Origin of the sequence: Streptomyces sp. DSM 40868 (genome assembly GCF_011820545.1) — a bacterium.
Lineage (GTDB): Bacteria > Actinomycetota > Actinomycetes > Streptomycetales > Streptomycetaceae > Streptomyces > Streptomyces eurythermus.
Genome location: NZ_CP050504.1, coordinates 3,637,216 through 3,694,886 on the forward strand (window position 1 = coordinate 3,637,216; position 57,671 = coordinate 3,694,886).

At 72.9% G+C, this 57,671-nt stretch carries 43 protein-coding genes and 1 other RNA gene (2 of these 44 only partly in view); 21 read left to right on the forward strand and 23 right to left on the reverse strand.

The features are described from left to right. Nucleotides 1–104 carry the end of a hypothetical protein gene (locus HB370_RS16410; protein WP_037701659.1) on the forward strand. The gene continues 232 nt to the left of window position 1, outside the view, so 104 of the gene's 336 nt are visible here — the last part of the coding sequence; its start codon lies beyond the left edge, outside the window; its stop codon occupies nucleotides 102–104. Here HB370_RS16410 and HB370_RS16415 read toward each other — a convergent pair. Beyond that, nucleotides 19–1,074, reverse strand: a complete 1,056-nt coding sequence (locus tag HB370_RS16415; protein ID WP_167345735.1) for a LysR family transcriptional regulator — start codon at nucleotides 1,072–1,074, stop codon at nucleotides 19–21. The two genes, HB370_RS16410 and HB370_RS16415, sit on opposite strands and share 86 nt — an antisense overlap. A gap of 83 nt (nucleotides 1,075–1,157) precedes the next feature. Between HB370_RS16415 and HB370_RS16420 the strand changes: the two genes are divergently transcribed. Then, complete coding sequence (locus HB370_RS16420; protein WP_208974404.1) at nucleotides 1,158–2,408, forward strand: MFS transporter; 1,251 nt, start codon at nucleotides 1,158–1,160, stop codon at nucleotides 2,406–2,408. Nucleotides 2,409–2,448: 40 nt separating this feature from the next. Here the strand turns inward: HB370_RS16420 and ssrA are convergent. The 5 genes from ssrA to ftsE form a co-directional block, all read right to left on the reverse strand. Next, nucleotides 2,449–2,818, reverse strand: a transfer-messenger RNA (tmRNA) gene (ssrA, locus tag HB370_RS16425). Nucleotides 2,819–2,934: 116 nt separating this feature from the next. Next, nucleotides 2,935–3,477 carry an SsrA-binding protein SmpB gene (gene smpB / locus HB370_RS16430; RefSeq protein WP_030782854.1) on the reverse strand — a complete coding sequence of 181 codons (543 nt, stop codon included), beginning with the start codon at nucleotides 3,475–3,477 and terminating at the stop codon, nucleotides 2,935–2,937. Between the two features lie 81 nt (nucleotides 3,478–3,558). Beyond that, on the reverse strand, nucleotides 3,559–4,746 hold the full coding sequence (locus tag HB370_RS16435; protein WP_208974405.1) for a S41 family peptidase: 1,188 nt from the start codon (nucleotides 4,744–4,746) through the stop codon (nucleotides 3,559–3,561). A gap of 68 nt (nucleotides 4,747–4,814) precedes the next feature. After that, complete coding sequence (gene ftsX, locus HB370_RS16440) at nucleotides 4,815–5,732, reverse strand: permease-like cell division protein FtsX (protein WP_030782857.1); 918 nt, start codon at nucleotides 5,730–5,732, stop codon at nucleotides 4,815–4,817. 36 nt (nucleotides 5,733–5,768) lie between these two features. Continuing rightward, on the reverse strand, nucleotides 5,769–6,458 hold the full coding sequence (gene ftsE / locus HB370_RS16445) for a cell division ATP-binding protein FtsE (protein ID WP_030610589.1): 690 nt from the start codon (nucleotides 6,456–6,458) through the stop codon (nucleotides 5,769–5,771). Between the two features lie 275 nt (nucleotides 6,459–6,733). Here ftsE and HB370_RS16450 point away from each other — a divergent pair, with 275 nt between their 5' ends. Further along, nucleotides 6,734–6,934, forward strand: a complete 201-nt coding sequence (locus HB370_RS16450) for a hypothetical protein (protein WP_030782860.1) — start codon at nucleotides 6,734–6,736, stop codon at nucleotides 6,932–6,934. 82 nt (nucleotides 6,935–7,016) lie between these two features. Here the strand turns inward: HB370_RS16450 and HB370_RS16455 are convergent, their stop codons facing one another. The 4 genes from HB370_RS16455 to HB370_RS16470 form a co-directional block, all read right to left on the reverse strand. Continuing rightward, on the reverse strand, nucleotides 7,017–8,021 hold the full coding sequence (locus HB370_RS16455) for a hypothetical protein (protein ID WP_030782862.1): 1,005 nt from the start codon (nucleotides 8,019–8,021) through the stop codon (nucleotides 7,017–7,019). Between the two features lie 301 nt (nucleotides 8,022–8,322). Beyond that, entirely contained in the window at nucleotides 8,323–9,429 is a 1,107-nt protein-coding gene (gene prfB / locus HB370_RS16460) for a peptide chain release factor 2 (RefSeq protein WP_030782864.1), read from the reverse strand. A 108-nt stretch (nucleotides 9,430–9,537) separates the two neighbouring features. Beyond that, complete coding sequence (locus tag HB370_RS16465) at nucleotides 9,538–10,764, reverse strand: serine/threonine-protein kinase (RefSeq protein WP_030782867.1); 1,227 nt, start codon at nucleotides 10,762–10,764, stop codon at nucleotides 9,538–9,540. A gap of 136 nt (nucleotides 10,765–10,900) precedes the next feature. Further along, on the reverse strand, nucleotides 10,901–12,631 hold the full coding sequence (locus HB370_RS16470) for a serine/threonine-protein kinase (protein WP_030782870.1): 1,731 nt from the start codon (nucleotides 12,629–12,631) through the stop codon (nucleotides 10,901–10,903). A 438-nt stretch (nucleotides 12,632–13,069) separates the two neighbouring features. On the opposite strand from HB370_RS16470, the gene HB370_RS16475 reads away from it, so the two are divergent. The 6 genes from HB370_RS16475 (at nucleotide 13,070) to HB370_RS16500 (ending at nucleotide 25,325) form a co-directional block, all read left to right on the forward strand. Beyond that, nucleotides 13,070–16,756 (forward strand): FtsK/SpoIIIE domain-containing protein, encoded by a 3,687-nt coding sequence (locus tag HB370_RS16475; RefSeq protein WP_030782873.1) that lies wholly within the window; start codon nucleotides 13,070–13,072, stop codon nucleotides 16,754–16,756. A gap of 179 nt (nucleotides 16,757–16,935) precedes the next feature. Beyond that, nucleotides 16,936–18,315: an ABC transporter substrate-binding protein gene (locus HB370_RS16480; protein WP_030782876.1), complete on the forward strand. Its 1,380-nt coding sequence runs from the start codon at nucleotides 16,936–16,938 to the stop codon at nucleotides 18,313–18,315. 70 nt (nucleotides 18,316–18,385) lie between these two features. Further along, nucleotides 18,386–19,666, forward strand: a complete 1,281-nt coding sequence (locus HB370_RS16485) for a sugar ABC transporter permease (protein WP_037701664.1) — start codon at nucleotides 18,386–18,388, stop codon at nucleotides 19,664–19,666. Continuing rightward, nucleotides 19,663–20,571: a carbohydrate ABC transporter permease gene (locus tag HB370_RS16490; RefSeq protein ID WP_030782882.1), complete on the forward strand. Its 909-nt coding sequence runs from the start codon at nucleotides 19,663–19,665 to the stop codon at nucleotides 20,569–20,571. The genes HB370_RS16485 and HB370_RS16490 overlap by 4 nt, the downstream gene beginning before the upstream one ends. 347 nt (nucleotides 20,572–20,918) lie before the next feature. Beyond that, nucleotides 20,919–23,120: a bifunctional glycosyltransferase/CDP-glycerol:glycerophosphate glycerophosphotransferase gene (locus HB370_RS16495; RefSeq protein WP_030782885.1), complete on the forward strand. Its 2,202-nt coding sequence runs from the start codon at nucleotides 20,919–20,921 to the stop codon at nucleotides 23,118–23,120. 6 nt (nucleotides 23,121–23,126) lie between these two features. Then, complete coding sequence (locus HB370_RS16500) at nucleotides 23,127–25,325, forward strand: bifunctional glycosyltransferase/CDP-glycerol:glycerophosphate glycerophosphotransferase (protein ID WP_167512988.1); 2,199 nt, start codon at nucleotides 23,127–23,129, stop codon at nucleotides 25,323–25,325. A 22-nt stretch (nucleotides 25,326–25,347) separates the two neighbouring features. On the opposite strand, the gene HB370_RS16505 is transcribed toward HB370_RS16500, so the two are convergent. Continuing rightward, nucleotides 25,348–25,761: an organic hydroperoxide resistance protein gene (locus tag HB370_RS16505; RefSeq protein WP_030782888.1), complete on the reverse strand. Its 414-nt coding sequence runs from the start codon at nucleotides 25,759–25,761 to the stop codon at nucleotides 25,348–25,350. Nucleotides 25,762–25,836: 75 nt separating this feature from the next. Between HB370_RS16505 and HB370_RS16510 the strand changes: the two genes are divergently transcribed. Further along, nucleotides 25,837–26,322, forward strand: a complete 486-nt coding sequence (locus HB370_RS16510) for a MarR family transcriptional regulator (RefSeq protein ID WP_030782891.1) — start codon at nucleotides 25,837–25,839, stop codon at nucleotides 26,320–26,322. On the opposite strand, the gene HB370_RS16515 is transcribed toward HB370_RS16510, so the two are convergent. Further along, nucleotides 26,276–27,775: a glycosyltransferase family 39 protein gene (locus HB370_RS16515; RefSeq protein ID WP_244405539.1), complete on the reverse strand. Its 1,500-nt coding sequence runs from the start codon at nucleotides 27,773–27,775 to the stop codon at nucleotides 26,276–26,278. The genes HB370_RS16510 and HB370_RS16515 overlap by 47 nt on opposite strands. Nucleotides 27,776–27,994: 219 nt before the next feature. Between HB370_RS16515 and HB370_RS16520 the strand changes: the two genes are divergently transcribed. The 3 genes from HB370_RS16520 to HB370_RS16530 all read left to right on the forward strand — a co-directional run bounded on the left by HB370_RS16520 (nucleotide 27,995) and on the right by HB370_RS16530 (nucleotide 30,925). Continuing rightward, entirely contained in the window at nucleotides 27,995–29,266 is a 1,272-nt protein-coding gene (locus HB370_RS16520) for a glycosyltransferase 87 family protein (protein ID WP_030782896.1), read from the forward strand. 183 nt (nucleotides 29,267–29,449) lie between these two features. Continuing rightward, nucleotides 29,450–30,460 carry an aldo/keto reductase gene (locus HB370_RS16525; RefSeq protein WP_030782899.1) on the forward strand — a complete coding sequence of 337 codons (1,011 nt, stop codon included), beginning with the start codon at nucleotides 29,450–29,452 and terminating at the stop codon, nucleotides 30,458–30,460. A 45-nt stretch (nucleotides 30,461–30,505) separates the two neighbouring features. Continuing rightward, complete coding sequence (locus tag HB370_RS16530; RefSeq protein WP_030782900.1) at nucleotides 30,506–30,925, forward strand: SRPBCC family protein; 420 nt, start codon at nucleotides 30,506–30,508, stop codon at nucleotides 30,923–30,925. A gap of 102 nt (nucleotides 30,926–31,027) precedes the next feature. On the opposite strand, the gene HB370_RS16535 is transcribed toward HB370_RS16530, so the two are convergent. Beyond that, nucleotides 31,028–31,663, reverse strand: coding sequence for a TetR/AcrR family transcriptional regulator (locus HB370_RS16535; protein ID WP_030782903.1), 636 nt, complete (start codon nucleotides 31,661–31,663; stop codon nucleotides 31,028–31,030). A 199-nt stretch (nucleotides 31,664–31,862) separates the two neighbouring features. On the opposite strand from HB370_RS16535, the gene HB370_RS16540 reads away from it, so the two are divergent. The 4 genes from HB370_RS16540 (at nucleotide 31,863) to HB370_RS16555 (ending at nucleotide 37,556) form a co-directional block, all read left to right on the forward strand. Next, a complete protein-coding gene (locus HB370_RS16540) occupies nucleotides 31,863–32,777 on the forward strand; it encodes an ABC transporter permease (protein WP_030782906.1) in 915 nt (304 codons plus the stop codon). Then, complete coding sequence (locus HB370_RS16545) at nucleotides 32,770–33,576, forward strand: ABC transporter ATP-binding protein (RefSeq protein WP_037701604.1); 807 nt, start codon at nucleotides 32,770–32,772, stop codon at nucleotides 33,574–33,576. Before HB370_RS16540 ends, HB370_RS16545 begins: the two co-directional genes overlap by 8 nt. Before the next feature lie 129 nt (nucleotides 33,577–33,705). Then, entirely contained in the window at nucleotides 33,706–35,913 is a 2,208-nt protein-coding gene (locus HB370_RS16550) for a CDP-glycerol:glycerophosphate glycerophosphotransferase (protein WP_030782912.1), read from the forward strand. Continuing rightward, a complete protein-coding gene (locus HB370_RS16555; protein WP_030782915.1) occupies nucleotides 35,910–37,556 on the forward strand; it encodes a glycosyltransferase family 2 protein in 1,647 nt (548 codons plus the stop codon). Before HB370_RS16550 ends, HB370_RS16555 begins: the two co-directional genes overlap by 4 nt. 146 nt (nucleotides 37,557–37,702) lie before the next feature. Here HB370_RS16555 and HB370_RS16560 read toward each other — a convergent pair whose 3' ends face one another. Both HB370_RS16560 and HB370_RS16565 read right to left on the reverse strand, forming a co-directional pair. Next, entirely contained in the window at nucleotides 37,703–39,214 is a 1,512-nt protein-coding gene (locus HB370_RS16560; RefSeq protein WP_244405540.1) for a hypothetical protein, read from the reverse strand. Nucleotides 39,215–39,313: 99 nt separating this feature from the next. After that, entirely contained in the window at nucleotides 39,314–44,260 is a 4,947-nt protein-coding gene (locus tag HB370_RS16565) for an NAD-glutamate dehydrogenase (protein ID WP_030782922.1), read from the reverse strand. A gap of 651 nt (nucleotides 44,261–44,911) precedes the next feature. Between HB370_RS16565 and HB370_RS16570 the strand changes: the two genes are divergently transcribed. Continuing rightward, nucleotides 44,912–45,478, forward strand: a complete 567-nt coding sequence (locus HB370_RS16570) for a DJ-1/PfpI family protein (RefSeq protein ID WP_030782925.1) — start codon at nucleotides 44,912–44,914, stop codon at nucleotides 45,476–45,478. 89 nt (nucleotides 45,479–45,567) lie between these two features. Here the strand turns inward: HB370_RS16570 and HB370_RS16575 are convergent, their stop codons facing one another. Together HB370_RS16575 and HB370_RS16580 are read right to left on the reverse strand one after the other, a co-directional pair. Then, nucleotides 45,568–46,236, reverse strand: a complete 669-nt coding sequence (locus tag HB370_RS16575; protein WP_030782928.1) for an HAD family hydrolase — start codon at nucleotides 46,234–46,236, stop codon at nucleotides 45,568–45,570. Between the two features lie 48 nt (nucleotides 46,237–46,284). Further along, nucleotides 46,285–46,797 (reverse strand): hypothetical protein, encoded by a 513-nt coding sequence (locus tag HB370_RS16580; protein ID WP_030782933.1) that lies wholly within the window; start codon nucleotides 46,795–46,797, stop codon nucleotides 46,285–46,287. Nucleotides 46,798–47,125: 328 nt separating this feature from the next. Here HB370_RS16580 and HB370_RS16585 point away from each other — a divergent pair, with 328 nt between their 5' ends. After that, nucleotides 47,126–47,614 carry an Rv3235 family protein gene (locus HB370_RS16585; RefSeq protein WP_030782936.1) on the forward strand — a complete coding sequence of 163 codons (489 nt, stop codon included), beginning with the start codon at nucleotides 47,126–47,128 and terminating at the stop codon, nucleotides 47,612–47,614. 93 nt (nucleotides 47,615–47,707) lie between these two features. Here the strand turns inward: HB370_RS16585 and secA are convergent, their stop codons facing one another. Then, nucleotides 47,708–50,521, reverse strand: coding sequence for a preprotein translocase subunit SecA (gene secA, locus HB370_RS16590; protein WP_030782938.1), 2,814 nt, complete (start codon nucleotides 50,519–50,521; stop codon nucleotides 47,708–47,710). A 252-nt stretch (nucleotides 50,522–50,773) separates the two neighbouring features. Between secA and HB370_RS16595 the strand changes: the two genes are divergently transcribed. Continuing rightward, complete coding sequence (locus tag HB370_RS16595; protein WP_030782941.1) at nucleotides 50,774–51,343, forward strand: GNAT family N-acetyltransferase; 570 nt, start codon at nucleotides 50,774–50,776, stop codon at nucleotides 51,341–51,343. Between the two features lie 78 nt (nucleotides 51,344–51,421). Then, nucleotides 51,422–52,597 carry a crosslink repair DNA glycosylase YcaQ family protein gene (locus tag HB370_RS16600; RefSeq protein WP_030782944.1) on the forward strand — a complete coding sequence of 392 codons (1,176 nt, stop codon included), beginning with the start codon at nucleotides 51,422–51,424 and terminating at the stop codon, nucleotides 52,595–52,597. A 3-nt stretch (nucleotides 52,598–52,600) separates the two neighbouring features. Here the strand turns inward: HB370_RS16600 and HB370_RS16605 are convergent, their stop codons facing one another. The 5 genes from HB370_RS16605 to mtrB form a co-directional block, all read right to left on the reverse strand. Then, nucleotides 52,601–53,347, reverse strand: a complete 747-nt coding sequence (locus HB370_RS16605; protein WP_030782947.1) for a response regulator transcription factor — start codon at nucleotides 53,345–53,347, stop codon at nucleotides 52,601–52,603. 203 nt (nucleotides 53,348–53,550) lie between these two features. Next, nucleotides 53,551–54,276 (reverse strand): ribosome-associated translation inhibitor RaiA, encoded by a 726-nt coding sequence (raiA, locus tag HB370_RS16610; RefSeq protein WP_030782950.1) that lies wholly within the window; start codon nucleotides 54,274–54,276, stop codon nucleotides 53,551–53,553. Between the two features lie 279 nt (nucleotides 54,277–54,555). Then, nucleotides 54,556–55,497: a ComF family protein gene (locus HB370_RS16615; protein ID WP_030782954.1), complete on the reverse strand. Its 942-nt coding sequence runs from the start codon at nucleotides 55,495–55,497 to the stop codon at nucleotides 54,556–54,558. Between the two features lie 110 nt (nucleotides 55,498–55,607). Next, a complete protein-coding gene (locus HB370_RS16620) occupies nucleotides 55,608–57,440 on the reverse strand; it encodes an LpqB family beta-propeller domain-containing protein (protein WP_030782957.1) in 1,833 nt (610 codons plus the stop codon). Continuing rightward, nucleotides 57,430–57,671: the 3' end of an MtrAB system histidine kinase MtrB gene (gene mtrB / locus HB370_RS16625; RefSeq protein WP_030782959.1), read on the reverse strand. The gene runs 1,879 nt beyond the window's last position; the window shows 242 of its 2,121 coding nt (coding positions 1,880–2,121); its start codon lies beyond the right edge, outside the window — the gene reads right to left on this strand; it ends in the stop codon at nucleotides 57,430–57,432. Before mtrB ends, HB370_RS16620 begins: the two co-directional genes overlap by 11 nt.

Here is a 57,671-nt window from a genome sequence, read left to right on the forward strand (position 1 = left end):
TCGGCTCGGTCGCCGCGATCAAGGCGCTGCGCCAGGCCGAGCCGGACCTGAGCCTGCTCGCGGCCGTCCAGTTGCAGCGGGACGCGGTCGCCCATCCGGCGTGATGCCGGCCGCCTCCATGGTCTCCTCGTCCTCCGCCGGGAGCCACGCGTCGGCCGGGCGGCGCAGCCAGCCCTCCGACCGGGCGGTCCGCCGCGCCGCGTGTCTCAGGGCCGTCAGGCCGGGGTGGACCAGGCCCTTGCGCCAGACCAGGGAGACGGGGGACAGCGGGACGGGGGCCACGAGGGGCCGGCGGACCGCGCCGGGCATGGGCGGGAAGTCCACCACCGCCAGGACCGGGTTCCCGGTCTTCGCCATGACGCGGGCGAACTCCTCGTCGCCGACGGCCATCGGCAGCGGCGGCGCGAGCCGGATGCCCCGGCCCTCGAACAGGCGCAGGGCCAGGTCGGTCCACTCCCGGGTGCGCGGGTTGCCCGCGCCGGCGTACACCGTCTCCCCGGCGAGCGCGGACACCGGGACCTCGGGCAGGGATGCCAGCGGATGGTCCTCGGGCAGGACGACGGCCATCGGCTCGTACCGCACCGGCTGCTGCGCGAGGCCGGAGCGGAGCGCCGGGTCGAGTCCGGCGAAGCGGCCGAAGGAGACGTCCAGGCGGCCGGCCAGCAGATCGGCGGCGGCTCCGGTGAGCCCGCTCTCGTAGCGGGCCATCAGCTCGCAGTCGGGGGCGAGTTCGCGGGCCCGATACAGCACCCGGCGGCCGGTGGCCAGGCCCGGCGAGTTCAGGTCGACCAGCAGGGGGCGGGCCTGCCCGGCCGCGAACGCGGCGAGCAGGTCGTCCTGGGCGGCGAGCACCCGGCGCGCGTGCGGCAGCAGGCGCTCGCCGTCGGGGGTGAGGGTGACCTGCCGGGTGGTGCGGACGAACAGCTCCGCGCCCAACTCCCGCTCCAGGCGCCGTACATCGCGGCTGAGCGCCTGCTGGGCGACGTAGAGGCGGGCCGCGGCCCGGGTGAAGTGCAGGTCCTCCGCCACGGCGACGAAGGCGCGCAGCAGGCGCGGGTCCAGGGATGCGGGCACGGAGCGAATCTACAACGCGGGTGCGTCAATCGGCGTCGTACAGGTGTTGGACCCGGTGATCCGCCCCGGGCGACCGTGGGGGCATGCCTCAACCGACCTCCCGGGACCGCCCGGTACGGAAGAGAACGACCCGACTCTCCGCCTACCGGCGGCTGTTCGCGCTCCCCGGCGCCCGTGCCTTCACCGCCGGCAATCTCCTCGCCCGCCTTCCCATGGGCATGTTCAGCGTGAGCGCGGTCGTGATGATCGCCGGTTCCCGGGGCTCGTACGCCCTCGCCGGTGCGGTCACCGCGACCGGGCTCGCGGCGACCGCGGTGGCCGGGCCCTTCGTCGCCCGGCTGGTGGACCGGCACGGGCAGGCCCGGATCGCGCTGCCGGCCACGGTCGTCTCCGTGCTCGGCAGCCTCGCGCTGCTGCTGTGCGTCCACCACGACGCCCCCGACTGGACCCTCTTCGCCGCCTACGCCGCCACCGCGACCACCCCGAACACCGGCGGTCTCTCCCGCGCCCGCTGGGCCCATCTGCTGCGGGACGATCCCGGCGCGCTGCACACGGCGAACGCGTTCGAGCAGGCCGCGGACGAGCTGTGCTTCATGCTCGGGCCGGTCCTCGCCTCCTTCCTGACCGGGACGTTCTTCCCGGAGGCGGGCACGCTCACGGGGGCGGTGCTGCTGCTCGCCGGGATGCTGCTGTTCACCGCCCAGCGGGCGACCGAGCCGCCGCCGACGGCCCGGTCCCAGGCGCCGTCACCGCTGCGCAGTCCTGGCATCCCGGCACTGCTGGTCTGTTTCACCGCGACCGGAGCCGTGTTCGGTTCCATGGAGGTCGTCACGATCGCCTACGCCGACGCGCAGGGACATCGCGCGGCGGCGGGGGCGGTGCTCGCGCTCCAGGCGGCGGGCTCGTGCGCGGCCGGGCTGGCCTACGGGGCGTACGGGACGTCCGGTCCGGCCGGGCCCCGGCTCGTGCGGTGCCTGGCGGCGATGGCCGCCTTGATGACGCTGCCCTGGGCGGCGGCCGGCACCGGGTCGCTCGTGGTGCTCGCCGGCGCGCTGCTGGTCGCGGGCATGGCGACCGCGCCGACCATGGTCACGGCGATGGCGCTGGTGCAGCGGCGCACCCCGGCCGACCGGCTGAACGAGGGCATGAGCCTGATGGTGACCGGACTGCTCGCCGGGATCGCCTGCGGCTCGGCGACGGGCGGCTGGGCGGCCGAGCGCCTCTCCCCCGTCACCGCGTTCGCCGTACCGGCCGCGGCGGCCGTCCTGGCCCTGCTCGTCGGCGGGGCGGGCGGACGGGAGGGGGCATGGCGAAGGCCCCGCCACCAGGGGTGACGGGGCCTTGGCCCACATGGGGTCGGCCCCCTGAGGGGCCTCGTGGAGATGGCGGGAATCGAACCCGCGTCCAACGGTGCGGAATCAGGGCTTCTCCGTGTGCAGTCCGCTGCGATTTTCTCGGCCCCGGAGATCACGCGGACAAGTCTCCGACGGGCTCAGTCACTGTTTGATTTCCCTCTACACCCCGTGACCGGGTCTAGAGGTTTAGTTCCCTAGCTGATGCCAGGATCCGGGTCGGGAACAGCCCCGGGCTGACACTTCGCAAGTCGCTACTTAGGCAGCGAGGGCGAAGGAATCGCGCTTGGTGTTGGCGATTATTTTTTGCGACATATGGTTTACGAGATCATTGCCGCTTCCTCGACACGCTTCCCCTGCTTCGACAGCCGCTGTCGAAACCGATCATCCCCATGTTGATTTCTCAAGGTGCGCACCCACTGTGAGGTGCAGGTGCCATCGTACGGGAACAACGCGGGCCGATGCCAGCCTATTCCCGTCGGAGGGCCGGTCCCCGTGGGCCGGCCGGCTAGGCGCCGCGCTGCCGGCGCTTCGCCGCCGCGATCGCCCGGGCCGCCTCGCGCCGGTCCTGCTGCTCGCGCAGCGTCTGCCGCTTGTCGTACTCCTTCTTGCCCCGCGCGAGAGCGATCTCCGCCTTCGCCCGGCCGTCCTTGAAGTAGATGGCGAGGGGCACGATGGTGTGTCCCGTCTCCTGGGACTTCGACTCCAGCTTGTCGATCTCCGCGCGGTGCAGGAGCAGCTTGCGCTTGCGGCGCGCGGAGTGGTTGGTCCAGCTGCCCTGGTGATACTCGGGGATGTGGGCGTTGTGCAGCCACGCCTCGCCCCGGTCGATCTGGACGAAGCCGTCGGTCAGCGAGGTCCGGCCCTCGCGCAGCGACTTGACCTCCGTGCCCATGAGCACGAGCCCGGCCTCGAAGGTGTCGATGATCGCGTAGTCGTGCCGGGCCTTCTTGTTCTGGGCGACGATCTTGCGCTTGCCGCCCTTCTCGCCGTCCCTGGCCTTGGCGGCCCCGCCGCCCTGCTTGGGCTGGGACTCCTTGGGTACGTACATTCCCTTGCTCATAGTGCCGCCCATTTTCGCACCACACAGGGGTGGTGAGTACAGCCGTTTACGAGGGAGTGCGCGGCGTGGCTACGACGGGTCGCCCAGCCCGGTGAGCACCGTACGGGCCCGTGACAGGGCCTGCTCCGGGCCCGCCTCCAGGTCGGGGGTGATGCCCCGGCCGTCGACGGTGTGCCCGGACGGGGTGCGGTAGTGGCCGACGGTCAGCTCGGCCACCGAGCCGTCGGGCAGCTTCACCGGCATCTGGACGGAGCCCTTGCCGAAGGTGCGCGACCCGATCACCACCGCGCGCCCCCGGTCCTGGAGGGCGCCGGTGAGCAGTTCGGCCGCGCTCATGGTGCCGCCGTCGACGAGGACGACCAGGGGCCGGGCGGTGTCGCCGCCCGGGTCGGCGTGCAGGGCGCGCTGGGCGCCGTCGACGTCGTAGGTGGCGACCAGGCCGCCGTCCAGGAAGGCGGAGGCGGTGGCCACGGCCTCGGTGACCAGGCCGCCGGAGTTGCCGCGCAGGTCGAGGATGGTGCGGCCGTCGGCGGGGGCGGCGCGCAGGGCCGCGCGGACCGCGTCGGCGGAGCCCTTGGTGAACGCGGAGACCTTCACGGCGGTGACCGCGCCGGGCAGCCGGCGCACGGTCACGGGGTCGGTGGACAGCCTGGCCCGGCGCAGGGTCCTCGTCCACGCGCGCGTGCCCCGCTCCAGGCCGAGCGTGACCGTCGTACCGGCCGCGGCGCCCGCCGTGCCGTCGCCGCGCGCGTCGCCGCGCAGCAGGGCGATCACCTCGGTGACCGGCCGGCCGTCGGTGCGATGGCCGTCGACGCTGCGCAGCCGGTCGCCGGCCCGGATCCCGGCGTCGGCGGCGGGCGAGCCGGGCCGCACGCGGGTGACCTCGATCCGGCCGTCCGGTTCCTGCCGCGCCCACAGGCCGACGCCGGTGTAGCGGCCGTCGAGCGCGTCCTGGAACTCCTCGTACTCGCCCTCGGAGTACACCGCGGCCCAGCGGTCGCCGCTGCGGCTGACGGCCCGTTCGGCGGCCTCCGTCGGGGACTTGCCGGCGGCCATCGCCGCGGCGGCGGCCTCCCGCACGGCCTCGGGCCGGCCGGCCGGGTCCACCGGTGCGGCGACGGCTCTGCGCTGGGGGGCGCCGGGCCCCGGGAAGGCGCCGGTGGCGGCACCGGCCCCCAGCACCCCGGCGAAGACCAGTGTCAGGGCGGCGCCGCGGCGGACGCGGCGGGGACTACAGAGGGGATCGCGGCCTGACATGGCGGTGAGTCTAGGACAACGCGAAGGGCCGCACGGGCGGTTGCCCGTACGGCCCTTCTTGGTGTGCGTCACACCTTCAAGTACTTGCGCAGCGCGAAGAACGCCGCAAGAGACGGCATCAGCACGCTGGTCGCCAGGATCAGCGGCAGCTTGGTCAACACCGCGTCCCAGCCCACGAAGTTGATGAGGGTCAGCTTGTGGGAGAGGTCCATGCCGTGGTCGATGGTGAAGTACCGGCCGAGCACGAGGGCCACGCAGGCCAGGCCGCCGCCGATGAGTCCGGCGACCGCGGCCTCGGCGATGAACGGCGCCTGGATGTAGAAGCCCGAGGCGCCGACCAGGCGCATGATGCCGGTCTCGCGCCGGCGGCTGAACGCCGAGACGCGCACGGTGTTGACGATCAGCAGCAGGGCGACGATCAGCATCATCGCCATCACGCCGAGCGCGCCCCGGTTCATCAGGTTCAGCAGCTGGAAGAGGTTGTCCAGGATGCCCTTCTGGTCCTGCACCGACTGCACGCCGTCCCGCCCGTTGAACGCGCTCGCGATCACCTGGTACTTCTGCGGGTCCTTGAGCTTGATCCGGTACGACTCCTGCATCTGGTCCGGCGTCAGCGAGCCGGCCAGCGGGGAGTTGCCGAACTGCTCCTTGTAGTGCTTGTACGCCTCGTCCTGGGACTCGTAGGTCACCTTCTCGACGACCGGCATCTGCTTGAGGTCCGCGAGGATCTGCTTCCTCTGGTCCTCGGTGACCGCGCCCTTGGCGCAGTTCACGTCGTTCTCCGCGTCGTGCTTGTTGCACAGGAAGATCGAGACGTTGACCTTGTCGTACCAGTAGCCCTTCATGGTGCTGACCTGGTCGCTCATCAGCAGGGAGCCGCCGAACAGGGCCAGGGACAGGGCGACGGAGACGATGACGGCGAAGGTCATCGTCAGGTTGCGGCGGAGACCGACACCGATCTCCGACAGGACGAACTGGGCGCGCATGGCTACTTCTTCAGGCCTTTCGGGAACTGGGTGCGGTCAGTGCTGGTAGCCGTAGACGCCGCGGGCCTGGTCGCGGACGAGGCGGCCCTTCTCCAGCTCGATGACGCGCTTGCGCATCTGGTCCACGATGTTCTGGTCGTGCGTCGCCATGATGACGGTGGTGCCCGTCCGGTTGATCCGGTCGAGCAGCTTCATGATGCCGACGGAGGTCTGCGGGTCGAGGTTGCCGGTGGGCTCGTCGGCGATGAGCAGCTTGGGCCGGTTGACGAACGCGCGCGCGATGGCGACGCGCTGCTGTTCACCGCCGGACAGCTCGCCGGGCCTGCGGTCCTCCTTGCCGCCGAGCCCGACGAGGTCGAGCACCTGCGGCACGGACTTGCGGATCTCGCCGCGGGACTTGCCGATCACCTCCTGGGCGAAGGCCACGTTCTCCGCGACCGTCTTGTTCGGCAGCAGCCGGAAGTCCTGGAAGACGGTGCCCAGCTGGCGGCGCATCTGCGGCACCTTCCAGTTGGACAGGCGCGCGAGGTCCTTGCCGAGCACGTGCACCTGGCCGTGGCTGCACCGCTCCTCGCGGAGGATGAGCCGCAGGAAGGTGGACTTTCCGGAGCCGGAGGACCCCACGAGGAAGACGAACTCGCCCTTCTCCACCTCCAGGGAGACATCCCTGAGTGCGGGGCGGGTCTGCTTGGGGTAGACCTTGGAGACGTTGTCGAATCGGATCACGGATGCACCACGGGTCGCCGGGGGTAGATGAGCGTGACCATACGCGAACCGGGTGCGCAAGCGCAGGCGCAGGTTGAGGTTGGGCAAGACTTGTACGTTTTTGTACCTCCCGGTGTCCGTACCCCCCTCCTCCCCCCGCGTGCGGGCCCCGCGCACGCTCCGCGGGAACCTGGCACAGTGGAAGAAGGAAGACGAAGGACGACGGGAGCGCCGGGGAACGTTCCCGTTCCCGTGAGCGTTGTACATGTGATGGCCGGTGCAAGGAGGGCGAGCGCATGACGTACGACCGGTTGGTGTGCGCGAACTGCGCGGCGCCCGTGAGCGAGGGCCGGTGCCCGGTGTGCCGTGCCAACCGCGAGCGACTGCAGCAGGAGGGCTTCTTCGGGGGCCTGAACGGGTTGAACCCGATGGCGCTGATCGCGCTGCTGGCGGTGCTGATCGCCGCGGTGGCGCTGCTGGCGCACCAGACGGCGTGAGAACGCCGTAAGGGCCCGGAGCGCGAGGCTCCAGGCCCTTACTTGTGCGTGCCGCGTGCGGTGCGTGAGCGCGGTGTTACGCTCAGGCCGCGACGCCGCCCCGGCCGTTGACCAGGCGCGGCAGCATACGGAAGCCGATACCGCCGGCGATCATGGTCGCGGCGCCGACGAGCAGGAACGCGGTCTGACCGGCACCGGTCTCGGCGAGCTGCTTGTCACCGCCCTGGGCCACGGTGTCGGAGCCGGTGTCGGTCAGCGCCGAGGAGCCGGCGTCCTGCGGGACGGTGTTGTTGCCGCCGCCGTTGGGCGTGGTGTTGTTGCCGCCGGTGCCGGTGCCGCCGTCGGTGGAACCGCCGGTGGAGCCGGTGGAACCCGTGGAACCGGTGGAACCGGTGGAACCCGTGGAACCCGTGGAACCCGTGGAACCGGTGCCGCCGTCGGTGGACCCGCCGTCGGTCGAGCCGCCGTCGACGGAACCGCTGGTGCCGCTGTCGCCGCCGGAGCTGTTGCCGCCGTTGCCGCCGTTGCCGCCGGAGTTGCCGTTCCCGCCGTCGGTGCCGCTGTTGCCGCCGTTGCCGTTGCCACCCGAGTTGCCGTTGCCGCCCGAGTTGCCGTTGCCACCGGAGTTGCCGTTGCCGCTGTCGCCGCCGATGACACCGCCGATGGTCACGCCACCGCTGGTGGAGGCGTCACCACCGGTGGCCGCAGCGCCGCCCGTGGCCGCGTCGCCACCGGAGGCCGCAGCACCACCCGTGGCCGCGTCGCCGCCGGAGGCCGCAGCACCACCCGTGGCCGCGTCGCCACCGGAGGCCGCAGCACCACCCGAGGCCGCAGCGCCACCCGCAGCCGCGGCACCGCCCGTGCCGTCGGTACCGCCGTCGGTGCAGATGCCGACCGGGCAGTCGCCGCCGCCCCCGTCGGTGTTCCCGCCGTCGGCGCCGACACCGCTCACGCCGAGGCTGATCGGACCCGCCTGGACATCGAGGTCCAGGGCGGAAGCCGCGCCCGCCGCGGTCAGCGAGGCACCGGCCGCGATCACGGCGCCGGCGGCTATCCGCGCGACCCGGATCCGCGTCTTCTTCGTCATATGGTTGCTACCCCCAGTAGCTGTTCGTCAATGAGGCGGCGCATGGGCGGGCGTGCCGTGATCGACGGAGGCAGCTGGTGACGAAGAGTGCGTCAACTCGATCCCCCGGTTCACATGCGCCCCGCGAGTACGCATGCCGCCGCCCCACCCTTCCGATTTTTCAAAGCAACGTCAAGGGCGTTGCGGGCGCATTGTCCGATGGGGTGGCGTTTACGGGGAATTGAAGCCTGTGAGTGTGATGTAAAACCCGGACAAAAGAACAACTGCCGCCCATCGGACGGCAGTTGTCATGTCGACAAAGTTACTTCTCCTGCTGCTTGCGCCAGCGAATTCCGGCCTCCAGGAACCCGTCGATCTCGCCGTTGAACACGGCCTCCGGGTTGCCCACCTCGTGCTCGGTGCGCAGGTCCTTGACCATCTGGTAGGGGTGCAGCACGTACGAACGCATCTGGTTGCCCCAGGAGTTGCCGCCGTCGCCCTTGAGGGCGTCCATCTTGGCCTGCTCCTCCTGGCGGCGCCGCTCCAGCAGCTTGGCCTGGAGGACGTTCATCGCGGTGGCCTTGTTCTGGATCTGCGACCGCTCGTTCTGGCAGGAGACCACGATGCCGGTGGGCAGGTGGGTGATGCGGACGGCGGAGTCGGTCGTGTTGACGCCCTGGCCGCCGGGGCCGGAGGAGCGGTAGACGTCGATCCGCAGGTCCGACTCGTCGATCTCGACGTGGTCGGACTGCTCGACGACCGGCAGCACCTCGACGCCCGCGAAGGACGTCTGGCGGCGGCCCTGGTTGTCGAACGGCGAGATGCGCACCAGGCGGTGCGTGCCCTGCTCGACGGAGAGGGTGCCGTAGGCGTACGGCGCCTGCACGGCGAAGGTGGTCGACTTGATGCCGGCCTCTTCGGCGTACGACGTCTCGATCAGCTCCGTCTTGTAGCCGCGCTGCTCGGCCCAGCGCAGGTACATGCGCTGGAGCTTCTCGGCGAAGTCGGCCGCGTCGACGCCGCCGGCCTCGGCGCGGATGTTGACGAGCGCCTCGCGGGAGTCGTACTCGCCGGACAGGAGGGTACGGACCTCCATCTCGTCCAGCGCCTTCTTCACCGAGGCCAGCTCGGACTCGGCCTCGGCTCGGGTGTCCGGGTCGTCCTCCTCCTCGGCCATCTCGAAGAGGACCGCGAGGTCGTCGATCCGGCCGCGCAGCGCCTCCGCCTTCCTGACCTCGGCCTGGAGGTGGGAGAGCTTGCTGGTGATCTTCTGCGCCTCGTCCGGGTTGTCCCACAGGGACGGGGCCGCCGCCTGCTCCTCAAGCACGGCGATATCTGCCCTCAGCTTGTCGAGGTCCAGGACGGCCTCGATCGACTCCATGGTCGAGGAGAGGGACTTCAGCTCTTCGGATACATCGACGACTGCCACGCCTTCCAGCGTAACGGCTGTGGCAAGCGTCCTCGGCCGGGCCGCGTCCGCCCCGGGCCCCAGGGGCCCGGCGTGCCCGTGCCCGGCCGGCCGCGTCCGCCCCGGGTCTCAGGGGGCCGACGTGCTGTGCGTGTCCTGGGGTGCCTGGTCCTCCCCGTCGGCGGAGGCGAACCACGCGCCGACGCCCACGGCAGCCGCCACCAGCACCCCGGCCACACCCAGCGTCACCCGGCGCCGCCGCACCGCGGCCCGGTGGCGGGCCGAGCCCGGGCGGGGCGCGCCGGCGGGCCGGGGCGCGCGGGCGGTCCCGTGGGCGCCGCCGGCCAGCTCGTCCGGCGCGGGCACCCGCATCGACGTGTGGGTGTCCCGGTTGGAGTCCGGCCGGGCGCCGGGGACCAGGGACACCGCGCCGCGCCGCCGTACCGGCTCGCCCTCCGGGGCGGCCGCCGGAACGGGCTCCTCGGCCTCGTCCTCGGCGGGCCCGGGCTCGTCCACCTCCAGCGGCGGCAGCCCGGCCAGCGTGGGCAGCTGCTCGCGCAGCCGCGCCGCGAGCTCCGAGGCGCGCAGCCGGGAGGCGGGGGCCTTGGCCAGGCACTGCACGAGCAGCTGCCACAGCTCCTCGGGGATCCCGGGCAGCGGTACGACGGTCTCGGTGACGTGCCGGCGCAGCACCGCGCCGGGGTGTCCGCCGCCGAACGGGGTGAAGCCGGCCAGCAGCTCGTACAGGACCGTCGCCAGGGCGTAGATGTCCACGGCGGCGCGCGGCGGCAGGCCCTCCACGATCTCGGGGGCCAGATAGTCCGGGGTGCCGATGATCTTCGTGGCGCGGGTCCGCCTGGGCGAGTCGATCAGCTTGGCCACGCCGAAGTCGGTGAGCAGCGCGGGGTGGGCGCCGCCCGGTCCGAGCGGGCCCTGCATGTCGAGCAGGACGTTCTCGGGCTTGACGTCCCGGTGGACGACCCCGGCCGCGTGGGCCGCGGCCAGCGCGTCGGCGACGTCGGCGACGATCGCGACGGCCGCCTCGGGGGCGAGCCGCCGCTCCCGCTCCAGCCGGGTGCGCAGGTCGGTGCCGCGCACCAGGTCCATGACCAGGGCCAGGTCGTTGCCGTCGACCACCAGGTCCCGCACCGTGACGATGCGCGGGTGCTCCAGGCCGAGCAGCGCGGTGCGCTCCTGCACGAAGCGTCCGACGAGCTCCTGGTCGGAGGCGAGGTCCTCGCGCAGCAGCTTGATGGCGACGGGGCCCCCCGGTCCCTCGCCCAGCCACACCGTCCCGGCGCTTCCCCGCCCCAGGATCTGGTTCGCGGTGTACCGGCTGCCGATCTTCCGTGCCAAGACTGCTCCTACAGACGCGTGTTGTCGTTAAAACTACGCGTCCGGGGAGCCAACCTTCTCCGTGGAGGCGGAAATCACCCGGCAGGTGTCGACAAATCTCCAACCTGACGGCCGGTTCCCGGAGGACGGCTGACGGTCAGTTCCCGGAGGAGCCGCCCAGGTCGTCGATCCAGCCGCCCACCTTGCCGACCCAGTCGCTCAGCTGGTCCCAGTAGCCCTTGCCGGTGCCGATCCAGTCCTGGAGCGGGGTCAGCTCCCAGATCAGCCAGCTGACGACGATCAGGATGACGATCGTGAACAGGCAGCCCTTCAGGCAGCCGAGCCCGGGGATCTTCATCGGGTTGGCGCTGCGCTGCCGCGGCGCCCGGGGTTCGCGCGCGGGGCGCTGCGGCTCGGGCGGGGCGGGCGGCGCGTACCGCTGCGGCTGCTGGGGCTGCGGCGGCTGGGGCGTGGAGTACCGCTGGGGCTGCTGGGGCGGGTAGCCGGGGCCCGGTGCCTGCTGCGGGCGCTGCCGGCCGCGCGGCTGGGGCTGCTGCGGGCGGGGCTGGGGGGCCGGGCGCGGCTGCTGCTGCGGCCGGGGGGCGACCTGCCGCTGGGGGCGGCGGCGCAGCGGGTCCTCGTCCGGGTCCAGGTACTGGATCTGCGTCTGCTCGTTGCGGTCGCGGGCGGCGCGCAGCTGGTTCTGCCAGGGGTGCGGCTGCTCGGGCTGCTGCCCCTGCGGGCCGTACTGCCCCTGCTGCCCCTGCTGGTTCGGCGGGACCGGCGGCAGGACGGCCGTGGGGTCCGCGGCGCCCGTGCTCGGCAGGACGGCGGTGGGGTCGGCGGCGCCGGCCGGGCCGTCGGTGTGCGGCAGCACGCTGGTCGCGGCGTTCGGGTCGTACGCCCCCGTCGGCGCGTTCGCCGGCAGCACCTGGGTGGGGTCGGCGGCGCCGGGCGCGTCCGGGACGGCGGCCGGGGCCGGGTCGGGGGCGAGGAGCGCGCCGACACCGTCGGCGGCGGCGATCTGCGCGGCGTTCGCGTGCACGCCGACGCCCTCGGCGACGACCCGCAGGGCCCGCGCGAGGTTCTCGGCGCTGGGCCGTTCGTCCGGGTTCTTGCGCAGGCAGCGCTCTATGACCGTCCACAGCGGGTCCGGGACGGTGGAGGGGCGGCGCGGCTCGGCGCTCAGGTGCTGGTGCAGCACCTCCAGGGCGGTGGACCCGGCGAACGGCGGACGGCCGGTGACCAGCTCGTACAGCAGGATGCCGGCGCCGTAGACGTCCACGGCGGAGGTCTGCGGGCGGCCCTCGGCGGACTCCGGGGCGACGTAGGCGGGGGTGCCGACGAACTCGTGGGTACGGGTCAGGCCCGGGGAGTCGGCGAGGCGGGCGATACCGAAGTCGGTCAGCATCGGGTGCATCTCGCCGCCCTGCTGCATGAGCAGCACGTTGGCGGGCTTCAGGTCGCGGTGGACGACGCCGTCGGCGTGGCTCGCGGCGAGGGCGTCGGCGATCTGCGCGGTCAGCAGGGCGGCGCCGACCGGGGTGAGGGGGCCGTTCTCGCGCAGGTAGCGGTGCAGGTCGGGGCCGTCGACCAGGTCCATGACCAGGGCCAGCAGATCGCCCTCCACGACCAGGTCGCGGACCCGGACGATGTTCGGGTGGGTGAGCCGGAGCAGCACGGAGCGCTCGCGCAGGAAGCGCATCACGATGTCCGGGTCGCTCGCCAGCTCCTCCTTCAGGACCTTGATCGCGACCGTTTCCCCCGGCCGCCCGGGCACGGCGGCCTCCGCGCCCGCCGTCTCGCGCTGGCGGGCACGCCAGACAGTGCCTGTGGCGCCGCGTCCGAGCGGCTCCTCAAGCAGGTACTTGCTGCCGACTGGCCGCACGTCACGCGCTCCCTGCTGGTTGCTGTCGCTTGCTCCCGGTGCGCCCGGTCCCGGTGTCCCGGGGCCCGGTGTCCCGGTGTTCCGCCCCACTGTAGTGCCGTGCTACGGGGCACCACCCACGCGTTCCCGGGCATCCCCGGGGCGTGCGGGACGGGGTTCGACGGAAAGACGCGGGTCGCGGTCCTCCGGTTGCCCGGGGCCGGACGTGACCGATCTCAACTGATCGCCGTCGGGGTCCGGGTCCGGCACTTTTGGGGGCAGAGCCGACCAATCAAGATCACTTGCCATCGGGTTCCGGGCGCGTTGCCGACGGCAGGTGCGAGGATGCCTCCAGCAGTCCGCCGGGACGGTTCCGGCGGCCGCTGGCCGACGTGCTCGTGTGGGGTGGGGGGAAGTCCGCGCCCGCGCAGACCCGCGCAGAAGGGACCGCTGACGCCGATGCAGATCCGGCTGACCGTCGTAGACCCGCTCGGTCCGCCCCCGCAGCGGGGCCACTCCGTGAGCCGCGACGTGCTGGTCACGGCGCCCGTGGGCACGGAGCTGGGCGCGGTGGCCTCGGCGCTGGCCGGGGCGGTCGCGAGCGAGGGGGGCGCGGGGCGGGAGGCCGGCGCGTCCGTGGTGCTGTACGCGGGCGCGGAGCGGCTCGATCCGCGCCGGAGCACGCTCGGTGAGCCCCCGCTGGTCGACGGCGCCGTGCTGTCGCTGGGCGCGCCGGCGGCGCCCGAGCCGCATCCCGAGCTGGACGCCGCGCCGACGCAGCTGCACGTGGTGGCGGGGCCGGACGCGGGCGGGGTCCATCTGCTGCACGGCGGACGGATCACCGTGGGCCGCTCCGCCGACGCGGACGTGCCGCTGGACGATCCCGACGTCTCCCGGCTGCACTGCGCGGTCACCGTCGGCGCGGACGGCCGGGTCTCGGTCGCCGACCTCGGCTCCACGAACGGCACGTCCCTGGACGGCACCCGGGTGACGGACCGTCCGGTACGGGTTCCCGCCGGGGGCCTGCTGCGGATCGGGGAGTCCGCCCTGCGGGTGACCCCGTCGGGCGGGGCGGGGACACGCGTGCGGGCGGTACCGGACGGGGAGGGCCGCGTACGGGTTGCCGTGGGCGGTGACGGGACGGCCGGGCGCCCGGAGGCGCCGGCGCGGGAAGGTGCGGGCCGGCGTTCCTTCCCCTCCGGGGAGACGCATCACGCCTACGGCTCCCACACCCCCGTCGGCCGGGTCCCCGATGAGGAGGCCCGGGACCGTCGGCGCGGGCAGTCCCCGGTGGTGCCGGGGCAGGCCGGCGCGCCGAGCGTGGAGAGCAGGGGCGCGGGCCCCGGTGTGCCGGGCGCGGCGTCCGGCGGTGCCGCCACCCACGCGGGCCGCTTCGGAGTCGCCGGCGGGCCGGGCGGGCCGTCCGGAGCGGCGTACCCCGGGGCGCCTGGAGGGGCGTACGCCGGGGCGCCCGGTGGCGAGGACCCGCACCCGGGCGGGCGCAAGAGCACCCCGGTCAGGGGCACGGACGTGCCGCCGGGCGGGTTCCCCGGACCCGCCGGCGCGACGTTCACGCAGTACGGCGACCACCCCGGGTACGCCGACGCGCCGTACGGCGACCGTCCCGGGCAGGTGGACGTGGAGCAGGGGACCCGTCCGATGCCCGGCGACGCCGGTGCCCCCGCCCGGCCGGCCGCCGTCCCGCAAGGGACCCGGCGGCGTGGGTTCGGGGCCTGGGCCCGGCGGCTGACCGGTGGCCGTGGGGAGCAGGCGGGCGGCGCCGTGCCGTACGACACCGTCCCCGGGCCCGCCGCCGACGGGGGGCCGGCCGCCGGTGCCGTACCGCGCCCGGACACCTGGCCGGACCCGGCCGCGCTGCTGCTGACGGTGCTCGGTCCGGGGCCCCGGCTGTGGGAGCGCGGGCCGGGTCACCCGGAGGCGCTGACCGTGCGGCTCGGCACGGCCGACCGGAGCGCGCCGGACGGCTCGGGGCTCCTGCCCGCCGTACCGGTGACCGCCGCGCTGCGCGAGGCCGGCGCGCTGGGCCTGGCCGGTCCGCGCCCCCGGCTGTCCGGGCTGGCCCGCGCGGTGCTGGCCCAGCTCGCCGCGCTGCACTCCCCCGACCTGCTGGAGATCGTGCTGATCAGCGCGGACCACTCCCGGCCGGTGGCGGACCGTACGGAGGAGTGGGCCTGGCTGGGCTGGCTCCCGCACGTCCGGCCGGGCCACGGCCAGGACTGCCGGCTGCTGCTGGCGTACGACCGGGAACAGGCCGCGGCCCGTGTCGAGGAACTGCTGCGCCAGGTGGACGACCACGCCGGGACGCCGGGCGGACCGGCCGGAACGGTGACCGGCCTCACGGGGACACCGACCGGCCCCACCGGGACGGTGACCGGACCCGCCACGGCCATGGCCGTACCCGCCGGAACAGTGACCGGACCCACCGGGGCGATCGCCGGCTCCGGCCCCGCCGGGGCCCCGGCCCGAAGCGCTGTCACCGGCCCGGCGGGGATATCCGTACCCGCACAGGGCACGCCCGCCCGGACCTCCGGCCTCCCCGGCCACGGTCCGCTCGGCGCCCCCCTCCCCGGCGGCGGCTCCCCGGGACCGTTCACCATCGTCGTCGTGGACGGGGACCCCGGCGGTTCCGCCCTGCGGGACGCCCTCGCCCGGCTGGCCGTGGCCGGGCCCCGGGCCGGGATCCACCTGCTGTGTCTCGCCGAGACCGAACCCGCCTCGCCCGTCTCCCCCGTGGCGCGGACGTACGAGGCCGCCTGCGCGGTGACGCCCGCCTTCCGGCACTGCGGGGCCGTCGCGCTGCTCAGCGGGGACGTCGCCACCGCGCTGCAACTGCTGCGGGTCGGGCCGGGCGGCCCGGTCGGTCCGGGTACGCACGGCACCGTGGACGCCGTCTCCGCCGCCTGGGCGGACCGGTTCGCGCGGGCACTGGCGCCGCTGCGCCCGGACGGCCCGGACGGCGAGCCGCACGCGCGCGTGGCCGTGCCGCTGCCCCGGTCGGCCCGGCTGCTGGACGAGCTGGGACTGGCCCGCGCGACCCCGGCGTCGCTGATGGCGCGCTGGGCGGACGCGGCGGACGACACCGACTCCCCGGGCGGCCGGGCCCGGGCCGTGCTCGGCGCCGGGCCGCGCGGCCCGGTCACCGTCGACCTCGTGGCGGACGGTCCGCATCTGCTCGTCGAGGGCCCGGCCGGCAGCGGCCGTACCGAGCTGCTGCGGACCGTGGTCGCCTCGCTGGCCGCCGCCGAGCGGCCGGACCGGCTGGCCGTGGCGCTGCTCGACGGCCGGGACGGCGTCGGCACGGGCGCCGGGCGGGGCGAGGGGCTGCGCGTGTGCACGGACATCCCGCATGTGACCACCCACCTGATCGCCAACGACCCCGTGCGGATGCGGGAGTTCGCGCAGTCGCTGAGCGCCGAGCTGAAGCGCCGGGCGGAGCTGCTGGGCCGGACGGACTTCGCCCGGTGGCACGCGGGGCGGGAGGTGTCCGGCCGGATGGTGGCCCAGCGGGGCTCCGCCGTGGGATCGGCCTCCGGTGACATCGAGGCGCCGCCCAGCTCCACGCTGCGGCTGCGGCCGGGCGCGGCGGCCCGGCAGCGCGCGGCTGCCGCGCCGCCGCTGCCCCGGCTGGTGGTGGTCGTGGACGACCTGGACGCCCTGGTCTCGCCCGCGCTCGGCTCGCCGGGCCGGCCCGCCGCCGGCTCGGTGATCAGGGCGCTGGAGGCGGTGGCCCGGGACGGCGACCGGCTCGGGGTGCACCTGGTCGCGGCGGCCGGGTCCGACGGCCGTACGGCCCAGTCCGAGCCGGCCCGCCGGGCGGCCCTGCGGATCGTCCTGGACGCGCCGCAGCCGGGGCCGGACCAGCCGGCGCCGGGGCGGGGACGGCTGACGCACGCGGACGGGCCGGCCGTGGGCTTCCAGGGCGGCCGGGTGACCGGGCGCATCCCGCGCACCGCGACCCAGCGGCCCACGGTGGTCCCGCTGGACTGGGCGCGCGTGGGCGACCCGCCGGCCCGCCGGCCGGTACGGGAGCTGGGCAACGGCCCGACCGACCTGGCCCTGCTGGCGAGCGCGGTGGAGCGGGCGGCCCGCGAGGTCGCGGCGACCGAGGTCCCGTCCCTGCTCTAGGCCCTCTTTCCCCGCGAACTCCCCTGCATACGTGCCCGGTTACGAGCCGATCACGATACGCCGGTCCGGACCCCGGGCGCTCTTGCCCGTGTGGAGCGGCCCGGCGTACACCGGACCGCACGGGACAGAGTTCTTACGTTCAACGCGCGTTCAACGAAGAACGAACGAACGGGGAAGTGATGCACAGCAAGAGCAGCACATTCCGGCCCCACCGGGCCGTCACCGCGGTCGCCGCCCTGCTCGCGGGGGCCCTCGCGCTCTCCGCCTGCTCCAGCGGTGACGACGACAAGGAGGGCACCGGGGAGAAGCCCGGCGCGACCACGGGTTCCACCGTCACCCTGCCGAAGCTGGACGGCGCCAGGCTGGAGGTGGCCGCCGTCTGGACCGGTGGCGAGCAGGCCAACTTCAAGAAGGTCCTCGCCGAGTTCGAGAAGCGCACCGGCGCGTCGGTCACCTTCGTGCCCGCGCAGGACCCGATCATCAACTTCCTCGGTTCGAAGATCGCGGGCGGCCAGCCGCCGGACGTCGCGCTGCTGCCGCAGCCCGGTGCCATCAAGCAGGCCGTGCAGAAGGGCTGGGCCAAGCCGCTCGGGGCGCAGGCCGTCAAGGAGCTGGAGAAGAACTACTCCCAGGGCTGGCAGGACATCGGCAAGGTCGACGGCAAGCAGTACGGCGCCTACTACAAGGCCGCCAACAAGTCGCTGATCTGGTACAACGCCCAGGTCTTCGAGAACGCGGGGGCGAAGGAGCCGAAGACCTGGCAGGAGCTGCTGACCGCCTCGCAGGCCGTGTACGACTCCGGGGTCACGCCGTTCTCGGTGGCCGGCGCGGACGGCTGGCCGCTGACCGACTGGTTCGAGAACATCTATCTGTCCCAGGCGGGCCCGGAGAAGTACGACCAGCTGGCCCAGCACAAGATCAAGTGGACCGATCCCTCGGTCAAGCGGGCGCTGACCACCCTCGCCGAGCTGTGGGGGAAGAAGGACTATCTCGCGGGCGGCCAGAAGGGCGCGCTGCAGACGGAGTTCCCGCAGTCGGTCACCCAGACCTTCACCGGCGGCGACCAGCCGAAGTCGGCCATGGTCTACGAGGGCGACTTCGTGCAGGTGAACATCGGCGAGACCAAGTCGAAGGTGGGCACGGACGCGAAGGTGTTCCCCTTCCCGGCGGTCGGCGACAGCGCGCCGGTGGTCTCCGGCGGTGACGCGGCGGTGATCCTGAAGGACTCGAAGGCGGCGCAGGCCCTGGTCACCTTCCTAGCCTCCCCGGACGCCGCCGGCATCCAGGCCGGGCTGGGCGGTTACCTCTCCCCGAACAAGAACGTGCCCCTGTCGGCGTACCCGAACGAGGTGCAGCGGAAGATCGCCAAGGCGCTGGTCGAGGCCGGTGACGACTTCCGCTTCGACATGTCCGACCAGGCCCCGCAGGCCTTCGGCGGCACGCCCGGCAAGGGCGAGTGGAAGGACCTCCAGGACTTCCTGAGGAACCCGAAGGACGTCGCGGGCGCCCAGGCGAAGCTGGAGCGGGACGCGGCGGCGGCCTACGGGAACGGGGGCTGATCCGGGCATGGCGTCGGCAGCGGCGGCCGGGGCCGCACCGGGCCCCGCCGCGCCCCGCGGTCGCAAGAGCGTGACCGGCACCCGCAAGGCCGTGGCAGCGCTGTTCCTGCTGCCCGCGCTGGTGCTGCTCGGCGCGCTCGTGGTCTACCCGATCGGGTACTCGGTCGTCCGGAGTTTCGCGAACACCTCCGGTGACGGCTTCGCCGGCTTCGACAACTACGAGACACTGTTCACCGACGACGGCATCCGCACCGCGCTGAAGAACAACGTCATCTGGGTGGTGTTCGCGCCGACGGTCGCCACCGCGCTCGGCCTGGTCTTCGCGGTGCTGACCGAACGGGTGCGCTGGGGAACGGCGTTCAAACTGGTCGTCTTCATGCCGATGGCGATCTCGATGCTGGCGGCCGGGATCATCTTCCGGCTGGTGTACGACCAGGACCCGGACAAGGGGGTCGCCAACGCGGTCTGGACGGGCGTGCACGACACGTTCGCGCAGTCCTCGGCGTTCCCCAAGGCGCATCCGGGCCGCAAGTCGCCGCTCGTGGCGGACGGCGGGGGCTTCGTCACCAGGGACGCCGTGCGCGCCGGGCAGCCGGTCGCCCTGCCGCTGGTGGGCGTGGCCCCCGACCAGCTGCCCGACGGGGTGCGGAAGGCCGTCGCGGCGAAGCCGGAGCCGGGCAAGGTCACCGGCACCACCTGGCAGGACTTCACCCGCGGCAAGGGCGTCGGCAGGCTCGGCGCCCCGGACCCGTCCGAGGTGGGGTACGCCGGGATGCGGATCGAGGCGGTCAAGGACGGCGAGGTGGTGGCCTCCGCCACGGCGTCCGGCGACGGCACGTTCACCCTGCCCGCCGCCGCGGACGGGGCCCGGCTGCGGCTGCCGGCGGACAACTTCCGGGAGCCGTACAACGGGGTCTCCTGGCTCGGCCCGGCGCTGGTCACCCCGGCGATCATCGGGGCGTACGTGTGGATGTGGGCGGGCTTCGCGATGGTGCTGATCGCGGCCGGGCTCGCGGGCGTGCCCCGGGAGCTGCTGGAGGCGGCCCGGGTGGACGGCGCCTCCGAGTGGCAGGTGTTCCGCAAGGTCACCGTGCCGCTGCTGGCGCCGGTGCTGGCGGTCGTCGTCGTCACGCTCATGATCAACGTGCTGAAGGTGTTCGACCTGGTGTTCATCATCGCGCCCGGCTCCTCCCAGGACGACGCGAACGTGCTGGCGCTGGAGCTGTACCGCAAGGGCTTCTCGGAAGGGCAGCCGGGCGTCGCGAGCGCGATCTCGGTGTTCCTGCTGCTGCTGGTGATCCCGGTGATGCTGTTCAACATCCGTCGGCTCAGGCGGGAGGTGCGGCGATGACGGCGACCACCGAAGGCGTCCGGAAGGCCGGCGCGGTCCGGGCGGCTCCCGTCCGGCGGCCGGTCGGTGCCCGGATCGTGGAGAAGCTGGGCGGCGGGCTGGTCCGCGTGGTGCTGATCGTCGTGGGCCTGTTCTGGCTGGTGCCGACCATCGGCCTGCTGGTGTCCTCGCTGCGCTCGCCGCAGGACATGAGCGCGAGCGGCTGGTGGACGGTGTTCACCGAGCCGTCCCGGCTCACCGTGGACAGCTACGAGAAGCTGCTGGAGAACTCCGACATCACGAACTCGCTGCTGAACACCGTGCTGATCACGGTCCCGGCGACGGTCCTGGTCGTGGTGATCGGGGCGCTGGCCGGGTACGCGTTCGCGTGGATGGAGTTCCCGGGCCGGGACTGGTGGTTCCTGGGCGTGGTGAGCCTGCTGGTGGTGCCCGTACAGGTGGCGCTGATCCCGATCGCCGAACTCTTCGGGAAGATCGGGCTGTTCGGGTCGATCCTCGGGGTGATCCTGTTCCACACCGGGTACGGGCTGCCGTTCGCGGTGTTCCTGCTGCGGAACTTCTTCGCGGAGATCCCGCGCGAGCTGCTGGAGGCGGCCCGGCTGGACGGCGCCGGTGAACTGAGGCTGTTCGCGCGGGTGGTGATGCCGCTGGGCGGCCCGGCGATCGCCAGCCTCGGCATCTTCCAGTTCCTGTGGGTGTGGAACGACATGCTGGTCGCGCTGGTGTTCACCAAGTCGGGCACGCAGCCGATCACGGTCGCCCTGCAGACGCAGGTACGGCAGTTCGGCAACAACATCGACGTCCTGGCGCCCGGCGCGTTCCTGTCCATGGTGATCCCGCTGGCCGTGTTCTTCGCGTTCCAGCGGCAGTTCGTGTCCGGCGTGATGGCGGGCGCGGTCAAGTAGCCGCAGGGGTAGGTCACTTCAGGGGGCGGGCCGGTCGCGGCCCGCCCCCTTCGCGTCGGTCCGGTGTCGCCCGAATGCCGTACCCGCCGTAACCAATTCACTCCATCGGCCGTTCCCGGACCACCACACCCGCGCCGAGCGACCCAGGGATGTCCCGTGCCCCGGTTCAGTGTCACCGTGCCGCAACCTCCCGGTTCCTTCCCCGTCACCGGGAGCCGCTGAACGCCGTTGTTCCTCCCGGGAGTTCCCATGCCCCTCGGCTCGACGCGGCCCGCTCCGAGCCGGCCGTCCACCTGGCGTCCGGCGGGACGGCCCGGCCGCGTCCGCACGACGACAGAGAGAACAGAATGCCCCGCTTCAGCATCATCGTCCCGTCCCATGGGGTCGCCGGACGGCTGTCCCAGGCGCTGGACTCGGTCCTCGGCCAGTCCTTCGGCGACCTCCAGCTGATCCCGGTCTGCGACGCCCCCGACGCCCCGGCGGCCGAGGTCGCCGCCGGGTACGCGGAGCGGGACTCCCGGGTGACCGTCGTCCACTCGCCGCCGTCCGCCGGGCTGAGCGGGGCGCGCAACGCCGGGATGCGGGCGGCGACCGGCGCCTATGTGCTGTTCCTGGACGGCGACGACCTGCTGCTGCCGGGGGCGCTGGCGGTGGTGGACGCCCGGCTGTCCGAGGTCGCCGGGGTGGACGTGCTGTACTGCGAGCACGAGCGTGCCCCCTGGTGGGAGGGCGAGCCGGCGCTCCCGGCCGGGCCGCTGCCGGCGAAGGCCCCGCGCGGCGCCTTCGCCCCCGCCGAGCTGCCCGGGCTGACCGGCGTCCAGCTGCCCGCGTGGAGCGCCGTGTACCGGCGGGCCTTCCTCACCGAGCGGGAACTGTCCTTCCCGGACGGGCACTTCACCGACCTGGGCTGGGGCGGGCTGGTGACCGTCGCGGCCGGGCGGATCGCGGTGCTGCGCCGGGCCGTCGTACGCCACCGGTCCCGCCGCCAGGGCAGCCGGCTGAATCTGCCCGGCCCGCACCAGCACACCCTGCTGGACCAGGTGGAGCGGGTGCTGGCCCGGGCGGCCGAGGCGGGGCTGCCTCCCGAGCGGACCGGGCCGCTGTTCGACCAGGCGTTCGCGATGGTGCTGAAGACGGCGGCCCGGCCGGAGCGGCTGCCCTCGGGGCACCGGGCGTTCTTCCGCCGCGCGGCCCGGCTCTACCGGCTGCACCGGCCGGACGGGCACCGGGTGCCGGACGGCAGCCTCGGGGTGCAGCACCGGCTGCTGGCGGCGGGCGCGTACGACGCCTTTCGCGCCCTGCGCGGCGCCAACCGGGCGGCCGGCGGCGCCGCCGCCCGGCTGCCGCGTCCGCACCTGGCCCGCACCCGGCTGCGCTACGCCCGCGACCTGCGCCGCCCGCTCGAAACGGACCTCGCCGTGTACTGCGCGTACTGGGGCCGGGGGTACGCCTGCAACCCGGCGGCGATCCACGCCAAGGCCCGGGAGCTGGCCCCGCACCTCCGCTCGGTGTTCCTGGTCGAGGCCGGCCAGGAACACACCATGCCGGACGGCGTCGAGTACGCGGTGCTCGGTTCGCGCCGCGCCTGGGAGGTGCTGGCCCGGGCCGCGTACCTGATCAACAACGCCAACTTCGCCGAGGGCGTGGTCAAGCGGCCGGGCAGCGTGCACCTGCAGACCCAGCACGGCACCCCGCTGAAGACGATGGGCGTGGACCAGTCGGTGTATCCGGTGGTGGCGGCCCGGTCCGGGAGTTTCACCAAGCTGCTGGGCCGGGTCGACCGCTGGGACTTCAACCTGTCGTCCAACCGCCACTCCACCCGGATGTGGGAACGCGCCTTCCCGGGCTCGTACGAACAGCTGGAGTACGGCTATCCGCGCAATGACGTCTACTACACGGCGACCGCCCGTGACGTGGCCCGGATCCGTCGTGAGCTGGGCGTCCCGGAGGGCCGGACGGCCGTGCTGTACGCGCCGACCCACCGCGACCACCACACCGGCTTCGAGCCCGGCCTGGACCTGGAGGCGTTCTGCCGGGCGGCCGGGGAGAACGTCGTCGTGCTGCTGCGCGCCCACTACTTCTACGACCGGGGCGGCCCGCGCGGCTCGGGCCGGATCATCGACGTCACCGCGCACCGCTCGGCGGAGGACGTGTGCCTGGCGGCGGACGCGCTGATCACCGACTACTCGTCCATCATGTTCGACTACGCCAACCTGGACCGGCCGATCGTGATCTACGCCGACGACTGGGAGGTGTACCGGGAGACCCGGGGCGTCTGCTTCGACCTGATGGCCGAGCCGCCGGGCCTGGTCGCCCGGACCCCCGAGGAGCTGGCCGCCGTGTTCCGCGACGGCTCCTACGCCGGTCCCCGGGCCCGGGCGCTGCGGGCCGCGTTCCGGGAGCGGTTCTGCGAGTTCGACGACGGGCGGGCCGCCGAGCGGGTGGTGCGCCGGGTGCTGCTCGGCGAGCCGCCCCAGGCGCTGCCCCCCGTGCTCCCGCTCGCCGAGCGCGTCCCCGCCCCCGCCGCCGCGACCCTCGTGAGGAGCTGATCCGCCGTGCCCCGCTTCAGTGTGATCGTGCCCTGTTACCGGGTGCAGGGCTTTCTGCCCGAGTGCCTGGACTCGGTGCTCGGGCAGTCCTTCGGGGACTTCGAGCTGATCGCCGTGGACGACCGCTCCCCGGACGACTGCGGCGCGATCCTGGACGAGTACGCCCGGCGCGACCCCCGGGTGAAGGTGCTGCACCTGCCGGAGAACGTGGGCCTCGGCATGGCCCGCAACGCCGGGCTCCCGCACGCCACCGGCGACTACCTGCTCTTCCTGGACAGCGACGACACCCTCACCCCGGGCGCGCTGGAGGCCGTGGCCGACCGGCTCGCCGAGACCGCCGACCCGGACGTGCTGGTCTTCGACTACGCGCGTACCTACTGGTGGGGCGGCACCCGGCGCAACGTCCTCGCGCACCTCCTCGCCAGGGAGGAGGTGTTCACCGCCGCCGAGTACCCGGGGATCCTGGACCTGCTGATGGTGGTCTGGAACAAGGCCTACCGCCGGGACTTCGTCACGGAGAACGGCTTCGCCTTCCCGCCGGGCTACTACGAGGACACCCCCTGGACGTTCCCGGTCATGCTCAGCGCCCGCCGGATCGCCGCCCTGGACCGGATCTGCCTGCACTACCGGCAGCGCCGGCAGGGCAACATCCTGTCCACCACCAGCCGCAAGCACTTCGACATCCACGACCAGTACGAGCGGGTCTTCGCGTATCTGGCCGGGCGGCCGGAGCTGGCGTCCTGGCGGCCGTATCTGCACCGCAAGATGGGCGAGCACTGCCTGGACATCCTGGCCAAGCCGGACCGGCTGCCGCCCGCCGACAAGGCCGAGTTCTTCCGGCGCACGGCCCGGATGTTCCGCGCCCACCGGCCCGAGGGCGCCCGGGTGGACGGCGAGGTCGCCGTGCTGACCGGCTCCTGGACCGGGTACCGGCTGCGGCGGCAGTCGGCGCGGGCCGGGCGGGAGGCGGCCCGGCGGGCGGGCCGGGCGCGCCGGGCCGCCGCCGCGCGGGCCGGCGCCGGCTGGGCCGCGCTGCACGCCCGCCGCCCGCTGGACGAAAGCCTCGTGGTGTACTCGGCGTCCTCGCACCGGGGCGTGCTCGGCGACCCGGCGGCGATCTACCACGCGGCCCGCGAGATCGCGCCGGAGCTGCGCGGGGTGTGGGTGGTGCGGGACGAGGAGACGGCGGCGGGGCTGCCGGACGGCGTCGAGCACGTGATCGTCGGCTCGCGGCGCTATCTGGAGGTCACCGCGCGCGCGAAGTTCTTCGTCAACGACGTCAACTGGCCCGGCACCCTGGCCAAGCGCCCCGGCAGCGTGCACATCCACACCCACCAGGGCACCCCGCTGAAGTACCTGGGCGCCGATCTGCGGGACAAGCCCGGCGCGCGGCTCGGCTTCGACGTGCCGCAGATGCTGCGCCGGGCCGACCGCTGGGACTACAGCCTGGTCGCGAGCCGCCACGCGGAGCTGGTGTGGGAGCGGGCCTACCCCTGTCACTTCACCTCGGTGCGCACCGGCAGCCCGCGCAACGACGTGCTGGTGCGCGGCGGGCCCGGCGGTTTCCGGGAGCGGCACGGCATCCCTGCGGACCACACGGTGGTGCTGTACGCGCCGACCCGCCGGGACTACCGCCGCGGCGGGTACGTGGAGCGGATCGACCTGGCCGCCTTCGCGGCCGGTCTCGGCGAGGGGCACACGCTCGTGGTCCGGCTGCACCCCACGCTGGCGGACGGCCCGGCGCGGGGCATGGGCCTGACGGAGCTGGCCCGGCGCCGGATCGTGGTGGACGCGACCGACGAGCCGCATCTGTCGGACGTGCTGCTCGCGGCGGACGTACTGGTCACCGACTACTCGTCCGTGATGTTCGACTACGCCGTCCTGGACCGGCCGATCGTGATCCACGCCGACGACTGGCCCGCGTTCACCGCGAGCCGGGGCACCTATCTCGACATCACCGCCGAGCCGCCGGGTCCTGTCACCCGCAGCTACGGGGAGCTGTCCGGGTTGTTCGGCTCGGGCGGCTGGCGGGACGGGGAGTCGGCGCGGCTGCGGGCCGCCTTCCGCGCCCGGTTCTGCGAGTTCGAGGACGGACGGGCCGCCGAGCGGGTGGTGCGGACCCTGCTGCTGGGCGAGCCGCTGTCCGCTCCGGCGTCCCGGATCCCGGGCCAGTCCGGGTCCCGGGACGCGCTGTCGCCGGCGTAGGGGCCGTCCGGCCGCTCGTCGGTCACTCGATGACGAGGTCGACGTCGATGTTGCCGCGGGTGGCGTTGGAGTACGGGCAGACCTGGTGGGCGGTCTCGACCAGCTTGCGGCCGGTGGCCTGGTCCACCGTGTCGGGCAGTTCGATGCGCAGGGTGACCTTCAGCCCGAAGCCCTCGCCCTGCTTGCCTATGCCCACCTCGGCGGTCACGGCGGCGTCGCTGACGTCGACCTTCGCCTGGCGGCCGACCAGGCCGAGGGCGCTGCCGAAGCAGGCGGCGTACCCGGCGGCGAAGAGCTGCTCGGGGTTGCTGCCCTGGCCGTCGCCGCCCAGTTCGACCGGCATGGCCAGGGCGAGGTCGATGCGGCCGTCGGAGGAGACGGCACGGCCCTCGCGGCCGTGGGTCGCGGTGGCGACGGCGGTGTAGAGCGCGTCCATGGAGACCATCCCTCTCGGGGTGCGGGGTTCGTTACGACCGCAAGTAGAGCACACAACTAAGTTGTGCACAACTAAATGCCGGGCAAGGGCTACCCTGGAGCCATGACCGAACCGGAGTGGCTCCGCCTGGACCGCCAGATCTGCTTCTCCCTGCACGCCGCGTCCCGCGCCTTCAACGGCGTCTACCGCGTCCTCCTCAGGGACCTCGGGCTCACCTACCCCCAGTACCTGGTGATGCTGGTGCTGTGGGAACAGGGCGAGCTGCCCGTCAAGAAGCTCGGCGAGCAGCTGCGGCTGGACTCCGGCACACTGTCCCCGCTGGTCAAGCGGCTGGAGGCGGCCGGTCTGGTACGGCGCGAGCGCAGCGCCGAGGACGAGCGGTCGGTCCTCGTGCGGCTCACCGAGGAGGGCGCCGCGCTGCGCGAGCGGGCGCTGGAGGTGCCGCGCCGGATCATGTCGGCGACCGGCTTCGACCCGGCCGAGATCGGCGAGCTGCGCGAGCGGCTCGACCGGCTCACCGCCGCCCTGGACGAGGCGACGCGGACGGAGGCCGCGCGCTGACCGGGCGGACGTAGAGCCGTACGGTGACCACGCCCCGCACGGTTTCCTCCCGGCCGGTGAACTGCTGCCAGAGCGTGGTCACCTTCGCCCGTTCCACCGGGTCGCGCGGCACCCAGCGGGCGCCGAGCAGCCGGCGGTCCCCGACCACCCACACCCGGTCCAGCCCCGCCAGCCTGCGGCGCAGCTCGGCCACGCCGGCCTCGCGCCCGTACAGCGTCCCGGACTCCGCCGCCCCCGCCACCCGCAGCACGTCCCGGGTGCCGTCGAACGGCCGGGGATAGGTGAGCGCCACGTTCCGCAGGGCCGCCGGCACGAACACCACGGCGTCCCCGTCCGCCAGCTCCCGCCCGGCGGCCCGGGAGACGGCCCCCAGGTCGTCCGCCCGGGCCCCGGGTGCGCGGTCGTCGCGGAGCAGGGGGAACTGGTGGACCACCGAGAGCGCGACGGCGGCGACACCGAGAAGGGCGAGGGCCGGGGAGGCCGGCGGACGGCGCCAGACCGGCCGGCCGCGCCCCCACAGCCGTTCCACCGTCCCCGCCACCCGCTCCGCCCCGCACGCCACCAGCAACGGCGCCCCCGACAGGGCGTAGAGCACGTACCGGTCGACGTACAACGGCGACGCCTGGGACACCAGCATCAGCACCAGCGGCGGCACCACCGCCACCGGCATCCCCACCCCCGCGCACGTCGGCTCCCCCCGCCGCCCGGCCAGTCGCAGCAGCCCCAGGCAAGCCAGCGCGAGACACACCCAGTACACCGAGTCGGCCGGCCCCAGGAACCTGCGCAGCAGCCCCCCGGCCGTCTCCGCCGTGGGCGGCCGCAGCCACGCCAGCTGCGCCGACTGGCCCCGCGACACCAGCACCATCGGCAGCAGCGCGAGCACGACCGCCGCCGCCGCGCACCCCCAGCCCCGCCACACCCGCCGCCCGGCCCGGGCCAGCGCCAGCGACACCGCGTGGGCGAGGAGCAGCAGCACGGCGAACTCGTGCAGCCAGCAGGTGAGGGAGAGGACCACGCCGTAGGCCCGCCACGCACCGCCGCGCACGGCCCGCACGAACAGCAGCGTCGCCGCGGTGGCACCGGCGGCGACCAGGGCGTAGGAGCGGCCCTCCTGCGCGTAGTGCCCGGCCATCGGCGTGACGGCGTAGAGCAGTCCGGCCCACAGCCCCACCCGCGGCCGGACCAGCCGGCGGCCGAGCTCGGCCACCAGGGCCGCCGTGGCGGCCGCCGCGCACACCGACGGCAGCCGCAGCGCGACCTCGCCGGGGTGGACGGCGAGGACGGCGTGCAGCAGCAGGTAGTACAGGCCGTGCACCGCGTCCACGTCGTGCAGCAGGTGCCAGATCTGCGGCACCGTACGGCGCCCCACCTGGAAGCTGACGGCCTCGTCGCGCCACATGCCGCCCCGGTCCAGCCGCCACAGTCCGAGGGCCAGCATCACCAGGGCGGGCACGCCCGGGACGGCGGCCCGCCGCAGCCGTTCCCAGGCGGGTGGCCGGCTCGTTGTACCGGCCGGTGCGCCCGTGGGCGCACCGGCCGCTCGACGCGATCGCGGTGTGACAGGAAGCCCGACGTTCACCATGGCCCGATCTCTTGCGATTAGCCAATATTTGCGGAGATTGACGGCGTATCAGCAGGGATACACCATCCGCACCGCTTAGGCTCCCATGTGATGAACCGTCTCCGTGTCACCCCCGGACCGATCGTCACCCTCACCGCCCTGTGGCTCGCCACCCGTGCCCTGATGCTGTGGCTGACCGCGCACAGCGGTGCCTGGCTGCCGGGCGGGGACGCGGTGACCCGGGAGGTGTGGCGGCTGTACCACCACTGGTACGGCGTGCTCGCGCACGGCTCCTTCCCGGTGCACGACACGCTGTGGCAGTACCCGCCGGGCGCGGGCGCGGTCCTGCTGGCGCCGGGGCTGCTGCCGGGCCTGACCTACTTCCAGGCGTTCGTGCTGCTCACCCTGGCCGTGGACGCGCTGACCGCGGCGGCGCTGCTGCGCGCGGGCAGCCGGCCCGGCCGCAGCCTGCGCGGCGCGGCCCTGTGGACCGGCGGCCTGCCGCTGCTGCTGCACCTGCCACTGGCCCGCTACGACGTCCAGGTCACCGCCCTGGCCGTGCTCTCCCTGCTGGCCATGGCCCGCTCCCCGCGCGCGGGCGGCGCGTTCGCGGCGCTGGGCGCGCTGGTGAAGGTGTGGCCGGCGCTGGTGCTGCTGGGCACGCCCCGGGGCCGGCCGGCGCGCGGGGCGTGGCTGTCGGCGGTCTGGACCGGGGCCGGGTGCCTGGCCGTGCTCGCGGTGTTCTTCACCCACCCGCTGTCCTTCCTGCGGGAGCAGGGCGGCCGGGGCGTGCAGATCGAGTCGCTCGGCGGTACGGCGCTCAATCTGGCCCGGCGTCTCGGCTGGTCCGGCCGGTCCCGCTACCAGTACGGCGCGGTGGAGCTGGTCGGCCCGCATGTGCGCGCGGTCGCCGTCGCCTCCCTCACGCTGACGGTGCTCTCCTTCGGGCTGCTGGTGCTGTGGCGGGTGCGGGCGCGGCACTGGAGTGAGGCGACGCCGTTCGACGCGGCGCTGAGCGCGGTGCTGCTGTTCACGGTCACCAGCCGGGTCATCAGCCCGCAGTACATGATCTGGCTGATCGGGCTGGCCGCCGTCTGCCTGACCTCGCGGCACACCGCCCAGCGGCCGGTGGCGGTGCTCGTGCTGGCGGCGTCCGCGCTGAGCACGGTGGCGTTCCCGATCTACTACCGCGAGGTGATCGACGGCACCTGGGCGGGCTGTCTGCTGATGCTGGCCCGCAACGGGCTGCTGACGGCCGCCGCCGTGCTGTCCTTCGTCCGGCTGTGGCGGTCCGCGCGCCCGCCAGCCGGCGCGGCCGGGCCCACGACGCGGCCCCGGCCCGACTCCGACCGCCTCCCGGACCGGGCACTGAGCGCGTCGTAGCGGGGCACTCAAGGGCCTCAGGGGACCTCAGGGGACCTCAGGGGACCTCACTTGCATTACCCCGCGCCTGCAATTATTGTCGACGACAGTTAAGCGCGCCCGCAATCAAAGGGTCGCGCGTCACTCCACCCGAGTGTCAGCGCGGCCCGGGCGTGAAGAAATTGATCGAGAAGGCATCCCCTCATGTCACTGAAGAACCTCCTTCCCGGCCGTCTCGGCTTCGGCACCGCCCCGCTGGGCAACATGTTCCGCGCGATCCCCGACGACGAGGCCCGCGCCACCGTCGAGGCCGCCTGGGACCAGGGCATCCGCTACTACGACACCGCCCCCTTCTACGGCGCCGGCCTCGCCGAGGAACGCCTGGGCCAGGTCCTCGCCGACAAGCCCCGCGACTCCTACGTGCTGTCCACCAAGGTCGGCCGCGTCATCCTCGACGAGATCGAGACCGACGTCCCCGACTTCGGCGAGAAGGGCGGCCTCTTCGAGCACGGCAACCCCAACAAGATCCTCCACGAGTGGACCGCCGACGCCACCGAGCGCTCCATCGAGGGCAGCCTCAAGCGCCTCGGCGTCGACCGGCTCGACATCGTCTGGGTCCACGACATCGCCCAGGACTTCCACGGCGACGCCTGGATCCAGAAGTTCGAAGAGGCCCGCACCGGCGCCTTCCGCGTCCTGTCCCGCCTGCGCGACGAGGGCGTCATCAAGGCGTGGGGCCTGGGCGTCAACAAGACCGAGCCCATCGAGCTGACCCTCGCCCTGGACGAGCCGCAGCCCGACGGCTTCCTCCTCGCCGGCCGCTACACCCTCCTCGACCACGAGCACGCCCTCCAGCGGCTGCTGCCCATGGCCCAGGAGCAGGGCGTCGAGATGGTCGTCGGCGGCCCCTACAGCTCCGGCATCCTCGCCGGCGGCAGCCACTTCGAGTACCAGCAGGCCCCGCCGGAGATCATCGAGAAGGTCTCCCGCCTGAAGGCCCTCGCCGAGAAGCACGGCATCGGCATCAAGGCCGCCGCCCTGCAGTTCTCCCTCGCCCACCCGGTCACCGCAGCGGTCATCCCCGGCGCCACCCGCCCGAGCCGGATCGCCGAGGACCTCGCCGCCCTGAACGAGACCGTCCCGGCCGCGTTCTGGCACGACCTGCGCGCGGCAAACCTGGTGAGCCCCGCCGCCCCGCTGCCCGACGCCGCCTGACCCACCCCCGCCTTTCCCCCCACAGCAAGACCCAGGAGCAAGACCATGGCCTCGACTTCCGTCAGCCGCACCGTGCCCGCCTCGCCCGAGAAGGTGTGGAGCCTCATAGGCGGCTTCGACGCCCTGCCCGACTGGCTCCCCTACATCCCCGAGAGCACCGCGCTCGAGGGCGGCCGGGTACGCCGGCTGACGAACCCCGAGGGCGAGGTCATCATCGAACGCCTCGTGGAGTTCAACGAGGCCGAGCGCCACTACAGCTACGCGATCCTCCAGGCCCCGTTCCCCGTCAACGGCTACGTCTCCACCCTCCGCGTCCACGCCGTCCCCGGCCGGGAGGACGCCGCCGAGGTCCAGTGGTCCGGCCGCTTCAACCCGGACGGCGCCACCGAGGACGAGGTCGTCGACCTCTTCACCGGCATCTACCGCGACGGCCTCGACGCCCTGTACCAGACCCTCGCCGCCTGACACCAGGCCGGACCGCACCGCCCCGGACGCACACCCGCGTACCGGGGCCGCGGTGTGTCCGGGCACGGAGGCCGGGCCGTCCCGCTCACCGGCGGTCGGCCCTCACAGCGCCCTGAGGGCCGCCGCCGTGGCCCGGGCCAGCTTCTCCAGGTAGCCCTTCGGCGGCTTCGGGGCGCGGATCACCACCGAGCGCCAGTACAGCGGGCCGGAGATCAGATCGAGGGCCAGCTCCGGGTCCACCCCGGCGCGCAGCTCGCCCCGCTGCTCCGCCGCCGCCACGATCCGGCTGGCCACCCCCTCCTGGCCGTCCCGCAGGGCCTTCTGGAAGGCCTGGGCGAGATCGGGGTTGCGGGCCGCCTCGGCCTGGAGGTCGGGGATGATCTGGGACGCGACCGGGTGGCGCAGGGCGCGGGACGTGACCTCGTACAGCAGGCGCAGGTCGCCCTCGAGGGAGCCGGTGTCGGGCACCGGGAAGCCGGTCACCGCCATCGCGGAGACCACGTCCAGGACCAGGTGGAGCTTGGAACGCCAGCGCCGGTACACCGCCGTCTTGCCGACGCCGGCCCGGCGGGCGATGCCCTCGATGGACATGCGGGCGTAGCCGACGGCGGCCAGTTCCTCGAAGACCGCCGTCCGGATGGCCTCGGTCACGTCCTCCCGGAGCACGGCGGCCCCGGCGGGCGCGCGGCGGCGCGGACGCGCCGGCGGCTCGTCGGCGGAGGCGGCGTTCGTCGTCATACCGCACAGCATAGGCCGTGACGACGAAACGGTTGCGTTCCGACGTGCGCTGCCCTACGCTCACGTTGCGACGATACGGTCCCGTCCCGACGTAAGAACACGTGAAGAGAAACGTAAGGAAACGCCGGCCGACGGGCACCGCGGCGCTCCCGGCGCGCGCCGGGCGCGGCATCCCCTCCCCCGAGCGAAAGCAGCGGATGTGAGTCAGGTCCTCCACACACCGCCCCCCACCCGGGCCCCGGCCGACGGCGATCTCGCGGCGCTCGCGGCCCGGCACGGCCTGTCGGTCAGCGGCGCCCGCCCCTCCCTGCCGCAGTACGTCCGCCAGCTGTGGGCCCGCCGCCACTTCATCAGTGCCTTCGCCACCGCCAAGCTCACCGCGCAGTACAGCCAGGCGAAGCTCGGCCAGGTGTGGCAGGTCATGACCCCGTTGCTGAACGCGGCGGTCTACTACTTCATCTTCGGCGTGCTGCTCGGCACCAAGCAGGACGTCGCGGACTACGTGCCGTTCCTGGTCACCGGCATCTTCGTGTGGACGTTCACGCAGAGTTCGATCATGGCGGGCACCCGGGCGATCTCCGGCAACCTCGGCCTGGTCCGGGCCCTGCACTTCCCGCGCGCCGCCCTGCCGATCTCCTTCGCCCTCCAGCAGCTCCAGCAGCTGCTGTTCTCGATGTGCGCGCTGGCCGTCATCCTGCTCTGCTTCGGCGTGCCGGTCGGCGCCTCCTGGCTGCTGGCCGTCCCCGCGCTCGTCCTGCAGTTCACCTTCAACGCGGGCGTCTCCATGATCATGGCGCGGCTGGGCGCCAAGACCCCGGACATCGCCCAGCTGATGCCCTTCGTGCTGCGCACCTGGATGTACGTGTCCGGCGTGATGTGGAGCATCGACACGATCGCCAAGCACGACGATCTGCCGCGTATTGTCACCGTTCTGCTACAGATCAACCCGGCCGCCGTCTACATCGACCTGATGCGGTTCGCGCTGATCGACAGCTTCCAGGCGCACCAACTGCCCCCGCACGTCTGGGCGGCGGCGGTCGGCTGGGCCCTGCTCGCCGGCGTCGGCGGCTTCATCTACTTCTGGAAGGCTGAGGAGACGTACGGCCGTGGCTGAGCACACCACCGAGAAGGTCCCCACCGTCGTCGCCGACCGCGTCGACATCGTCTACCGGGTCAACGGCACCGGCGCGGGCCGCGGTTCCGCCACCGCCGCCCTCAACCGCATCCTGCGCCGGGGGCAGGCCGAGAAGGCGGCCGGCGTCCGCCGGGTGCACGCGGTGAAGAAGGTGTCGTTCGTCGCCTACAAGGGCGAGGCGATCGGGCTCATCGGCACCAACGGCTCCGGGAAATCGACCCTGTTGAAGGCGGTCGCGGGCCTGCTCCCGGTGGAGAGCGGGCACATCTACACCGACGGCCAGCCGTCCCTGCTGGGCGTGAACGCGGCCCTGATGAACGACCTCACCGGCGAGCGGAACGTGTACCTCGGCGGCCTGGCCATGGGCATGTCCCGGGAGCAGATCAAGGAGCGCTACCAGGACATCGTCGACTTCTCCGGCATCAACGAGAAGGGCGACTTCATCACCCTGCCCATGCGCACGTACTCTTCCGGTATGGCCGCGCGGCTGCGCTTCTCCATCGCCGCCGCCAAGGACCACGACGTCCTGCTCATCGACGAGGCGCTGGCCACCGGTGACCGTTCCTTCCAGCGGCGTTCGGAGGAGCGGATCCGCGAACTGCGCAAGCGCGCCGGCACGGTGTTCCTGGTCAGCCACAACAACAAGTCGATCCGCGACACCTGCGAGCGGGTCCTCTGGCTGGAGCGCGGCGAACTGCGTATGGACGGACCGACGGAGGAGGTCATGAAGGAGTACGAGGCCTTCACCGGCGAGAAGAAACCGGCGGCGAAGGCGTAGTTCGCGGCCTCCCGGCGGAGAGATCAAGGTCTCCCGGCGGAGACCGCACCGGCATAACCGTTTTATATGACCTTTATATGACGTTGTGAAAGATGTGCCGGACATACCCAGCCTAAGGAGTCCACCGCGATGCCCCAGTTGAGCGTGATCGTCTATGGGTCGAACGCCCAGGGGCATCTCACCGAACTACTCGACTCTTTGACGGCCCATCCGCCGCCCGGCACCGAGGTGGTCGTCGCCGCCGTCGGCGACTGGGCACGGGAGACGGCCGAGGGCCACGCGCCCGGGGTGATCGTCGTACCGCTGCCGGACGGCACGGGCGACGCGGAGGCGCGCACGGCCGGTGCCGCCCGGGCCTCCGGCCACTGGCTGCACTTCGTGCACGCCAAGGACGGCCTCCCGGCCGGCGGGCCCCGGCTGATCGCCGAGCGCACCGCCGAACTGGACGCCCCGGACGGCACGGACCCAGTCGACGTGCTCCTGTTCGACCACGTGAGCACGGACTGGCAGGGCGTCGGCAGACCCTCCGCCGACGGCCGCCGACTGGCCGCCGCCGGCCGGGCCCCCCGCCCCCTGGACGAGGCAGCCGACCTGCTGCGGCTCGCCCCGCTGCTCGGCAACCGCGCCCTGCGCACCGCGTTCTGGCGGGCCCACGAGGAGCTGCACACCGACGCCGACGAGCCGCGCGCCGCCCACGCCGCCCTGCTGGCCGCCGGCCGGGTCGCCTGCCTGACCCAGGTCGCGTACGAACACCGCGTGCCGCGCCCGCAGAGCCTGCCGCCCCGCACACCCGAGGACCGGTTCGCGCTCATCGAGCGGTACGAGTCCCTGTTCCCGCTCGCCGGGGACCGCCGGGCCACCCACGCGGTGCTGTACGACCTGATGGTGCGTGACCTGGTCACCACCTTCGCCCGCGAGGACCTGCCCGAGCAGGTGGCCCGCGAGTTCTTCCGCCGCGCCTCGCTGGCCGCGGTCCACTGGCGCCCCGAGCACCACCGGCGCCCATCCGGTCTGGACGGCATACGGCACGCGCTGCTGGAAGAGGGCGCCTACACCCGGTACCGCGCGCTCCAGGCCGCCAACCGCACCCGCCGCGCCGCCCGCTCGACCCTGCGCACCCGCAAGCGGCAGCTGGGCACCAAGGTCCGCGACCAGCAGTACCGGCGCGCGCTGAGCCGCCCGGTGAACCCCGACCTCGCCGTGTTCGCGGCCTATTGGAACCGCGGGGTGTCCTGCAACCCGGCCGCGATCGCCGCCAAGCTCGGCGAACTCGCCCCGCACATACGCCCCGTGTGGACGGTGAGCAAGAAGAACGCGGCCCTGCTGCCGCCCGGCACCGACCATGTGATCCCCGGCTCCCGCCGCTACTGGGAGACCATGGCCACCGCCAAGTACCTGACGAACAACGTCAACTTCCCCAACGCGGTGGTCAAACGCCCCGACGCGATCCACCTCCAGACCCACCACGGCACCCCGCTCAAGCGCATGGGCATGGACCAGCGGGACTACCCGGCCGCCGCCCAGGGCCTGGACTTCGCCGCGCTGATGGCCCGCGTCGACCGGTGGGACTACAGCCTCAGCGCCAACAGCCACAGCACCCGCATGTGGGAGCGCGCCTACCCGTCCCGCTACACCTCGCTGGACTACGGCTATCCGCGCAACGACGTCTACTACACGGCCACCGCCGCCGACGTCCGCGCCGCCCGCGAGCGCCTCGGCATCGCCCCCGGGCAGACGGCCGTGCTGTACGCGCCCACGCACCGCGACTACGAGGCCGGCTTCACCCCCCGCCTCGACCTGGCCGCCCTCGCCGACCGCCTCGGCGAGAACACCGTCCTGCTCGTCCGCGCCCACTACTTCTACGGCGCCGCCGCCCAGCCGACCGCGCTGCGCCGCTCCGGCCGGATCATCGACGTCTCCGTCTACGACCCCGTCGAGGAGCTGTGCCTGGCCGCCGACGCCCTGGTCACCGACTACTCGTCGATCATGTTCGACTACGCCAACCTGGACCGGCCGATCGTGGTCTACGCCGACGACTGGGAGACCTACCGCACCACCCGCGGTGTCTACTTCGACCTGATGGCCGACCATCCCGGCCAGGTCGCCCGCACCCAGGAGGAGCTGACGGAGATCTTCCGCTCCGGCGCCTGGCGCGACGAGTGCGCGGCCAAGGCACGGGCCGCGTTCCGCCGGCGGTTCTGCGAGTACGACGACGGACGCGCCGCCGAACGGGTCGTACGGCGGGTGTTCCTCGGCGAGCCGGAGGAGGCGCTGCCCCCGGTCCTGCCCGTCGAGCGGCGCACCCCTGCCCCGACGCCCGAGGAGGCCACCGCATGACCAGCCCCGACGTCACGGTCACGATCATCGTCCACAACGACGCGGCCCGGCTGCCCCGCGCGGTCGCCTCCGTGCGCGCGCAGACCCACGCCGGCATCGAGATCGTCATCAGTGACGACCACTCCACCGACGACACCCCCGAGGTGGCCCGGCGGCTCGCCGCCGAGGACGACCGCATCCGCGTCATCCGGCTGCCGGAGAACAGCGGCGGGTGCAGCGCCCCGCGCAACCGGGCCATCGAGATCTCCCGGGCGCCGTACCTGATGTTCCTGGACAGCGACGACGAACTCCCGCCGCGCGCCGTGGAGGTGCTCCTCGCCGCGCACCAGGAACGCGAGGTCGACTTCGCCATGGGCGCGGTGCGCCGGGTCCGGGTCGACAACGGACGCCGCTCCACCTGGATGCCCCACCTGGTCGCCGAGCGCCGCACCCTGGAGGGCATCGAGGAGGACCCCCGGCTGCTCTTCGAGCACCTGGCGACGAGCAAGATGTACCGGCGCGACTTCCTGGACCGCCACCGGCTGCGCTTCCCCGAGGGCATCCACTACGAGGACCAGCTCTTCTCGGCGCAGGCGTACTGCCTGGCGAAGGCGTTCACGATCGTCCCGGACCCGGTGTACGTCTGGTACATCGAGCCGTTCGCCGCCGCGGCCTCCGCGTCCATATCCAACCAGCGGGACCGGATATCCAACGTCCGCGACCGGGTGGGCGTCCAGCGGCTGATCGACGACTTCCTGCGCGACAGCGGGCACGAGGGGCTGCGGGCGGACAAGGACTTCAAGTTCCTCAAGCACGACTTCCGCATGTACGCCGGCGACCTGCCCTACCGGGACGACGCGTGGCTGGCCTCCTTCGCCGAGATCATGAACCCGTACCTGGACACGCTGTCCCCCGAGGCGTACGACAGGCTGCCACGGGACGAACGGGTGGTGCTGGAGCTGCTGCGGCAGGAACGCACGGCCGAGGTACGGCTCGCGGCACGCGGGCTGGGGCACCAGGTGGCGCCGCGGCGGGTGACGACCGACGGCGCGGGTGGCCCGTACTGGGGCGAGACGCCGCCGGCGACGGAGCGGGCCCGCCGCGAGCTGAACCTGTCCGAACTGGAGCTGGACAGCCGCCCGTTCCCGACGGCGCGGTTCCGCCACGAGATCACGGACCTGACGTACGACCCCGGCGCGGTCCTCACCCTGACGGTCCGCACCTACGACCCCGGCCTGCGCCTGCCCGTCGGCCCCCAGCGCGCCTCGCTCCTGCTCACCCCCGGCAAGCGCCGGATGACGGTCCCGTTCCGCCTGGACCCGGTGCGCCCCGGCGTGTTCACCGGCACGGTCCGCCTCGACCTCGCCTCGGCGTCCCTTCCCGTCCAGGGCTTCGACGGCTTGCGCCACCCCGTGATCCGCCTGGAACAGCAGGGCCTGGCCAACTCGTCCGTGCTGCTCGCTCCGCTGGACTTCCCGGCGCGCACGGCCCGCGTCCCGCACCACACCGTCACCGTCGAACCGGAACCCCGCAACCCCGGCCGCCTCCAGATCCGCTGGCGGCCGGTGGGAACGAGGGCCCGGGTGCTGCGCCCGATGGCCCGCCGGGTCACCAACCCGCGCGTACGGAACGCCGCGCGGCTGGTGGCGAGCGTACTGAAGTAAGGGGCACGTGCGAGGCGCCGTCATGGCGTCTCTCCCCGCAGCCTCACCGCCCCAGCTGCGGGCAGTCGTGCCGCTGGGGCGGTACGGGTGGGCGCAGCGGCACCCTGCCGGCGCCGGTAAGCGCCCCCCTCCGGGCCCAGACCAGCTCACGGGACCACGCGGTACAGCACCTGCCCCCGTGGCCCCACGGCCGTCCTGTGGAGCCACGGGGCGGGGGCTCCCCCGACCACCCACCGCACCCCGTACTCGCGCAGGATCCCCCGCCGCTCCTCCGCCCCGGCCCCCGCCGAGAAGTACCGTTTCATCGCCGCCTCCCGACGCCCCGCGTCCGGCAGGAACACGTCCGGATAGCCGGGCGCCACGGTGTAAGGCCCGTACGCGGGGATCTGCCGGGACGGGAACCGGCGGGCCATCACCACATCGCCGTACCGCACCCCGGCCCGCGTCATCCACTGGTACCCCGCCCACGGCTGCCGGTACTTCTCCGCGATCGCCGCGGGCAGCGCGTCCCGGCGCACCACGTACCCGAGCGTCCCGGCCTGCGTCCACGCCCCCGCCACCAGCACGACGAGCAGCACGCACGCCCACCCCCGGCGCACCGCCCAGCGCCCCGCCGACACCGCCTGGAGCGCGGCGGCGAGCTGCGCCGGGATCAGCGCGGCGGGCAGCGCGCGGCCCCAGGAGTAGTGGCCGGTCAGCCCGCCCGCCGCCACCATCAGGACACCCAGGACGAAGAACAGGGCCAGCGGATCCCGGCGGTCCCGGCGCAGCCGGAACCCCAGCGCCACCACCCCGGGCAGCGCATACCCGAACCGTCCGGCCAGGTCCCGGTACAGCGACCGGTGGACCGCCTCCAGGTCCCCGCCGGCGGAGAACAGCGCGAAGAAGTCGTAGTACGGCCACAGCCACAGCACCAGCAGGCCGGTGAGCACCCCGGTGCCGAGGCGGAGCAGCGTCGCGCGCCCCGGGCGGGCCCCGGCCACCATGGCCAGTCCGCCCAGCGTCGCCACCACCCCGGTGAACTGGTGGCACAGCAGGATCCCCGCCCACAGCGCCCCCAGCGCGGCCCCCGCGCCCCACCCGGCCGGTCCGCGCGCCGCCCGGGTCAGCCACGCCCAGAAGTGGAAGGTGAGCCCGAGCGCGAAGACGCTGGGGTACGACACCGTCAGGGCCAGGGAGTTCAGCCCGAGGAAGCCGCTCCAGGCGAACAGGTCCGGACCCCACAGGAACAGCAGGCCGAGCAGGGCCAGGGCGGGGGCGGCGCGGTGTGCGGTGAGGGTGCGGACGTAGCGGTGGACGCCCGTCACCAGCAGCGCCAGTCCGGCGAGCGCGGCCAGGCGCAGGACCACGAAGACGGACAGGCCGGTCAGCTTGGCGACGATGCCGAGCAGCAGCGTCCACGGCGAGTAGTACGGGCTCGGCGTGTCGGCGTCGACCAGCGGGTTGCCGGGATGCACGAGGCTGTGCCGTAGCCGCTCGATCGTGGCCGCGTGCATGCCCAGGTCGCCCGCCCACGGCAGCCGGACGACGACCAGGAGCAGCAGCACCAGGACCAGTGCGGCGGCGCCCTGCGCCGAGATCCGGCCGGCGCGGGCCACCGGGTGGCGCGGCGCCGCCGTACGCTGCTCCGGTTCGGTGTCGGATGTCGTGGTCTGCATGATCCACCGACCCTACCGCCGTCCGTGTCCGCGTCACCCGGACAGACGAAAGACGCCCGGGGCCGCTACCGGCCCCGGGCGCCTCTCACACCGTGCGGACTACGAGTGCGTGCGCAGCAGCGTCCGCATCGTGCGCATCGCCACCGACAGGTTGGCGAGGTCGAACGAGTCCGAGCCGCGGATCTCGTCCAGCGTGGTGCGGGCCCGGCTCAGCAGCGCCGCGTTCTTCTCCTCCCACGCCTCGAACCGCTGCTCCGGCGTCGAGGTGCCGTTGCCCACCGCGAGGATGTCCGCGGTGAGGGCCGCGTGCGCCGCGTACAGGTCCTCGCGGATGGAGGCGCGGGCCATCGACTGCCAGCGGTCGGTGCGGGGCAGCTCGATGATGCGGTCCATGAGCTGGGTGATGTCCAGCCGGTCGGCGAGGTCGTAGTACACCTCGGCGACGTCCAGCGGCTCCTTGCCCATGCGGTCGGCGACCGACACGATGTCGAGCGCCGGGAAGGCGGAGGAGAAGCCGGCCACGCGGGTCGCCAGCTCGTCCGGGACGCCGGCCGCGGACAGCTCGTCGTACACGTGCTGGTACCACTCCAGGTCCGCGCCGCGCAGCAGCTTCGGCAGCTCCTGCCAGACCCGCTCGACCCGCTCGGCGAAGAACTCCACCGTCTCGGCGAGCTGGACCGGCTGCGGCCGGTTGTTCAGCAGCCAGCGCGTTCCGCGCTCGACCAGGCGGCGCGAGTGCAGCCGGATGCGGGTCTGCACGGCCGCGTCGACCTTGTTGTCCAGTGCCTCGACGGCGTCCCACACCGGTGCCGCGCAGAAGATCACGCGGGCCGCGGTCTGGGCGCGGACGATCTCCTCCAGGGAGGCGCCGGTCTCCTCGCGCAGCCGGTGCAGATACGTCGTACCGCCCGTGTTGACCGTGTCGTTGACCAGCACGGTGGTGGTGATCTCGCGGCGCAGCGGGTGGTTGTCGATGGCGTCGGCGAACCGCTCGCGCAGGGCCGTCGGGAAGTAGGCGTGCAGCAGACCGCGCAGGTACGGGTCGTCCGGCAGCGAGGTGTGCAGCAGCTCCTCGGCCACCGTGATCTTGGTGTACGCGAGGACGACGGCCGTCTCCGGGCCGGTCAGGCCCTGGTTCTGGGCGAGGCGCTCACGGATCTGCCGGTCGGTCGGCAGGAACTCCAGCGCCCGGTCCAGGTGACCCTCGCGCACCAGGTGGCGGATGAACCGCTGCTGGGCGTGGAGCATGTCCTTGGCCTGGGACAGGGCGTTGGCCAGGGCGGTGTTCTGCGCGTAGTTGTTGCGCAGGACCAGCGCGCCGACCTCGTCGGTCATCTCGGCGAGCAGCTTGTTGCGCTGCTTGACGGTCATGTCGCCGTCCGCGACCAGGCCGTTCAGCAGGATCTTGATGTTCACCTCGTGGTCGGAGGTGTCCACGCCGGCGCTGTTGTCGATCGCGTCGGTGTTGATCTTTCCGCCGTGCCGGGCGAACTCGATCCGGCCGAGCTGGGTCAGGCCCAGGTTGCCGCCCTCGCCGACGACCCTGGCCCGCAGGTCCTGGCCGTCCACGCGGATGGCGTCGTTGGCCTTGTCGCCGACGTCGGCGTGGGACTCCGTCGACGCCTTGACGTACGTGCCGATGCCGCCGTTCCACAGCAGGTCCACCGGCGCCTTGAGGATGGTCCGCATCAGGTCGGCCGGGGTCATCTTGGTGACCTTGCCGTCGATGCCGAGGGCCTCGCGGATGTGGCTGTTGAGCGGGATCGACTTGGCGGTGCGCGGGAAGATCCCGCCGCCCGTCGACAGCAGGCTGGTGTCGTAGTCGGCCCAGCTGGAGCGGGGCAGCTCGAACAGGCGGCGGCGCTCGGCGTAGGAGGTGGCCGCGTCCGGGTTCGGGTCGATGAAGATGTGCCGGTGGTCGAACGCGGCGACCAGGCGGATGTGCTCCGACAGCAGCATGCCGTTGCCGAACACGTCACCGGACATGTCACCGATGCCGACGACCGTGAAGTCCTCGCTCTGCGTGTCCACGCCCAGCTCGCGGAAGTGCCGCTTGACGGACTCCCAGGCGCCGCGCGCGGTGATGCCCATGCCCTTGTGGTCGTAGCCGGCCGAGCCGCCGGAGGCGAAGGCGTCGCCGAGCCAGAAGTCGTAGCTGTTCGCGACGTCGTTGGCGATGTCGGAGAAGGTCGCGGTGCCCTTGTCGGCGGCGACCACCAGGTAGGTGTCGTCGCCGTCGTGCCGGACCACGTCCCGCGGCGGCACGACCTCGCCGGCCACCATGTTGTCGGTGATGTCGAGCAGCGCCGAGATGAACGTCTTGTAGCTGGCGATGCCCTCGGCCAGCCAGGCGTCGCGGTCCACGCCCGGGTCGGGCAGCTGCTTGGCGACGAAGCCGCCCTTGGCGCCCACCGGCACGATCACGGTGTTCTTCACCATCTGCGCCTTGACCAGGCCGAGGATCTCCGTACGGAAGTCCTCGCGCCGGTCCGACCAGCGCAGACCGCCGCGCGCGACCTTGCCGAAGCGCAGGTGCACGCCCTCCACCCGCGGCGAGTACACCCAGATCTCGAACGCCGGGCGCGGCGCGGGCAGGTCCGGGATGGCCCGCGGGTCGAACTTCATGGAGACGTAGTCGTGCGGCTCGCCGCCCGGCCCCTCCTGGAAGAAGTTCGTGCGCAGGGTCGCCTTGATGACGGTCAGGAACGACCGCAGGATGCGGTCCTCGTCCAGGCTGGCCACCTGCTCCAGGGCCGCGTCCAGCTCCTCCAGCAGGGCGTCGGTGATCTCGACGCCGGCCTGCTGCCGCTCCGGGGACATCCGGGCCTCGAACAGGGAGACCAGGAGCCGGGTGGTGTGGACGTTGTTGCGGAGGGTGTCCTCCATGTAGTCCTGCGAGAAGGTCGAGCCGGCCTGCCGCAGGTACTTGGCGTAGGCGCGCAGCACCATCGCCTGCCGCCAGGTCAGCCCGGCGCTGAGCACGAGGGCGTTGAAGCCGTCGTTCTCGGCCTTGCCGGTCCAGGTCGCGGCGAACGCCTCCTGGAACCGCTCGCGGCCGTCGTCGCCCAGGTAGTCGCCGTTGCCGCCGCCGAGCGACTTCGGCATGCGCAGGCCGAAGTCGTAGATCCAGGCGGTGGTGCGGTCGGCGCAGCGCATCTCGTACGGGCGCTCGTCGGTGACCTCGACGCCGAGCCGGCTCAGCACCGGCAGCACCTTGGACAGCGAGACCGTGCCGCCCTTCTGGTAGATCTTGAACCGGCGCTCGTCGGGCGCGGCGCCCACCGGCTCGTACAGGCTCAGCGAGAAGTCCTTGTCCTCGCTCAGCTGCTCCAGGTGGACCAGGTCGGCGACGGCCGCGCGCGGGCTGTGGTCGGCCTTGTAGCCCTCCGGGAAGGCGTGGTTGTAGCGGCGCAGCACCTCGGCCGCGCGCTCCTCGCCGCACTCGGCGGTCAGCGCCTCGGCGAACGCGTCGGCCCAGGAGCGGGCCGCCTCCACCAGACGGGCCTCGATGCGCTCCTTGTCGGCGTCCGACAGCTCGGGCAGCTCGGTGCCCTGCGGGACACGGACCACGAAGTGCAGCCGGGAGAGGATCGACTCGGTGTTCCAGGCGGTGAAGTCGACGCTGGTGCCGCCCAGCTCCTCCTTGAGGATGTCGATGATCCGCAGGCGCACGCCGGTGGTGTAGCGGTCGCGTGGGAGGTAGACGAGGGCGGAGTAGTAGCGGCCGTACTCGTCCTGGCGCAGGTACAGCCGCAGCCGGCGGCGCTCCTGGAGGTAGAGCACGCTGGTGACGATGGCCTGGAGTTCGGCGACCGGCGTCTGGAACAGCTCGTCGCGCGGGTAGGTCTCCATGATCTGGAGCAGGTCGCGGCCGTCGTGGCTGTGCGGCGAGAAGCCGGCCCGGGCGAGCACCTCGTCCACCTTGCGGCGGATCACCGGCACCCGGCGCACCGACTCGGTGTAGGCGGCGGAGGAGAACAGGCCGAGGAAGCGGCGCTCGCCGACGACGTTGCCGTCCGCGTCGAACTTCTTGACGCCGATGTAGTCCAGGTACGACGGCCGGTGCACGGTGGCCCGGCTGTTGGCCTTGGTCAGCACCAGCAGCTTGTGCTCGCGGGCCTTGGCGCGGGCGTCGGCCGGAAGGCGCTCGAAGGAGGGGCTGACCGGGTGCTGGTCCTCCTTGGCGTGGTGCGGGTCCGAGCGCAGTATGCCGAGACCGGTGCCGGGCACGGCGGCGAGCGTGTCGTCCTCGCGCAGCTGGTACTCGCGGTAGCCGAGGAAGGTGAAGTGGTCCGCGGCCAGCCAGTGCAGCAGCTCACGGGCCTCCGCGACCTCCGGGCGGGGCAGGTCGGCGGGGGCGGGCTCGCTCTCCAGGCCGTCGGCGATCCGGATCGCCGCGTCCCGCATCTTCTCCCAGTCCTCGACGGCCTCGCGCACGTCGGACAGCACGCGCAGCAGGTCGGCGGAGATCTGCTTCAGGTCGGCGCGGTCGGTCTCCCGGTCGATCTCGACGTGGATCCAGGACTCGACGTGCGCGTCGTGCGGGAGGTCGTCGCCGACGGGCGGGGTCGGCAGCACCTCGAGCAGCTTGCCGGTCAGGTCCCGGCGGACCACGAACTGCGGGTGGATGACGACGTGGATGCCACGCCCCTGCCGCGTCAGCTCGTTGGTGACCGAGTCCACGAGGAAGGGCATGTCGTCGGTGACGGCCTCCACGACGGTGTGGCTGCACGTCCACCCGTTCTCTTCCACCGTCGGGGTGTGCACCCGCACATTGGCGGTGCCCTGCGGGCGGTTCTCGGCGAGCCGGTAGTGCGAGACCGCGGCGCCGAAGACGTCGACCGGGTCGCGGTCGGCGAGGTCTTCGGGGGCGGTGTGCAGGTAGTAGCGCTGGAGGAACGCGAGCACGGATTCGCTGTCCGGGGTGCCGGGGGTGCCCTCGCTCGTCGTCCCGGTCGGTAGGTGCCCCCCGACCGGGCTGTTCTCAGCTACCCGGGCGGCCCTTTCGAGCAGCTCGGCCTTGGCTTCGTCCAGCTTGGTCTGCATTGTCCTCTGGCTCCTGTCGCGCGCCGTTGCGTGACGTAGAAGGAAGTTCTGTCTCTTCCCTTGCGACACAACGCCACGTCCCGGGGTGTCCGGTCACTGTCGACGGTATGCCGCGAGGTGAGATGAGCGGGGAGAATTCGGCCAATTTCATGACGCCGGACGAGTGTGACGCTGCTCTCGGCAGCGCCGTGAACCCGACCGTTTCCGGCGCCGCGGAGGCGTCCGCGCCCCCGTCCCGCCCGCGAAGACCAGCGACCGCCACCCGGTCACGGAGACGAGCCGTGCAACCCGGGCGCAGGGCGGGAGCATGATCGCCCCCGCGGGATATCGCGCTGATCACGCCACAAGGCTATCGCTCTTGCCCCGGGGCGCGTCATGAGCCGCATGTGTACAAAACCGAGTGGTGAAGTTTGACGTTCTGCACAGCGATGGGGGCGGGGAGGGTGACGTATCCGGCCACCGGCGCGCGCGGCCCGCCGCCGGGTCATCCGGTCGCGTCCCCGCGTCCGCCGCCGCACTCTGAAAACCACCGGGTCCTCTTGGCAAGCGCGCCCGGCGGGGGCACGGTGCCTTGAGTCCGCCACGGGTCCCGGCGTCCCGCCGCGGAACGCCGGGTCCCACCCTCACGCACGGAGTCTGCGAGGAACCGACATGCCCACCAAGATCCTCATCGTCACCGGCGACGCGGCGGAGTCCCTGGAGGTGTTCTACCCCTACCAGCGGCTGCGCGAGGAAGGCTACGAGGTCCACATCGCGGCCCCCTCCCGCAAGACGCTCCGCTTCGTCGTCCACGACTTCGAGCCCGGCTACGACACGTACACCGAGAAGCCCGGCTACACCTGGCCCGCCGACCTGGCGTTCGCCGAGGTCGACCCCGGCGCGTACGCGGCCCTGGTGATCCCCGGCGGCCGGGCGCCCGAGTACCTGCGCAACGACGCCGAGCTGCGCAAGATCCTCAAGGCGTTCTTCGACGCGGACAAGCCCGTGGCCCAGATCTGCCACGGCCCGCTGCTCACCGCCGCGGTCGACTCCCTGCGGGGCCGCCGGGTGACGGCCTACCCGGCCCTCGAACCGGACATGCAGGCGGCCGGCGCGGACTTCCAGGACACCGAGGCCGTGGTCGACGGCACCCTGGTCTCCTCCCGCGCCTGGCCGGACCACCCGGCGTGGATGCGGGAGTTCCTGAAGGTGCTGCGGGCGACCGCGCCGGCGGACTGAGGCCGGCTATCCGGTCCCGCCGCGGGACCTGGACCGCGCCGCCGGGCGGCGGGCACGTCGTGGCCGGGCGCGCTCTTCCCCGCGCCCGGTCACGCCGCTGTTCTTCGCGCCTCCGCGACCGCCTCGGCCAGGGAGTCCACCACCGGCACCCCGGCCCCCTCCAGACTCGCCCGGCTGTGCGACCCCCCGGTGTACAGCACGGCCCGGGCCCCCACGTGCCGCGCCGCGACCGCGTCGTCCGCCGCGTCCCCGATCACCACGGTCCGCTCCGGCTCGGCGACCCCCACCAGCGCCTTCAGGTGCCGCACCATGTGCTCGGCCTTGCTGCCGCCGGACGGCCCGGTGCGCCCGTCGATCCGTACGAAGTGCGGCTCGATGCCGAAGCCCCGCACCACCGGCACCAGTTCCTCGTGCTCGTACATGCTCAGCAGCGACTGGCTGTGCCCGTCCGACCGCCACCCGGCGAGCAGTTCCTCGGCCCCCTCGGTCAGCCCGCACCGCACCCGGTGCTCGGTGTAGTACCGGTGGAAGGTCGCGTCCATCAGCTCCCACTCGGCGTCGCTCGGCAGCCGGCCGAGCAGCCGCTCGTAGAACTTCGGCACCGGTACGCAGTACAGCGAGCGGTACTGCTCGAGCGTGATCGGCGCGAGTCCCAGCTCGGCGAAGGCGGCGTTCGTCGCCCCTATGATCGCGTCATTGTCGTGGAAGAGGGTCCCGTTCCAGTCCCAGACGATGTGCGCGCTCTTGTGCGTCCCCATGCCCGAGACCGTACCCGCCACCACTGACAATCACCGTGCCGGCCGAGGTCAGGCCCGTCCGACGAGGTTGGGGATCTCCTGCGTGGCGTACCACAGCAGTTCGTGGTCGTCCGCCCCGTCCACGACGAACCGGGCGTCGTCGTCCCCGCCGTCGGCGGCCGGGAGCGCCCGCGCCGCCGCGGCCACGTCGGCTTCCGCGTCCTCGGCGTCGACGTGCACGGCGGCCGCCTTCGCCAGCGGCACCGACACCGTCACGGTCACCTGGCCGAGGGCGGAGGGTTCGAGCCCGCGGTCCGGGTCGGCCTTCGCCGCGCCGTCGGGCACGTCCACGGCGACCACGACCCGGCGCCGTACCGCGTCCGGGTCCGCCGCCAGCAGCCGCAGGGAGGCCAGCGCGGCGCGGCCGAGCGCCGCGTACTCCAGCTCCTCGATGTCCTCGGAGAGGTACCACTCGCGCAGGGCGGGCGTGACGGCGTACGCGACGAAGGGGCCGCTCCCCAGCTCACCCGTCCTGTGGGCCTCGGCGAGAGCGGGGAGGGTCAGGGGGACGTAGACGCGCATACTGGCCGCTCTTTCCTGGTCAAAGGCTCCGCTGGGGCCCCGGGGAGGGCGGCTGGCGCGTCTCCCGGAGGGCCTTCAGGATACGTGCGTCCGTCCCCTTTCGAGCCCCCGCCCGCCCCCGTCGGGACGTCAGCCCCGGGCCGCCGGTTCACCCTCTCCGGCCGCTCGACCGCGGGGTCCGGGACCCTCTTCTCACCCTGATAGGTGAGCTTGCCCGGCTCGCGCCCACCGGTCGTCCCCTGCTTGTCCGCGCCTTCCGCGCCCCGTACAAGATCCCCACCACTTGTTACCGCCCGGTACCCCCCGGGCCGGCCGAACGGGGTCCCCCATGAACAAGGTCATGAGCCGAACCGTCCAGCCCCGCCCGCGGCACCGCCCGCCGACCCGCCGCGACACCCGCCGCCCCGGCGGAGCGCCACCCCGCACGGCCGCCCGCACGACGGCCGTCCGCGCCCAGAGCCCCCGTACGACCCCACAGGCCGCCGCAGGGCAGCCCCGGCCCACCGACCTCTTCGCGGACCGCCTGCTCGCCGTCCTGAGCGGGCAGCGGCCCGTCCACTGGATGCTCCGCCACACCGCCGGCCGCGCCTACGACGACCTGGCCCGCCTCGCCGAACGCGGCCCCCTGCGCACCCGGGGCCCCCGCGGCATCCGCCCGGTCGTCCAGGACATCGGCTACTACGTCGCCGGCGAGGGCGCGCTGGAAGTCTTCGCCCGGGTCGCCACCGGCGACCGGCTGCGCGCCATGGCCTTCCGCCTGGAACGCGGCGAAGACCTCCGCTGGCGCTGCACAGCGGTGGAAACGGGTCCCGTGTGAGTCCCGGGTGGGAACGGCAAAGGGCCGGGTCCCCGTAGGAGACCCGGCCCTTGCGCACCGCCGGCCTCTCAGGCGCCGGCGTCGCTTCCCGCGTTACTTCTTACGGCGCCGGCCGCCCTTGGCCTGCCGCCGCCGCTCCGCCCGGGTCAGCCCGTCGGACTCGGACCGCACCGGCTCCTCGTCCTCCAGGTCCCGCTCCACGATGCCGCCCTCGCCGTCCACCGTCGGCGCGGAGAAGTGCAGCTCCCGGCGCTGCGGAACGTCCAGCCCCTTGGCGCGGATCTCGGGGCGGGCGGTCGCCTGCGCCGGCACCGTGTCCTGCGCGCCCTCGCCGGCCGGCTGGGCCTGCGCCTCGACCGGGACCTCCTCGACCTGCTGCTCCACCTGGACCTCCAGGTTGAACAGGTAGCCGACGGACTCCTCCTTGATGCCGTCCATCATCGCGGTGAACATGTCGAAGCCCTCGCGCTGGTACTCGACCAGCGGGTCCTTCTGGGCCATCGCGCGCAGGCCGATGCCCTCCTGGAGGTAGTCCATCTCGTAGAGGTGCTCGCGCCACTTGCGGTCCAGGACCGACAGCACGACCCGGCGCTCCAGCTCACGCATGATCTCGGAGCCGAGCTGCGCCTCGCGGGCCTCGTACTGCTCGTGGATGTCCTCCTTGATGGACTCGATGATGAACTCGGCGGTCAGACCGGCCCGGTCGCCGGCCGCCTCCTCCAGTTCCTCGATCGTGACCTTCACCGGGTACAGCTGCCGGAAGGCGCCCCACAGCCGGTCCAGGTCCCAGTCCTCGGGGAAGCCCTCGGAGGTCTCCGCGGTGACGTACGCCTCGATCGTGTCGTCCATGAAGTGCCGGATCTGCTCGTGCAGGTCCTCGCCCTCCAGGACGCGGCGGCGCTCGCCGTAGATGACCTCGCGCTGCCGGTTGAGCACCTCGTCGTACTTCAGGACGTTCTTACGGGTCTCGAAGTTCTGCGTCTCGACCTGGGCCTGCGCGGACGCGATGGCGCGGGTGACCATCTTGTTCTCGATCGGCACGTCGTCCGGCACGTTGGCCATGGACATCACGCGCTCGACCATCTGGGCCTTGAACAGGCGCATCAGGTCGTCGCCCAGCGAGAGGTAGAAGCGGGACTCGCCCGGGTCGCCCTGACGGCCGGAACGGCCGCGCAGCTGGTTGTCGATGCGCCGCGACTCGTGCCGCTCGGTGCCGAGGACGTAGAGGCCGCCGAGCGCCTCCACCTCCTCCTTCTCCGCCTTGACGGCCTGCTCGGCCTTCTCCAGGGCGGCGGGCAGGGCCGCGGCCCACTCCTCGATGTGCTCCTCGGGGTCGAGGCCGCGCTGGCGCAGCTCCGCCTCGGCGAGGTCCTCGGGGTTGCCGCCGAGCTTGATGTCCGTACCACGGCCGGCCATGTTGGTGGCCACCGTCACCGCGCCCTTGCGACCCGCCTGGGCCACGATCTGCGCCTCGCGCTCGTGGTGCTTGGCGTTCAGCACCTCGTGCTGGATGCCGCGCTTGCTGAGCTGCTGCGAGAGGTACTCCGACTTCTCGACGGAGGTCGTGCCGACGAGGATCGGCTGGCCCTTCTCGTGCTTCTCGGCGATGTCGTCCACGACCGCCTCGAACTTGGCCACCTCGGTGCGGTAGATCAGGTCCGACTGGTCCTTGCGGATCATCGGCCGGTTGGTCGGGATCGGGACCACGCCGAGCTTGTAGATCTGGTGGAACTCGGCGGCCTCGGTCATCGCCGTACCGGTCATGCCGGAGAGCTTGTTGTAGAGGCGGAAGAAGTTCTGGAGGGTGATCGTGGCGAGCGTCTGGTTCTCGTCCTTGATCTCCACCCCTTCCTTCGCCTCGATCGCCTGGTGCATGCCCTCGTTGTAGCGGCGGCCGGCGAGGATACGGCCGGTGTGCTCGTCGACGATCATGACCTCGCCGTCGATGACGACGTAGTCCTTGTCGCGCTTGAACAGTTCCTTGGCCTTGATGGCGTTGTTCAGGTAACCCACGAGCGGGGTGTTCACCGACTCGTAGAGGTTGTCGATGCCCAGCCAGTCCTCGACCTTGGCGACACCGGACTCGTGGATGGCGACCGTGCGCTTCTTCTCGTCGACGTCGTAGTCGCCGGTCTCCTCCATGCCCTTGAGCGGGTTGCCGGCCTCGCCGCGCTTGAGGCGGGTGACCAGCTTGGCGAAGTCGCCGTACCACTTGGTGGCCTGGTCGGCCGGGCCGGAGATGATCAGCGGCGTACGGGCCTCGTCGATGAGGATGGAGTCGACCTCGTCCACGATGGCGAAGTTGTGGCCGCGCTGCACCAGCTCGTCCTTCGACCACGCCATGTTGTCGCGCAGGTAGTCGAAGCCGAACTCGTTGTTCGTGCCGTAGGTGATGTCGCACGCGTACTGCTCGCGGCGCTGGGCCGGGGTCATGCTGGCGAGGATGCAGCCGACGCTCAGGCCCAGGAACTTGTGGACGCGGCCCATCATCTCGGAGTCGCGCTCGGCCAGGTAGTCGTTGACCGTGATGAGGTGGACGCCGTCCCCGGACAGGGCGTTGAGATACGCCGGCAGGGTGCCGACGAGGGTCTTGCCCTCACCGGTCTTCATCTCGGCCACATAGCCGAGGTGGAGCGCGGCACCGCCCATCAGCTGCACGTCGTAGTGACGCTGGCCGAGGACGCGCTTGGCGGCCTCGCGGACCGTGGCGAACGCCTCGGGGAGCAGGTCGTCGAGGCTCTCACCGTCGGCGTACCGCTGCTTGTACTCATCGGTGAGGGCCCGCAGCTCGGCGTCGGAGAGGTCGACGAAGTCCTCTTCGATGGAGTTGACCTGGTCCGCGATGCGGTGCAGCTTGCGCAGGATCTTGCCTTCGCCTGCACGCATGATCTTCGAGAGGACGGACACGGGGGCTGGTCTCCTTGCCGGTCGGGCCTGGGACGGTCGGTTTTCCTTCTGACTACTGAGCAACGGCCATCGTATGCGAGGACCCGGCCGCGCCGGGAGGCCTGGCGACCCGGCGGATGCTTCATCCAGGACAACGGACGGGGTATCCGGATGGTGCCGCCGCGGCGCCAGGAATTACGCGAATTGTGATCACGCGCTCACGCAGCGGGGAAATCCGTGGCGCCGGCCCGGTGTCCCGCGCAGAATCGGGCGATGGAACACGTCACGCTCACCACGGACCGTCTCGTGCTGCGCCCGGTCGGCCCCGAGGACACCGCCGCGGTGTACGCCGCCGCGCAGGACCCCGGCATCCAGCGCTGGACGACGGTTCCCTCGCCCTATCTGCCCGAGCACGCGGTCGGCTTCACGGAGCAGATCGTCCCCGAGGGCTGGGCGCGGGGGTCGATGTTCACCTTCGGCGTGTTCCTCACCGGCGGGGAGCTGGCCGGCATGCTCGCCCTGACGACGCGCTCGCCGGGCACGGCCGAGATCGGCTTCTGGGCGGCCAGGGAGCACCGCGGCCGGGGCTACGTCGGGGAGGCCACGCTCACCGCCTGCCGCTGGGCCTTCACCGAGGCCGGCGTGGACCGCGTCGAATGGCGGGCCGAGGTCGGCAACCACGCCTCCCGCGCGGTCGCCGAACGCGCGGGCTTCACCGTCGAGGGCGTGCTGCGCTCCGGCGTCACCAACAAGGGGGTGCGCCGGGACTGCTGGGTCGGCTCGCTGCTCCCCTCGGACCTGGGTCTGCCGTCCACCGCCCCGTACCTGCCCGCGCGTCCCTGAGACCCCTCGAGTCGCGGGCCCCGGGCGAACGCGCTGCCCGGCGCGGACTGTCGGTGCCACCCTCTATCGTCACGGGACATGACGACCCTTCCGCGTCCCACCACCACACTCACCGCGGACGACGCCCGCCGGATAGTCCTGCGGGCCCAGGGCCTGCTCGGCGCGCCCGACCGGCGCGCGGGGGTCCGCGGGGTGCTGCGCCGTCTCGGCGCGGTCCAGCTCGACACCATCTCGGTCCTGGCCCGTTCCCATGAACTCGTGCCGTACGCCCGGCTGGGCGCGGTCGGCCGGCGCACGGTGGAGGCCGCGTACTGGACGGACACCCACGCGTTCGAGTACTGGTCGCACGCCGCCTGCCTGCTGCCCATCGAGGAGTGGCCCTACTTCGCCTTCCGCCGCCGCGCCTACCGCGACCGCCCGCACTGGCACCACGAACTCCCCGACGGCGCCTACGACCAGGTCGTCAAGCAGCTGCGCACAGAGGGCCCGCTGACCGCCACGGAACTGGGCGGCGCGAAGAAGACGAACGACTGGTGGGACTGGTCGGGCACGAAGGTCGCCGTGGAGCGGGCGCTGATGTACGGCGAGGTGGTCTGCGTGGAGCGGCGCGGCTGGAAGCGGGTGTACGACCTCGCCGAGCGCGCGGTCCCGGCCGCGCTGCTGCACGACGAGCTGGATGACGCCGAGTGCCTGCGGCGCCTGGTGCGGCTGGCGGGCGAGGCGCTCGGCGTGGGCACGCGCGCGGACATCGCCGACTACCACCGGCTCCGGGGCGAGCAGGTCGACTCGGTGATCGCGGACTCGGGTCTGGTGCCGGTGGAGGTGGAGGGCTGGGCCAAGCCGGCGTGGGCCGACCCGGTGGCCCTGGCGACACCGCCGCGCGGCCGGCACCGCACCACGCTGCTCTCCCCCTTCGACTCCCTGATCTGGGAGCGGGCACGCACGGAACGGATCTTCGGCTTCACCCACCGGCTGGAGGCGTACGTCCCCAAGCCCAAGCGGGTGCACGGGTACTTCGCGATGCCCGTGCTCGCCGGCGGCCGGCTGGTCGGGCGGGTGGACCCGGCCCGCCAGGGCCGGGCGCTGGTGGCCAAGCAGGTCACCCTGGACGGCCCGAAGGCGGTCCCGGCGGTGGCCCGGGCCCTGACCGAGGCGGCGTCCTGGGTGGACTGCACCGACGTCCGCGTCGAGCGCGTGGATCCGCCGGAGCTGCGCGAGCCCCTCACCAGGGAACTCGCCGGGCTCCTCGGATAGCCGCTAGCGGATCTCCAGGATCTTCTCCCGCATCGCGTAGACCACGGCCTCCATCCTGGAGTGCAGCTGGAGCTTCTCCAGGATGTTGCGGACGTGGTTCTTCACGGTGTTCTCGGAGATGAACAACTCCTTGGCGATGTCCCGGTTGTTCATGCCCGTGGCGACGAGTTTGAGGACCTCCAGCTCCCGGTCGGTGAGCCGGGGCGCGGGCACCAGCCGGCGCTCGTCGGTGCGCTGGATCATCGACTTGAACTCGGTGAGGAGTTTGGACGCCATCGACGGGCTGATCTGCGACTGCCCGTCGGCCACCGCGCGAATGGCGGTGGCCACCTCGTCGGTCGAGATCTCCTTGAGGAGATATCCGGTCGCGCCCGCCTTGATCGCGTCGTAGAGGTCGGCCTCCTCGTCGCTGATCGTCAACATGATGATCTTCGCGCTGGGGGCCACCTCCTTGATGGAGGTGCAGGCCTCGATCCCGCCGCGCTTGGGCATGCGGACGTCCATCAGGACGATGTCGGGCAGCAGGTCGGCGGCCTTGTCGACGGCCTCGGCGCCGTCGCCCGCCTCGCCGACGACCTGGATGTCCTCCTCGGCCGCGAGCACGATCTCCAGGCCGCGCCGGAAGAGGGCGTGGTCGTCCACGACCAGGACTCTGATCGGCTCCTTGCGCGGCGCGTCCGCGCCCGGGTCCCTGCCGATGACAGCGTCGTCGGCGTCCCCGTCCCGCATCGGTCCGAAGGTGTCCGCCATCGTTCCTCCCCCTGAAGGCTGTGGCCTGTGGTCCTGTGCCATCGCCAACCCAAGGCAACGGCCCACCGGTTGGGCCGGTGCGGCCATGATTTCATGCCCGGGCGACACCGAGGTGACGTGCGGGGCGCGAAGTGGTCGCACGCCGGTGCCCCTGGGGGCGCACACTCGCTCCAGGGGCACCGGCTCAGCTTCAGCCGGGTGGGTCAGCCGCCCAGCGTGCCCCCCGCCGTGGGGGCCTGCGCCTCGGCGACCATCGGGTCCGTGCTGAGATGGATCACGCCGTAGTCGTAGGCGTGCCGCCGGTAGACGACGCTCGGTTCCTTCGTCTCGGAGTCGACGAACAAGTAGAAGTCGTGGCCGACCAGCTCCATCTCGTAGAGGGCCTGGTCGAGGGTCATCGGGGCGGCGACGTGGGTCTTCTCGCGGACGACGAGGGGGCCTTCGCCCTTGACCTCGAGGGAGCCGATCTTCTTGGTCGGCACCCCGTCGGACTCCTCCTCCGAGGCGGACAGGCCGTTGCCGTTCAGCGTCGCCACGCCCGGGACGTGGTCGGGGACCTCGGCCGCCGAGATCCGGCGCGCGCCTCGGCGTGAGAACCGCTTGTCGTGCTGCTTGCGCAGCCGCGCGTCCAGCTTCTCCGCCGCCATGTCGAGTGCGGCGTAGGGATCGCTGGCCGCTGCCTCCGCCCGGATCACCGGACCGCGGGAGCGGAGCGTGATCTCCACTCGGTCACAGCGGTCGGCCTGCCGGGGGTTGGGCTCCTTGGACACCTCGACGTCGAGGCTGATCACCTTGGCATCGAGCCTCTGGATCTTCTCCAGCTTCAGCTTCTCGGCCACGTGCTTGCGGAACCGCTCGGGCACCTCGGTCTTGCGGCCCTTGACGACGATGTCCACGCAGAACTCCGTTCCCGGATCGCTCCGCTCCATCGGCGGAGCGTCTCCCTTTCGCACCAGGTCCGGTGATCACCGGACCTCGGACTCGGTGACTTCCACCTCCTCCTCCCCCGGGGGCGAGATCTCCACCCCACCGGCGCGGGTGATTGCGGAAAACCGCGCACGGCATTCGGATATGCGAGGTGTGTGGCCTGCGCCTTTCCTCACAACCGAACATATCTCGCCCGGAGCGATGGCGTCACCCTCTCTGCCGCCGCACCTCCGTTCAGGTGAATTAAAGCTCTCACTACCTGCAACGATGCACGTTGACGATCAGTTCCTGATTATTTCCAGAGAATCGGCGGGAGCGGCGATCACGGCGGCACGCGGCATCCGCGCGCGGGCGTTCGGCACCGCCTTTTCCGGTGCACTGTGCACCGACTCCGTCCTCTCCTGCTCCGAACCGATCCGTCGTTCCTCCCTACCTTCCCGGGTTATGGCCCGATACACGGCCCTTCCGCCATTGGCGCCGGATACCCCGGACACCACGGTCTCCCGCAGGGCCCGCGTCGCCTCCGCGAGACTGGCGCCCGTCGTCATGAGGTCGTCGACGAGCACGACGCGCCGGCCGTCGCCGAGCAGCGGGGCGCCCCCCGCGGTCACCTCCAGCGCCCCGGCGAGGTTCGCCAGCCGCCCCGGCGCGTCCAGCCCCGCCTGGTCGGCGACGGCCCGCCGCTGCCGCAGCACGGCCGCCACCCGCGCCGGCGTCCCGGTGCGCCGCAGCTCCCGCGCCGCCGCGAGCGCCATCCGCCGCACCGGATCGTGTCCCCGCGCCCGCACCGCCCACCGCGCGGAGGGCACGGGAACCAGCAGCAGGGGTTCCCGCCAAGTGGGCACCACCGGCCCGGCACCGGCGCCCCCGCCCGCACCTAGGCCGAGGCCACTCGCGCCGGGGCCGAGGCCGCCCGCATCCTCGACACCCTCCGCGAGGCCCGCCCGCACAGCCCGCGCCAGCGCCACGCCCAGCGCACCCGCGAGAGCCAGCGCGCCCCGCTCCTTGTGGGCCAGCAGCAGCGCGCGCACCTCCGCCGCGTAGGGAGCCACCGCGTGCACCACCGGCAGCCCGGCCGGCTCCGGCACCGGCCGTGCCCGCCGTGCCACGCCCCCGTCCAGCGTGGCCCGGCACCGCGGGCACAGCGCCGTACGAGGTGCCCCACAGCCCGCGCAGTCGGCCGGCAGCACCAGGTCGGTGAGGTCCTGCCACCACCCCCGCATGACCACCACTGTGCCCGCGCCGCCGTCGGCCCGCCACCCCTGTGGAAAACCACCTGTGGATAACCGGCGGAAGGGCAGGTGACCAGGAAAACGCGCAGGTCCGCGTGGTGTCAGCCCGGGTAGACCGGCGCCGAACCGTCCTTGTCGACCTTCTGCCACTGCGCCCCGGACGGCAGCCGGACGATCCCGTCCTCCGAGTAGGCCACCAGCGGTACCCGCTCGTCCTCGGACGCGGCGATCGCCTTGACGCTGGTGAGCGCGCCCGGGGCCGGGCCGTCCAGCGTCGACCCGTCGGCCTGGACGTACCGCATCTGCTGCACGCCTCCCTGTTCCTGGCCGACGACGAGCAGTCTGCTGTCCCCGGCCCAGGAGATGGCGCTGACCTGTTCCAGATCTGGTGTCGCCGAGCGCAGCCCGTCCACCGAGATGCCCTGCCCGGTGCCGTCGTCGCGCTGGATCCGGCCGATGAACAGGGACTGCTTGCCGTCCTTGGCCACGACCAGCGCGATCCGTGCCCCGTCGGCGGCCACCCGCGCGTCCGTGATCCGGCCCGGAAGGTCGGGCACGGCGACGGGCACCGCTTCCTTCTCCCCCTCTTCCAGGACGTACAGGCGGGGCCGGCGGGGGTCACCGTCGGCCACCCACAGGTCGCCGTGGGCGTCCCAGCTCGGCGTGGTCAGCCGCTCGTCGGGAGCGGGCCCGTCGCTGGTCACCAGCGGCTCACCGAGGGAACCGCCCGACGCCAGCGAGGCCACGTACAGCGAACCGCCTCCGTCGGCGACCCCGGCCGCGGTGTGCTCGTCCCGCGACACGGCCACCGACCGCAGCTCCTTGCCGCCCTCGCCGAGCGGACCCGGCACCGGAACGGAGCCCGTGCCGGTGCTTCCGGTCGGCATCCGCACCACCCGGTGCCTGCCGTCGATGAAGTACACGTACTCCGGGCGCTTGGACGACCCGTGCCAGGCGATGGCCTCGGCGCGTTCCTCGGTCAGTTCGCACAGCCGGTCGTCACCGGCCCCGCGCAGCTCGACGGATTCCAGCGTCGGCGCCAGGTTCCGCAGGGTGAACAGCAGCTGCGTCGCCATCTCGGTGCACTTGCCCGCCGCGACCCGGGACGCCTTGAGGTTCAGCGGCACGGTCAACCTGTTCTGGTCGTCCGGCGCCAGCCCGGACTCACCCTTGCGCAGCGCCGTGCCGGTGGGGAAGCTCGACCTGACCACCGGCCCGAGCCAGGTGGTGGGCCCGTTCAGCAGCGACCGGACCATCTGTGTCATCGGGTCCACCTTGCCGCGCACGAACACCGGATCGGCGACCGCCACCGGCTGCCCGCCCGCCCCGACCGCCGTGTCGGAGGCGAAGTAGTACTTGTCGACGGGCGTGTAGTTGCGCTGGAAGTCCGACTTGCCCATGACGACGCCGTCCGGCAGCCCGTCGATGCGCCACTGTCCGCTCTTGGGGTTCTTCGTCAGGTGCAGCTTCTTGCGGTAGGGGCCGCCGGCGGGCTGGTATGCCTGCTGCGCGTCGACCGTGGCGACCCGGGTGCCGGTCAGCACACAGGTGACGCTGTTGGTCTCCTCCCGTCCGCCCGGGCTGCAGTCGGTCTCGATGCTCGGCCCGTTCGCCAGGACGGTGGTCGACAGCTCCGGCCGCCAGCGGCTCGCCGCCTCGGCCGACAGGTACTTGCGCGCCGTGTCGTACTCCGGGTCGTCGCTGGTCAGCGCCTCCAGGAAGCCCTGCATGATCTCGCCCGGACCGGCGCCGTCGGCCGGCGGCATCGCGAAGACCCGTACCGCGGTGTCCTGCCGCGGCGTGGACTCCACATCCCGCAGATCCCCGCTGTCGGGCATCGAGGCGCACCCGGCCAGCAGTGCCACACCCAAGGCGGCGCACGCCACCGCGCGCCCCGGCCGCCGCCGTGCGCCCCCCACGCGGTCAGCGACCACGAAATGCCTCCCCTGACTGCGTCGAGTCCTGCGGCGCGGCGGCGCCCGGCCGGGCCCCTGCCGCGTCCGGCGCGTCCGGCGCCGGGCGCGCGGCGGGCTCGTCGCCGGGCCGCCGTACGCCGCCGGTGGGCCGGGGCACCACACGCGCGCCGTTGCCCTTGCCCGGCAGGGCGGTCGGGTCCGCTGCCGGGGCGCCGGCGGTCAGCCGCGGCGCGATCGGCGTCCGCGGGG

Coding starts and splice junctions, on each gene's coding strand:
- HB370_RS16600 (WP_030782944.1), top strand. CDS start 51,422: ATGACGACCCTTCCGCGTCCCACCACCACACTCACCGCGGACGACGCC.
- HB370_RS16570 (WP_030782925.1), top strand. CDS start 44,912: ATGCCCACCAAGATCCTCATCGTCACCGGCGACGCGGCGGAGTCCCTG.
- HB370_RS16480 (WP_030782876.1), top strand. CDS start 16,936: ATGCACAGCAAGAGCAGCACATTCCGGCCCCACCGGGCCGTCACCGCG.
- smpB (WP_030782854.1), bottom strand. CDS start 3,477: ATGTACGTACCCAAGGAGTCCCAGCCCAAGCAGGGCGGCGGGGCCGCC.
- HB370_RS16605 (WP_030782947.1), bottom strand. CDS start 53,347: ATGGCGGACACCTTCGGACCGATGCGGGACGGGGACGCCGACGACGCT.
- HB370_RS16505 (WP_030782888.1), bottom strand. CDS start 25,761: ATGGACGCGCTCTACACCGCCGTCGCCACCGCGACCCACGGCCGCGAG.
- HB370_RS16585 (WP_030782936.1), top strand. CDS start 47,126: ATGAACAAGGTCATGAGCCGAACCGTCCAGCCCCGCCCGCGGCACCGC.
- HB370_RS16525 (WP_030782899.1), top strand. CDS start 29,450: ATGTCACTGAAGAACCTCCTTCCCGGCCGTCTCGGCTTCGGCACCGCC.
- raiA (WP_030782950.1), bottom strand. CDS start 54,276: ATGGAGCGGAGCGATCCGGGAACGGAGTTCTGCGTGGACATCGTCGTC.
- HB370_RS16520 (WP_030782896.1), top strand. CDS start 27,995: ATGAACCGTCTCCGTGTCACCCCCGGACCGATCGTCACCCTCACCGCC.
- HB370_RS16490 (WP_030782882.1), top strand. CDS start 19,663: ATGACGGCGACCACCGAAGGCGTCCGGAAGGCCGGCGCGGTCCGGGCG.
- HB370_RS16510 (WP_030782891.1), top strand. CDS start 25,837: ATGCCGGGCAAGGGCTACCCTGGAGCCATGACCGAACCGGAGTGGCTC.
- HB370_RS16615 (WP_030782954.1), bottom strand. CDS start 55,497: ATGCGGGGGTGGTGGCAGGACCTCACCGACCTGGTGCTGCCGGCCGAC.
- HB370_RS16455 (WP_030782862.1), bottom strand. CDS start 8,021: ATGACGAAGAAGACGCGGATCCGGGTCGCGCGGATAGCCGCCGGCGCC.
- HB370_RS16420 (WP_208974404.1), top strand. CDS start 1,158: ATGCCTCAACCGACCTCCCGGGACCGCCCGGTACGGAAGAGAACGACC.
- HB370_RS16435 (WP_208974405.1), bottom strand. CDS start 4,746: ATGTCAGGCCGCGATCCCCTCTGTAGTCCCCGCCGCGTCCGCCGCGGC.
- HB370_RS16550 (WP_030782912.1), top strand. CDS start 33,706: ATGCCCCAGTTGAGCGTGATCGTCTATGGGTCGAACGCCCAGGGGCAT.
- HB370_RS16450 (WP_030782860.1), top strand. CDS start 6,734: ATGACGTACGACCGGTTGGTGTGCGCGAACTGCGCGGCGCCCGTGAGC.
- ftsX (WP_030782857.1), bottom strand. CDS start 5,732: ATGCGCGCCCAGTTCGTCCTGTCGGAGATCGGTGTCGGTCTCCGCCGC.
- HB370_RS16565 (WP_030782922.1), bottom strand. CDS start 44,260: ATGCAGACCAAGCTGGACGAAGCCAAGGCCGAGCTGCTCGAAAGGGCC.
- HB370_RS16475 (WP_030782873.1), top strand. CDS start 13,070: ATGCAGATCCGGCTGACCGTCGTAGACCCGCTCGGTCCGCCCCCGCAG.
- HB370_RS16595 (WP_030782941.1), top strand. CDS start 50,774: ATGGAACACGTCACGCTCACCACGGACCGTCTCGTGCTGCGCCCGGTC.
- HB370_RS16535 (WP_030782903.1), bottom strand. CDS start 31,663: ATGACGACGAACGCCGCCTCCGCCGACGAGCCGCCGGCGCGTCCGCGC.
- HB370_RS16560 (WP_244405540.1), bottom strand. CDS start 39,214: ATGCAGACCACGACATCCGACACCGAACCGGAGCAGCGTACGGCGGCG.
- HB370_RS16555 (WP_030782915.1), top strand. CDS start 35,910: ATGACCAGCCCCGACGTCACGGTCACGATCATCGTCCACAACGACGCG.
- HB370_RS16580 (WP_030782933.1), bottom strand. CDS start 46,797: ATGCGCGTCTACGTCCCCCTGACCCTCCCCGCTCTCGCCGAGGCCCAC.
- HB370_RS16575 (WP_030782928.1), bottom strand. CDS start 46,236: ATGGGGACGCACAAGAGCGCGCACATCGTCTGGGACTGGAACGGGACC.
- HB370_RS16495 (WP_030782885.1), top strand. CDS start 20,919: ATGCCCCGCTTCAGCATCATCGTCCCGTCCCATGGGGTCGCCGGACGG.
- HB370_RS16530 (WP_030782900.1), top strand. CDS start 30,506: ATGGCCTCGACTTCCGTCAGCCGCACCGTGCCCGCCTCGCCCGAGAAG.